Source organism: Pantoea hericii (assembly GCF_014155795.1).
GTDB classification, from domain to species: domain Bacteria; phylum Pseudomonadota; class Gammaproteobacteria; order Enterobacterales; family Enterobacteriaceae; genus Pantoea; species Pantoea eucalypti.
In genome coordinates, this window is sequence record NZ_SCKV01000001.1 from 626,576 (window position 1) to 684,246 (window position 57,671).

General features: G+C 56.1%; 50 protein-coding genes (2 of these 50 running past the window's edge). 15 read left to right on the forward strand and 35 right to left on the reverse strand.

From position 1 onward, the window contains the following. The 5 genes from H7K52_RS02865 to H7K52_RS02885 form a co-directional block, all read right to left on the reverse strand. On the reverse strand, positions 1-27 hold the 5' end (the start) of the coding sequence (locus H7K52_RS02865) for an ABC transporter permease (RefSeq protein ID WP_033761480.1). Its footprint begins 849 nt before the window's first position; the window shows 27 of its 876 coding nt (coding positions 1-27); the start codon lies at positions 25-27; its stop codon lies beyond the left edge, outside the window. Next, positions 27-1,049 (reverse strand): ABC transporter substrate-binding protein, encoded by a 1,023-nt coding sequence (locus tag H7K52_RS02870; protein WP_003848768.1) that lies wholly within the window; start codon positions 1,047-1,049, stop codon positions 27-29. The genes H7K52_RS02865 and H7K52_RS02870 overlap by 1 nt, the downstream gene beginning before the upstream one ends. Continuing rightward, on the reverse strand, positions 1,033-2,055 hold the full coding sequence (locus tag H7K52_RS02875; RefSeq protein ID WP_140033155.1) for a LacI family DNA-binding transcriptional regulator: 1,023 nt from the start codon (positions 2,053-2,055) through the stop codon (positions 1,033-1,035). The genes H7K52_RS02870 and H7K52_RS02875 overlap by 17 nt, the downstream gene beginning before the upstream one ends. Before the next feature lie 125 nt (positions 2,056-2,180). After that, positions 2,181-2,789, reverse strand: coding sequence for a DsrE family protein (locus H7K52_RS02880; protein ID WP_003848763.1), 609 nt, complete (start codon positions 2,787-2,789; stop codon positions 2,181-2,183). 30 nt (positions 2,790-2,819) lie between these two features. Continuing rightward, the gene (locus H7K52_RS02885) at positions 2,820-3,425 is read right to left on the reverse strand and encodes a DsrE family protein (protein ID WP_003848761.1); all 606 of its coding nucleotides are present in this window, start codon (positions 3,423-3,425) and stop codon (positions 2,820-2,822) included. 753 nt (positions 3,426-4,178) lie between these two features. Here H7K52_RS02885 and bepA point away from each other — a divergent pair. Beyond that, positions 4,179-5,642 carry a beta-barrel assembly-enhancing protease gene (bepA, locus tag H7K52_RS02890; protein WP_182629661.1) on the forward strand — a complete coding sequence of 488 codons (1,464 nt, stop codon included), beginning with the start codon at positions 4,179-4,181 and terminating at the stop codon, positions 5,640-5,642. 50 nt (positions 5,643-5,692) lie between these two features. Continuing rightward, on the forward strand, positions 5,693-6,034 hold the full coding sequence (gene arsC, locus H7K52_RS02895) for an arsenate reductase (glutaredoxin) (protein ID WP_008926552.1): 342 nt from the start codon (positions 5,693-5,695) through the stop codon (positions 6,032-6,034). Here arsC and hda read toward each other — a convergent pair. The 3 genes from hda to upp form a co-directional block, all read right to left on the reverse strand. Continuing rightward, positions 6,031-6,738, reverse strand: a complete 708-nt coding sequence (hda, locus tag H7K52_RS02900) for a DnaA inactivator Hda (protein WP_033743385.1) — start codon at positions 6,736-6,738, stop codon at positions 6,031-6,033. The two genes, arsC and hda, sit on opposite strands and share 4 nt — an antisense overlap. 102 nt (positions 6,739-6,840) lie before the next feature. Beyond that, complete coding sequence (gene uraA, locus H7K52_RS02905) at positions 6,841-8,124, reverse strand: uracil permease (protein WP_078804659.1); 1,284 nt, start codon at positions 8,122-8,124, stop codon at positions 6,841-6,843. A 137-nt stretch (positions 8,125-8,261) separates the two neighbouring features. Then, positions 8,262-8,888 carry a uracil phosphoribosyltransferase gene (gene upp, locus H7K52_RS02910; protein WP_003848753.1) on the reverse strand — a complete coding sequence of 209 codons (627 nt, stop codon included), beginning with the start codon at positions 8,886-8,888 and terminating at the stop codon, positions 8,262-8,264. Positions 8,889-9,117: 229 nt separating this feature from the next. Between upp and purM the strand changes: the two genes are divergently transcribed. Together purM and purN are read left to right on the forward strand one after the other, a co-directional pair. Beyond that, positions 9,118-10,158 (forward strand): phosphoribosylformylglycinamidine cyclo-ligase, encoded by a 1,041-nt coding sequence (purM, locus tag H7K52_RS02915; RefSeq protein ID WP_003848745.1) that lies wholly within the window; start codon positions 9,118-9,120, stop codon positions 10,156-10,158. Then, the gene (gene purN / locus H7K52_RS02920) at positions 10,155-10,793 is read left to right on the forward strand and encodes a phosphoribosylglycinamide formyltransferase (protein ID WP_039659553.1); all 639 of its coding nucleotides are present in this window, start codon (positions 10,155-10,157) and stop codon (positions 10,791-10,793) included. Before purM ends, purN begins: the two co-directional genes overlap by 4 nt. 280 nt (positions 10,794-11,073) lie before the next feature. Here purN and pstB read toward each other — a convergent pair whose 3' ends face one another. The 3 genes from pstB to H7K52_RS02935 are packed head-to-tail and all read right to left on the reverse strand — an operon-like array spanning position 11,074 to position 15,578. After that, the gene (pstB, locus tag H7K52_RS02925) at positions 11,074-11,841 is read right to left on the reverse strand and encodes a phosphate ABC transporter ATP-binding protein PstB (RefSeq protein WP_003848740.1); all 768 of its coding nucleotides are present in this window, start codon (positions 11,839-11,841) and stop codon (positions 11,074-11,076) included. A gap of 12 nt (positions 11,842-11,853) precedes the next feature. Beyond that, a complete protein-coding gene (pstA, locus tag H7K52_RS02930) occupies positions 11,854-13,488 on the reverse strand; it encodes a phosphate ABC transporter permease PstA (protein ID WP_003848739.1) in 1,635 nt (544 codons plus the stop codon). Next, a complete protein-coding gene (locus tag H7K52_RS02935; protein WP_182629662.1) occupies positions 13,485-15,578 on the reverse strand; it encodes an ABC transporter permease subunit in 2,094 nt (697 codons plus the stop codon). The genes pstA and H7K52_RS02935 overlap by 4 nt, the downstream gene beginning before the upstream one ends. Positions 15,579-15,728: 150 nt before the next feature. Here H7K52_RS02935 and ppk1 point away from each other — a divergent pair, with 150 nt between their 5' ends. The 5 genes from ppk1 to mgtE all read left to right on the forward strand — a co-directional run bounded on the left by ppk1 (position 15,729) and on the right by mgtE (position 21,830). Then, positions 15,729-17,789, forward strand: a complete 2,061-nt coding sequence (gene ppk1 / locus H7K52_RS02940) for a polyphosphate kinase 1 (RefSeq protein ID WP_003848735.1) — start codon at positions 15,729-15,731, stop codon at positions 17,787-17,789. A 5-nt stretch (positions 17,790-17,794) separates the two neighbouring features. Next, positions 17,795-19,321, forward strand: a complete 1,527-nt coding sequence (gene ppx, locus H7K52_RS02945) for an exopolyphosphatase (protein WP_003848733.1) — start codon at positions 17,795-17,797, stop codon at positions 19,319-19,321. Positions 19,322-19,362: 41 nt separating this feature from the next. Beyond that, a complete protein-coding gene (tehB, locus tag H7K52_RS02950; RefSeq protein ID WP_182629663.1) occupies positions 19,363-19,977 on the forward strand; it encodes a tellurite resistance methyltransferase TehB in 615 nt (204 codons plus the stop codon). Positions 19,978-20,079: 102 nt separating this feature from the next. Then, a complete protein-coding gene (locus H7K52_RS02955; RefSeq protein ID WP_003848728.1) occupies positions 20,080-20,265 on the forward strand; it encodes a YfgG family protein in 186 nt (61 codons plus the stop codon). 131 nt (positions 20,266-20,396) lie between these two features. Beyond that, positions 20,397-21,830: a magnesium transporter gene (mgtE, locus tag H7K52_RS02960; RefSeq protein ID WP_003848726.1), complete on the forward strand. Its 1,434-nt coding sequence runs from the start codon at positions 20,397-20,399 to the stop codon at positions 21,828-21,830. Here mgtE and H7K52_RS02965 read toward each other — a convergent pair whose 3' ends face one another. Further along, complete coding sequence (locus H7K52_RS02965) at positions 21,831-22,328, reverse strand: helix-turn-helix transcriptional regulator (RefSeq protein WP_110411147.1); 498 nt, start codon at positions 22,326-22,328, stop codon at positions 21,831-21,833. It lies immediately after the preceding gene. 20 nt (positions 22,329-22,348) lie between these two features. Next, a complete protein-coding gene (locus H7K52_RS02970) occupies positions 22,349-22,594 on the reverse strand; it encodes a hypothetical protein (protein ID WP_003848722.1) in 246 nt (81 codons plus the stop codon). Positions 22,595-22,788: 194 nt separating this feature from the next. Between H7K52_RS02970 and H7K52_RS02975 the strand changes: the two genes are divergently transcribed. Continuing rightward, positions 22,789-22,968 carry a hypothetical protein gene (locus H7K52_RS02975; protein WP_003848720.1) on the forward strand — a complete coding sequence of 60 codons (180 nt, stop codon included), beginning with the start codon at positions 22,789-22,791 and terminating at the stop codon, positions 22,966-22,968. Between the two features lie 30 nt (positions 22,969-22,998). Here H7K52_RS02975 and H7K52_RS02980 read toward each other — a convergent pair whose 3' ends face one another. From H7K52_RS02980 to guaB, 3 genes are all read right to left on the reverse strand, one after another. Continuing rightward, positions 22,999-23,772, reverse strand: coding sequence for a DUF3750 domain-containing protein (locus H7K52_RS02980; RefSeq protein ID WP_039659545.1), 774 nt, complete (start codon positions 23,770-23,772; stop codon positions 22,999-23,001). A 302-nt stretch (positions 23,773-24,074) separates the two neighbouring features. Continuing rightward, the gene (gene guaA / locus H7K52_RS02985) at positions 24,075-25,655 is read right to left on the reverse strand and encodes a glutamine-hydrolyzing GMP synthase (protein WP_140915650.1); all 1,581 of its coding nucleotides are present in this window, start codon (positions 25,653-25,655) and stop codon (positions 24,075-24,077) included. 68 nt (positions 25,656-25,723) lie between these two features. Beyond that, a complete protein-coding gene (gene guaB / locus H7K52_RS02990; RefSeq protein WP_003848714.1) occupies positions 25,724-27,190 on the reverse strand; it encodes an IMP dehydrogenase in 1,467 nt (488 codons plus the stop codon). A 168-nt stretch (positions 27,191-27,358) separates the two neighbouring features. Between guaB and xseA the strand changes: the two genes are divergently transcribed. The 3 genes from xseA to H7K52_RS03005 all read left to right on the forward strand — a co-directional run bounded on the left by xseA (position 27,359) and on the right by H7K52_RS03005 (position 30,192). After that, positions 27,359-28,732 carry an exodeoxyribonuclease VII large subunit gene (gene xseA, locus H7K52_RS02995; protein WP_182629704.1) on the forward strand — a complete coding sequence of 458 codons (1,374 nt, stop codon included), beginning with the start codon at positions 27,359-27,361 and terminating at the stop codon, positions 28,730-28,732. Between the two features lie 117 nt (positions 28,733-28,849). After that, entirely contained in the window at positions 28,850-29,863 is a 1,014-nt protein-coding gene (locus H7K52_RS03000; RefSeq protein ID WP_179895054.1) for a M4 family metallopeptidase, read from the forward strand. Continuing rightward, positions 29,860-30,192: a protealysin inhibitor emfourin gene (locus H7K52_RS03005; protein WP_182629664.1), complete on the forward strand. Its 333-nt coding sequence runs from the start codon at positions 29,860-29,862 to the stop codon at positions 30,190-30,192. The genes H7K52_RS03000 and H7K52_RS03005 overlap by 4 nt, the downstream gene beginning before the upstream one ends. 40 nt (positions 30,193-30,232) lie before the next feature. Here the strand turns inward: H7K52_RS03005 and H7K52_RS03010 are convergent, their stop codons facing one another. The 13 genes from H7K52_RS03010 to H7K52_RS03070 all read right to left on the reverse strand — a co-directional run bounded on the left by H7K52_RS03010 (position 30,233) and on the right by H7K52_RS03070 (position 50,352). Further along, the gene (locus H7K52_RS03010; RefSeq protein WP_182629665.1) at positions 30,233-32,674 is read right to left on the reverse strand and encodes a glucose/quinate/shikimate family membrane-bound PQQ-dependent dehydrogenase; all 2,442 of its coding nucleotides are present in this window, start codon (positions 32,672-32,674) and stop codon (positions 30,233-30,235) included. 310 nt (positions 32,675-32,984) lie between these two features. Next, positions 32,985-33,206, reverse strand: coding sequence for a zinc ribbon domain-containing protein (locus H7K52_RS03015; RefSeq protein WP_039659539.1), 222 nt, complete (start codon positions 33,204-33,206; stop codon positions 32,985-32,987). 61 nt (positions 33,207-33,267) lie between these two features. Further along, positions 33,268-34,758 carry a ribosome biogenesis GTPase Der gene (gene der, locus H7K52_RS03020; RefSeq protein ID WP_008926703.1) on the reverse strand — a complete coding sequence of 497 codons (1,491 nt, stop codon included), beginning with the start codon at positions 34,756-34,758 and terminating at the stop codon, positions 33,268-33,270. 174 nt (positions 34,759-34,932) lie between these two features. After that, a complete protein-coding gene (gene bamB, locus H7K52_RS03025) occupies positions 34,933-36,114 on the reverse strand; it encodes an outer membrane protein assembly factor BamB (protein ID WP_182629666.1) in 1,182 nt (393 codons plus the stop codon). A gap of 19 nt (positions 36,115-36,133) precedes the next feature. After that, positions 36,134-36,751, reverse strand: coding sequence for a YfgM family protein (locus tag H7K52_RS03030; protein ID WP_008926704.1), 618 nt, complete (start codon positions 36,749-36,751; stop codon positions 36,134-36,136). Between the two features lie 39 nt (positions 36,752-36,790). Beyond that, positions 36,791-38,065: a histidine--tRNA ligase gene (gene hisS, locus H7K52_RS03035; RefSeq protein WP_003848694.1), complete on the reverse strand. Its 1,275-nt coding sequence runs from the start codon at positions 38,063-38,065 to the stop codon at positions 36,791-36,793. Positions 38,066-38,170: 105 nt separating this feature from the next. Continuing rightward, positions 38,171-39,292 carry a flavodoxin-dependent (E)-4-hydroxy-3-methylbut-2-enyl-diphosphate synthase gene (gene ispG / locus H7K52_RS03040; protein ID WP_003848692.1) on the reverse strand — a complete coding sequence of 374 codons (1,122 nt, stop codon included), beginning with the start codon at positions 39,290-39,292 and terminating at the stop codon, positions 38,171-38,173. Positions 39,293-39,329: 37 nt separating this feature from the next. Continuing rightward, the gene (gene rodZ, locus H7K52_RS03045) at positions 39,330-40,349 is read right to left on the reverse strand and encodes a cytoskeleton protein RodZ (RefSeq protein ID WP_003848690.1); all 1,020 of its coding nucleotides are present in this window, start codon (positions 40,347-40,349) and stop codon (positions 39,330-39,332) included. Then, the gene (gene pilW / locus H7K52_RS03050; RefSeq protein WP_182629667.1) at positions 40,339-41,073 is read right to left on the reverse strand and encodes a type IV pilus biogenesis/stability protein PilW; all 735 of its coding nucleotides are present in this window, start codon (positions 41,071-41,073) and stop codon (positions 40,339-40,341) included. The genes rodZ and pilW overlap by 11 nt, the downstream gene beginning before the upstream one ends. A gap of 80 nt (positions 41,074-41,153) precedes the next feature. Next, positions 41,154-42,323, reverse strand: coding sequence for a dual-specificity RNA methyltransferase RlmN (gene rlmN / locus H7K52_RS03055; RefSeq protein WP_003848686.1), 1,170 nt, complete (start codon positions 42,321-42,323; stop codon positions 41,154-41,156). Positions 42,324-42,509: 186 nt separating this feature from the next. Continuing rightward, entirely contained in the window at positions 42,510-42,941 is a 432-nt protein-coding gene (gene ndk, locus H7K52_RS03060; protein ID WP_003848684.1) for a nucleoside-diphosphate kinase, read from the reverse strand. Positions 42,942-43,116: 175 nt separating this feature from the next. Next, positions 43,117-45,453: a peptidoglycan glycosyltransferase PbpC gene (gene pbpC / locus H7K52_RS03065; protein ID WP_182629668.1), complete on the reverse strand. Its 2,337-nt coding sequence runs from the start codon at positions 45,451-45,453 to the stop codon at positions 43,117-43,119. A gap of 3 nt (positions 45,454-45,456) precedes the next feature. After that, positions 45,457-50,352, reverse strand: coding sequence for an alpha-2-macroglobulin family protein (locus tag H7K52_RS03070; protein ID WP_182629669.1), 4,896 nt, complete (start codon positions 50,350-50,352; stop codon positions 45,457-45,459). Between the two features lie 146 nt (positions 50,353-50,498). Here H7K52_RS03070 and sseA point away from each other — a divergent pair, with 146 nt between their 5' ends. Next, entirely contained in the window at positions 50,499-51,341 is an 843-nt protein-coding gene (gene sseA, locus H7K52_RS03075) for a 3-mercaptopyruvate sulfurtransferase (RefSeq protein ID WP_003848671.1), read from the forward strand. A 41-nt stretch (positions 51,342-51,382) separates the two neighbouring features. On the opposite strand, the gene sseB is transcribed toward sseA, so the two are convergent. The 5 genes from sseB to trmJ form a co-directional block, all read right to left on the reverse strand. After that, on the reverse strand, positions 51,383-52,147 hold the full coding sequence (gene sseB / locus H7K52_RS03080) for an enhanced serine sensitivity protein SseB (RefSeq protein WP_140033141.1): 765 nt from the start codon (positions 52,145-52,147) through the stop codon (positions 51,383-51,385). 60 nt (positions 52,148-52,207) lie between these two features. Next, entirely contained in the window at positions 52,208-53,494 is a 1,287-nt protein-coding gene (gene pepB, locus H7K52_RS03085) for an aminopeptidase PepB (RefSeq protein WP_003848667.1), read from the reverse strand. Between the two features lie 161 nt (positions 53,495-53,655). Then, entirely contained in the window at positions 53,656-54,816 is a 1,161-nt protein-coding gene (locus tag H7K52_RS03090; RefSeq protein ID WP_140915732.1) for an IscS subfamily cysteine desulfurase, read from the reverse strand. Positions 54,817-54,904: 88 nt separating this feature from the next. Next, complete coding sequence (gene iscR / locus H7K52_RS03095) at positions 54,905-55,402, reverse strand: Fe-S cluster assembly transcriptional regulator IscR (protein WP_039659528.1); 498 nt, start codon at positions 55,400-55,402, stop codon at positions 54,905-54,907. 130 nt (positions 55,403-55,532) lie between these two features. Further along, positions 55,533-56,285 (reverse strand): tRNA (cytosine(32)/uridine(32)-2'-O)-methyltransferase TrmJ, encoded by a 753-nt coding sequence (trmJ, locus tag H7K52_RS03100; protein ID WP_003848663.1) that lies wholly within the window; start codon positions 56,283-56,285, stop codon positions 55,533-55,535. Between the two features lie 132 nt (positions 56,286-56,417). Between trmJ and suhB the strand changes: the two genes are divergently transcribed. Beyond that, positions 56,418-57,221, forward strand: a complete 804-nt coding sequence (suhB, locus tag H7K52_RS03105) for an inositol-1-monophosphatase (RefSeq protein WP_008926709.1) — start codon at positions 56,418-56,420, stop codon at positions 57,219-57,221. Positions 57,222-57,284: 63 nt separating this feature from the next. On the opposite strand, the gene H7K52_RS03110 is transcribed toward suhB, so the two are convergent. Continuing rightward, positions 57,285-57,671, reverse strand: partial view of a TIGR04086 family membrane protein gene (locus tag H7K52_RS03110; protein WP_008926710.1) — the final stretch only. Its footprint extends 627 nt past the window's final position; only the last 387 of its 1,014 coding nucleotides appear in the window; the start codon falls outside the window, past its right edge; the stop codon is at positions 57,285-57,287.

The window sequence follows — 57,671 nt, forward strand, 5'->3', positions numbered from 1 at the left end:
TAAGGAATTAATGTCTGAAAGTGACATCAGCGAATCTCACTCAGATAGCGTGCGGAGAAGCCCTTCTGTGCATCGGCCATCTGCTGATAATCGACCGTGTGGGCGCGCGCATAATCACTGTCAGGCAGAAAATATTTTTTCGCCTCAGGTGACATTGCGCCAGCCCGTACCGGACGCAGCCAGGCATTGGCCCAGATTGCCTGGCCCGCATCGGACAGCACGAAATCGATCACTTTCTTACCGTTGGCCGGATGCGGCGCGTTCTTCACGAGGCTGATAACGTACGGCACCGTCACCGTTCCCTCACTCGGGATCACAAACTCGACATTGGCGTGATCTTTGTAGCGGGCGCGATAGGCGTTGAAGTCATAGTCGATCAGAATCGGTATTTCGCCTGAAATCAGCCGCGCATAGGCGGTCTGCTTAGGCACAATGGGCTGGTTGCGCTGCAGCGCTTTGAACCAGTTGATGGCGGGAGTGAAGTCATGCAGGCTGCCGCCTTTGGCCTGATTCACCGCGACTGCGGCCACATAGCCTACAAAGGCACTGGCCGGATCAAGATAACCCACCATGCCTTTATATTCCGGCTTCAGAAGATCATCCCAGGATCGCGGCACCGGCGCGCCACCCAGCGCATCAACATTCACCATAAAGCCCATGGTACCGGAGTGCAGCGCTACCCATTTGCCCGCCGGATCTTTCATACCGGCCGGGATTTCATCCCAGTGAGCCGGCTTATACGCGCTGACCACATCAGCACTGACAGCCTGAATGCCGAAGCTGACGCCGTAATAGACCACGTCGGCAACCGGATTATTTTTCTCTGCCACCAGCTGCGCCAGCGCCTGACCCGAGTTTTTATTGTCCTGTGGCACATGAATCCCGGTCGCTTTTTCAATCGCCTGAAGCTGCGTGGCCCAGTCGGCCCACTCAGGCGGGCAGTTGTAGCAGATAGCATTTTCCGCCGCCTGGACCCATGAACTGGTCAGCGTGCAGCCGGCCAGCAGCGCCGCGCTGGCGATATATCTGAGATTAAACGTGAGTGACATGATGTTTCCCTGAAGAAGAGCCATGAAATGCCGGGGCGATACTCTCCCCGAGCCGTAAATGATGGGGCAGCAGGTGGGTTTCACTGCCCGGATTCAGAAGCAGATCAATGGCGAGCGTTCCCATCAGCGCAATCGGCTGAACCACGCTCGCCAGTGACGGTGAAAGCTGTTCGCCCAGCGCAATGCCGTCGAAACCGATCACTGACAATTGATGCGGCACGCTGACACCTGCACGTGCAGCTGCCCCCAGCAGGCTGATAGCCAGCAGATCGTTACTGCAAATCACCGCTGTCAGCGGCGAAGGTGCATTCATCAGCGGCAGCAGCGGCTTGAAATCGGAGTGGATATGGCTCGGCATCTCAACCATCGCCTGCGGTGTCAGACCGGCCTGCTGCATGGCCTGGCAGTAGCCGAGAAAGCGAAGACGCGCGCGATCGGATTGCTGCATTGGGCCTGCGGCCATCACGATGTGACGGTGGCCCAGAGAGATGAGATGGGTGGTCGCTTCGGCCATCGCTTTGCGGTTGTCGACGTGCAAAGCAGGCCATGCGTGCTGTTGCGGCACGCTGTGGGTCAGTACAAATGGCATCTTCGCTGCCGCCAGTGTGGGCAGCAGCGCACTGCGGTCGGCGTCTGCCACCGTCAGTACCAGACCGGCAACACGCTGGTGCAGCATATGTTCGACAATGGCTGCTTCCCGCTCAGCCTGATAATCACTGGTCGCCACCAGCAACGCATAGCCTGCCTGCTGCGCCTGCTGCTCCATCGCCTGCAATTGCATGGCAAAAACCGGATTGAGCAGAGAAGGCAGCAGTACACCGAGCGTGGTGGAGTGGCGGGTACGGAGCTGACGGGCAATGTGATTCGGCCGAAAACCTATCTGTTCTGAGGCGGCAAGCACCTTTTTCAGGGTACCCGGTTTAAGCAGATGAGGATCAGAGAAGGCGCGCGCAGCGGTTGCGCGGGAAACCCCTGCCAGTCTGGCTACGCTGATTAAATCGGTCATGTCTGCCTCGTTTATCGTCAATGAGATCGATCTCATTGCGGTCTAAACTAGTGGCGTTATATGACAGGCGTATCTCAGGAAGTTGACTGGCAGATGACAGCGGCAGTGACGCCGCTGCTGGAGAGTTAAAGCATCAGGAAGGCGTAACCGCTGTTTTCCAGGGTGGCAACGGTGGTGCCGCTGGAGATGGTATGAGTGACCATCGGGTCAATCCAGTTGCGATCAAGCTGATGAAACGCGACAGACTGATCACAGATAGTGACCTGAACGCCCGCTTTTTTCAGCTCGCTGATCAGCTTCAGGTTCGGGTTATCGACGCCATAAGCTTTGCTGAACTGATCATTATTCAGCGCTGATGACACTGCATCACCATTAATCGACACCACAAATTTCAGCTGGTCGAGTGGCACACCCGCCGCATAATAGAGGTTGGTGACGCGTGCTACGCGCTCCAGACCCAGATTCGGCTTACGAATATCGCCTTCATTCCGGTTAATCTGGAAAACAATTTTATTACTCAGGCCCGCTGTCGTGCCGGGTTTAAATGCGGGCGTATCCACATAATGTATTTTACCGTAGCCCTCGATTGCTGGCGTACTCCAGAAATCAGCAGGCTCAGATTTATTATCTGCCATTTTCCCGCTGACCTTATCGTATAATTCCGGCAACTGTAAAACATTGCCCCCAATAAATCCGGCAACGGCTGCCATCACCACTAAAGCTGCTGGACGCATTTACGTTTCTCCCAATTATTTAAATATGAATTACATTGCCAGCCACGCGTATCCCTGATTTTGCAGGGTTGATACGGTGGTTGGACTGGAAAGCGCATGTACCACGGATTTATCAATCCAGTTATTGGGATAGTGATGGAATGCCACGGACTGATCGCAGACCGAGACTTTCACTCCCGCCTGATTCAGCTCATTAATCAGCTTCAGGTTTGGATTTTCGATGCCATAAAATTGTTTGAAATGGGCATTGTCCAGCATGGCGGGCGTCGCATCCCCGGTGACCGACACCACAAACTTCAGTTGGTCAGCCGGAATACCCGAGGCGATATAGAGATTGACCACCCTGGCTACGCGTTCCAGCCCCAGATTGGGTGCGGTCATCGCCCCGTCACTTCGGGTAATCTGGAAAACAATTTTGTTACTCAGGCCCGGCACCGGTTTAAACGCGGCGTCAGGCTCGTAATGAATTTTTCCGTAACCTTCAATCGCCGGCGTGCTCCAGAATCCGGGTGCTTCCTGTGGCTCGGTTGCAAAATGGCGTGTCACTTTGTCGTAAATATCGCCACTCTGTGTGACAGCCGCGCCAACGACGCCGCCAATAATGGCGATTAACGCGTATGAAACAACTGAACGCATAACCCTTCTCTCCGGCATATTATGTCTGGCAGATTCACAATTGAATCAGGTCGGCTATCTATACCACAGCGCAGGTGTAATTCTTGCCTCTGTAAATTCAGGTCAACGCAGCGCTGATAACTATTGGAATTATTCACAGCCGGAATTAATCGAAAAGTTTCATGATGAGAAATAAAAAGTCTTATCTGGAGTGGACCTGACTATTTCTCCATTTTCCTTTTCGATGCTATTCATTATATAAAAATAACAACCAGGCTAATCTGGAACACGTGGAATAAGGCGGGAGAGACGATTTGATTTATCAATGGTTGAAAGGCATTTAGCGGCGCAGAGTGCGTTATTTTTTCAGAGTAGACCTGGAAAAACACATGCCATGTTCAATTTTTTTGAGTGAATTTACATAACTTTATAAAAATAAGCTTACTGGCTTAGGTTGTCTGGCAGCAGATTCTGCTCCGATTTAACGAAGCGCAATGTAAATAAACAACAACGCTATAATATAACCGCTGACGACCCCGGCAATACCCCGCCAGTTTTTTTTCGTTTAACTGCCGTTTAAACTGTCATGATGTTCAATTTTTTTCTTCATAATCGGCGATCTTGCTCAAATCAGGCGGGCGATTTGCCAGAAAACAACATTTCTTTCTTTTGAGGCCCTGGTTAAGATAGTCACGAACCGTCGTTATCTGCGAAAAACGGAACATTCCCGCTGCGCACCTGTCCATTCTCAGGGCCTCTCTACAGGATTCAGGCATGTTGAACTCGTTAAAGAAAACGCTGATCGCCGCGCTCCTTCCGACGCTCATTTTCTCCACTCTGACACCCGCTAACGCCGATGTCAGTGACTCACTTCCCGATATTGGTACTACGGCGGGTTCGACGCTATCAATTAATCAGGAATTGCAGATGGGCGACTTCTATGTGCGCCAGCTGCGCGCCAGTGCGCCGCTAATCAACGATCCGCTGCTCAATCAGTACATTAATCAGCTGGGGCAACGACTCGTTTCTCACGCCGACTCGGTGAAAACGCCGTTCCACTTCTTTCTGATTCAGAACGATGAACTTAACGCCTTTGCCTTTTTCGGTGGCAACGTGGTGCTGCACTCAGCGCTGTTCCGCTTTACCGACAATGAAAGCCAGCTGGCATCGGTAATGGCACATGAAATCTCGCACGTCACCCAGCGCCATCTGGCGCGTGCCATGGAAGATCAGAAGCGCAACGCGCCACTGACCTGGGTCGGTGCGCTTGGCTCTATTCTGCTGGCGATGGCCAGTCCGCAGGCGGGCATGGCCGCGCTGACGGGTACTCTGGCGGGAACGCAGCAGGGAATTATCAGCTTTACGCAGGGCAATGAGCAGGAAGCAGACCGCATCGGGATTCAGGTGCTGCAGCGCGCTGGCTTCGATCCCCAGGCAATGCCGAACTTTCTGCAAAAACTGGCCGATCAGAGCCGCTTCTCTTCGAAGCCACCTGAAATTCTGCTGACGCATCCCCTGCCCGACAGTCGTCTGGCGGATGCCCGCAACCGTGCTAATCAGATGCGGCCGGTGGTGGTGCAATCCACGGAAGATTTCTATATGGCAAAAGTACGGTCGCTGGGCATCTACTCCACCGGACGCAATCAGCTTACTGACGAACTGCTGAGTCAGTATGCCAGCGGCAATTCCCGTGAGCAGATGGCGTCACAATATGGCAAAGCCATACAGTTTTTGCAGGCGAAAAGTTACGCCGATGCGAAACGGATTATCACCCCGCTGCTGGCGAAGCAGCCCAATAATGTCTGGTTCCTGGATATCATGTCGGACATTGATATCGGGCTGAATCAGCCACAACAGGCCATCGCCCTGCTCACCGCCGCAACCGGTGCCAAAAACAGTCCGGTGGTGCAGCTCAATCTGGCCAATGCCTACGTTGAAGCGAAACAGTATGCCAATGCCAGCCGTATTCTGAACCGCTACACCTGGGCCAATAAAGATGATCCCAACGGCTGGGATCTACTGGCGCAGGCCTCGGCGCAGCAGGGACTGAATGATGAAGAGTTATCGGCGCGGGCAGAGAGTCTGGCCCTGAATGGCCAGCTTGATCAGGCGATCACCACCCTGAGCAGTGCCAGCGCACAGGTGCCGCTCGGCAGCCTGAAACAGGCGCGTTACGATGCCCGTATCGATCAGCTGCGCCAGTTACAACAGCGCTTTAAGCAGTATCAGAAAGGCTAAGCACTCACACCGCCAGCACGTCGCGAACAGAGAAGAAAGGAGAGTCAGAGATGGTGACGATTTATCACAACCCGCGCTGCAGCAAGAGCCGCGAGACACTGGCGCTGCTGACTGCCCGCGGAATTGAGCCGGATGTGGTGCTCTATCTGCAGACGCCGCCCGACCGCGAGACGCTGCAAATCCTGTTACAGAAACTGGGTATGCAGAGCGCACGCGAGTTAATGCGAACTAAAGAGGCGATCTACAGCGAGCTGGCGCTTGACGACAAAGGTGAAAGTGCGCTGCTGGATGCGCTGGTAGAGAATCCGGTGCTGATTGAAAGGCCGATAGTGATCAATGGCGATAAGGCGCGGATTGGCCGCCCGCCAGATGCGGTGCTCGACATTCTTTAAAGGCCGAGCGTCTCTTTAACAAAGGGAATGGTGAGTTTGCGCTGGGCGCTGATCGAGGCGCGATCAAGACGATCCAGCGTATCAAACAGCGTGCGCATTTCACGATCGAGTCGCTTCAGCAGGAAGCGACCCACATCTTCAGGCAGCTCAAATCCGCGTAACCCGGCACGCAACTGCAACGCCTGTAATTTATCTTCATCAGAAAGCGGCTGCAGGCGATAGATTTGCCCCCAGTCAAGGCGCGAGGCGAGATCGGGCAGCTGAAGATTAAGCTGGCGTGGCGGACGATCGCCGGTGATAAACAGACGCGTGTTACCGGTTTCCAGAATGCGGTTATAGAGATCGAAGATCGCCATTTCCCATTCCGGCTCGCCTGCAATGCACTCGATGTTATCGATACAGACCAGTGACAGCTGCTCCATCCCTTCCAGAACGTCCGGAACAAACCAGGTGCGTTTATCCAGCGGAACATAGCCCACGGCTTCACTGCGCGCGGACATTTCGGCACACGCGGCATGCAGCAAATGGCTCCGCCCACCGCCTTCGCGTGACCAGAAGTAGAGATAGCTGCCATGTTGTTGGTTGAGCGCGCCTTTCAGGGCGGCAATCAGCGACGGGTTTTCCCCCGGCCAGAAGCTGGAGAAGGTTTCATCGTCAGGTAAATAGAGTGGCAATGACAATTGTGCCGGCGTGTTCAGAAGCACCTCAGCAAGAGAACAAGCAAAAAATCGGGGGAAGTCTAACACAGTTTTCAGAAAGAGATGAATGGGGCGTCCCTGCCCCGGATCCTGTCAGGCTCGCGGCGATCACTGCTCGCGCGGTTCTTCAGCCTCCAGCACCACTTCTTCAGGTCTGAGCAGCGAGATAACCCGGAAGATCAATGCCAGTCCGACACCGACGATCGTCGCCAGCGCCATGCCTTTCAGCTCCGCTGCGCCGATATGCACTTTCGCCCCGCTGACCCCGATGATCAGGATCACCGAGGTGAGGATCAGATTCTGCGCTTTGTTGTAATCGACTTTGGATTCGATCAACACCCGGATACCGGAGGCGCCAATGACCCCATACAGCAGCAGCGACACACCGCCCATAACCGGAACCGGGATCGCCTGGATCACCGCCGCCAGTTTGCCAACGCAGGAGAGCAGAATCGCCAGAATCGCCGCGCCGCCAATCACCCACGTGCTGTAGACGCGGGTAATCGCCATCACACCGATGTTTTCACCGTAGGTGGTGTTGGGTGTGGAACCAAAGAAGCCGGAGATGACGGTCGATAAACCGTTGGCGAACATCGAACGATGCAGGCCGGGGTCGCGAATCAGATCTTTCTTCACGATATTGGCGGTGACTACCAGATGACCGATATGCTCGGCAATGACCACCAGCGCCGCAGGCAGAATCGTCAGCATCGCCACCCACTCAAAGCGCGGCGTATAAAAGGTCGGCAGTGCAAACCAGGGCGCTTTGACCACGCCGCTCCAGTCCACGATGCCCATAAACGCGGAAAGCAGATAACCCGCCACGACCCCGACCAGAATTGGGATGATAGCCAGGAAGCCACGGAACAGCACCGAACCGAATACGGTTACCGCCAGCGTGACCAGCGAGATCAGCACAGTTTTACTGTCGGGCGCACTGCCTTCAGCTGGCAGCAGGCCCGCCATATTCGCGGCCACACCCGCCAGCTCCAGACCGATGACAGCGACAATTGCACCCATCGCCGCCGGAGGGAACATCACATCGAGCCAGCCGGTTCCGGCGCGTTTGACAATCAGCGCCACGATGCAAAACAGCACGCCGCAGAGAATAAACCCGCCCAGTGCGACCTCATAACCCAGCGGCAGCAATAGCAGTACCGGCGAGATAAAAGCAAAGCTCGAACCCAGATAGGCGGGAATTTTGCCTTTACAGATAAAGAGATAAATCAGTGTGCCGACCCCGTTAAACAACAGCACTGTCGCCGGGTTGATGTGAAACAGAATGGGTACCAGTACCGTGGCACCAAACATGGCAAACAGGTGTTGCAGGCTGAGTGGAATGGTTTGCAGTAACGGCGGTCGTTCACTGACGCCAATGGCGCGACGAGTCATCATTTATCCCCTTATTTTTTCCCCGACGATTCGGGCCTCAGGCACAGCAGCAGGCACGCCGGTGCGCCTTGCGGCAGGCCGAATCCGTGGGGTGTTTTTTGCCAAAAAAAAGCCGACTCTCTGGTCGGCTGTGCGTTTTATTTGGTTCCGAAAATTTTGTCCCCGGCATCGCCGAGCCCGGGAATGATGTAACCCTTTTCATTCAGTCCCTGGTCCACTGACGCGGTGTAAAGCTCGACGTCAGGATGCGCTTTCTCCAGTGCGGCAATCCCTTCTGGTGCGGCAACCAGAACCAGCACTTTGATGCTGGTGCAGCCCGCTTTCTTCAGCAGATCGACGGTGGCGATCATGGAACCGCCAGTCGCCAGCATCGGGTCAACCACCAGCGCCAGGCGCTCTTCAATGTTAGAGACCAGCTTCTGGAAGTAGGGAACCGGCTCCAGGGTTTCTTCATCACGGTAAACACCCACCACGCTGATACGGGCGCTGGGAACGTGCTCCAGCACCCCTTCCATCATGCCCAGGCCGGCACGCAGAATCGGGACCACCGTGATTTTTTTGCCTTTGATCTGGTCGATCTCTACCGGGCCATTCCAGCCCTCAATGGTGACGCGCTCTGTTTCCAGATCGGCGGTCGCTTCGTAGGTCAGCAGGCTGCCCACTTCAGAGGCCAGCTCGCGAAAACGCTTTGTGCTGATATCATGCTCACGCATCAGGCCCAGTTTATGTTTGACCAGCGGGTGTCTGACTTCCACGATCTTCATTGGTGTTCTCCCGGAATGAGTTGAGCTAAAAAAAAATCGCGGGATTATACCGCCTTTTGCGCCCTGCGCCACCTGCTCTTGCGCAAAGCCGCGGCTTTTACCGGAACAAATAGAGGATTAATGAAAATCGCCCGATGCGCAATCCCGGACTCGCAAACGTTTGCCTGCACTGATAGAATTGCCGCGCTTTATTTTAACCACCAACCGCAATTCGCGTGGGGACCTCGCAGTGACCGACAAAACCTCTCTCAGTTACAAAGACGCCGGTGTTGATATTGATGCTGGTAACGCTCTGGTTGACCGTATTAAAGGCGTAGTGAAAAAGACGCGTCGCCCGGAAGTGATGGGTGGACTGGGCGGTTTTGGTGCGCTTTGCGCGCTGCCGCAAAAATACCGTGAACCGGTGCTGGTCTCCGGCACCGATGGCGTCGGCACCAAGCTGCGCCTGGCGATGGATCTCAAACGCCACGATGCCATTGGTGTTGACCTGGTCGCGATGTGCGTTAACGACCTGGTGGTACAGGGCGCTGAGCCGCTCTTCTTCCTCGACTACTACGCCACCGGCAAACTGGATGTGGAAACCGCCTCTGCGGTGATCACCGGCATCGCCGAAGGGTGTCTGCAGTCAGGTTGTGCGCTGGTAGGCGGTGAAACTGCTGAGATGCCAGGCATGTATCACGGCGAAGATTACGACGTGGCGGGTTTTTGTGTCGGCGTGGTGGAAAAGTCAGAAATCATTGATGGCAGCAAGGTGCAGGATGGTGACGTACTGATCGCCCTCGGATCAAGCGGCCCGCACTCCAATGGCTATTCGCTGGTGCGCAAAATTCTGGAAGTCAGCAACACGGATCCACTGGCTGAACAGCTGGAAGGCAAACCGCTGGCTGATCATCTGCTGGAACCGACCCGCATCTACGTGAAAAATATCCTGAGCCTGATTGAGCAGGTCGATGTACACGCTATTGCGCACCTGACCGGCGGCGGCTTCTGGGAGAATATTCCGCGCGTACTGCCTGACAATACTCAGGCCGTGATCGACGAGAAGAGCTGGGAATGGCCGGCGGTATTCAGCTGGTTACAGCAGGCGGGCAACGTCAGCCGTTTCGAGATGTACCGCACCTTTAACTGCGGCGTCGGCATGATCATTGCCCTGAGCCCGGCAGAGGCGGACAAGGCGATTGCGCTGATGCAGGCCGCAGGCGAGAAAGCCTGGAAGCTCGGCGTGATTAAAGCGTCGGATGCTGAAGAGCGTGTGGTTATTAACGGATGAAAAAGCTGGTTGTACTGATTTCCGGCAACGGAAGTAACCTTCAGTCCATCCTTGACGCCTGTGAAAGCGGGCAGATTCACGGCAGCGTCGCTGCCGTGTTCAGCAACCGTGCCGCCGCTTATGGCCTGACGCGGGCGCAGGAGGCGGGCATTCCCGCCCATGCGCTTGCCGCCAGTGACTTCGCTGACCGCGAAGCCTTTGATCGTCAGCTCATCACTGAAATCGACGCATACCGTCCAGACCTGATTGTGCTGGCCGGTTATATGCGCATTCTCAGCAGCGCTTTTGTGGCGCATTTTCATAATCGCCTGCTGAATATCCACCCTTCTCTGCTGCCGAAATATCCGGGTCTGCATACGCATCGTCAGGCGCTGGAAAATGGCGACAGCGAACATGGCACTTCCGTGCATTTCGTGACGGACGAACTGGATGGCGGACCGGTGATCCTGCAGGCCAAAGTGCCGGTCTTTCCTGGCGACAGTGAAGCGGAGATTACGGAGCGGGTGCAGCACCAGGAACACGCTATCTATCCGCTGGTGATCAGCTGGTTTGTTGAGGGTCGGCTGGAAATGCGAGACGGCAAAGCCTGGCTGGATGGCGAACCGCTGCCGCCGCAGGGCTATGCTAACGACTGATGCATGGGAAGCCAGGGCTTCTTATGAAGTACTGGCAGAGTAAAGGTTCAGGGAGCCTATGCCCTCGGTAAAGACGCAAAAAATGCTATCCATGGCAGCTCAGCGCGGACGATTACGCACCTCATCCCTGAGGTGCGCCCGTTGCCAGACCAACGCTTTGCGTTGTTCAAAAACGCCCCCGGCGTTTTTGTCCCTGGTCAGCGATGCTTTACTACAGGCATAAGCTCCCATCGCTTTGAATTCAGGAGTTGTCAGTCAGAATACCCATTTTTCCTCTCCCTCAGCCGTAGCGCCCCGTAATATAATCTTCAGTCCGTCGCTGTTTCGGGGCGGTGAAAATCCGGTCGGTCTCATCAAACTCCACTAACGCGCCCTGATGCATAAACGCAGTGTAATCTGACACGCGCGACGCCTGCTGCATGTTGTGCGTCACCAGCACCAGCGTGAAATGCTGCTTCAGTGTGGTCATCAACTCTTCAATCACCAGCGTGGAGATCGGATCCAGCGCGGAGGTCGGCTCATCCAGCAGCAGCACTTCCGGCTCAATCGCAATGGCACGGGCAATCACCAGCCGCTGCTGCTGTCCGGTCGAAAGCGTCAGCGCATTCTGTGACAGCTGATCTTTCACCTCACTCCACAGCGCCGCCGCGCGCAGTGCCCGTTCACAGGCTTCGTTCAATACCCGCCGATCGCGCACACCCTGTAAACGCAGCCCATAGACCACATTCTCATAGATCGACTTTGGAAAAGGATTGGGCCGCTGAAACACCATACCGACCCGACGGCGCAGCGCGGAGAGATCCTGTCCGGGTTGCAGGATCGGCAGTGAATCCAGCAGCACGTCGCCCTCTACCCGGCAGTGATCAATCACGTCGTTCATACGATTAAAGCAGCGCAGCAGCGTCGACTTGCCACAGCCTGAGGGGCCAATCAGCGCAGTAATCCTGTTTTTCGGCACCTGCAGAGAAATATCCTGCAGCGCCTGGCGCTCGCCATACCACAGCGACAGATGGTTAACGGTCAGCGCGATATCCGTGTCGGACGTCATAGTCATAGCCTGTTATTGAGTCATAAGACGATAGCGTTCACGCAGACGGTGGCGCAGGCCCATCGCCAGCAGATTAAGCGACAGAATAATCAGCACCAGCAATAGCGCGGTGGCAAACACCAGCGGCCGGTCAGCTTCAATATTCGGACTCTGAAACGCCAGATCGTAAATCTGGAAGCCCAGATGCATAAACTTGCGATCCAGATGCAGATAAGGAAACACTGCGTCGACCGGCAGTTCCGGTACCATTTTTACTACCCCCACCAGCATCAGCGGTGCGGTTTCACCAGCAGCACGCGCTACCGCCAGAATCAGGCCGGTCAACATGGCCGGCACTGCCATCGGTAACACCACGTTCCACAGCGTTTCCGCCTGGGTCGCGCCCAGCGCCAGCGAACCCTGACGCAGGCTGTTGGGAATACGGGATAAGCCTTCTTCCGTCGCCACAATCACCACCGGCAGCGTCAGCAAGGCGAGCGTCAGTGAGGCCCACAGCAAACCCGGCGTGCCAAAAGTGGGATTCGGCAGCGCGCTGGCGAAGAAGAGCTGGTCAAGGGTGCCGCCCACCAGCCAGACAAAAAAGCCCAGACCAAATACGCCATAAACGATTGAAGGGACGCCCGCCAGATTGACCACTGCGATACGCACCAGCCTGGTCAGCGCATTGCGTCCGGCATATTCGTGCAGCCAGATGGCGGCAATGACGCCCAGCGGCATCACCACCACCGACATCAGCAGCACCATCAGCACGGTGCCAAATATCGCCGGAAACGCCCCGGATTCACTTTCACCCTCGGCGGGTGTGTCACTGACGAAACGCCACAGCTGATGCAAAAAATGTCCGGTTTTGCCGGTCAGCGTCATCGCATTAGGCTTCCAGCTGTCAACGATTTCGGTCAGCGGGATCGCATGTTCGGTGCCCTGCACATCCCGCAGAACTAACACATCGCGCTGACTCTGCAGTTGCAGAGAAGCCAGTGTCTCACTCAGTTGATTGAAGCGGCGCTGTAAGGCAGCCTGATTGGCCTGATATTCCGATTCGGCCTGCAGATCAAAGTGGCCGGCAGCACGGTTTGTGGCCGCCTGCTCATCAAGCTCCTCACGCTGGCTGTTGATGCGCGCCATCCCGACCCGGCGAATCTGGTTAGCCTGCCTCACCAGCATCTGCACCTGTCCGAGCCGCTGATTCAGCAGCGCATCGGGATCCTGCGCAGTTAACTCTTCATTATCTTCACGCAGGCCAACAAACCAGCCATAAGCCTGGCCGTGACTGCGGCGTTGCAGCACCATGATATCTGCTGGCTGGCTGACCTTCGCTGCCGTGCGACTGTAGACGACCCGGAAATCGGGTGCGTCCCAGTCACGGTTACCGGTTTTGATCAGATAGCGATTCACCTGACCGCCGCTGTTACCCTGCTCATCGGCCGGGGCCGGAAAACGTCGCTGATGTTCCAGCGTTTCGCCCAGCAGACGTGTTTCACCGCCCTCAGGCTGACTGAACGTATAAAGGTCAACGCGCTGCGGCCAGAAAGCGCGAACGCCCTGCCACGCCAGTAGGCCAATCAGCAGCGTAAAAGCCAGCAGGCAGACGGCGACGGCACCGGCGGTTAACCAGCGCCAGCGGTCATTCTGTCGCATCGCTTTCATGCCTGCTCCTCGTGCTGGCTGTAGCGCTGACGCAGTCGCTGACGGATCAGCTCGGCAACCGTGTTAATCACCAGCGTAAACAGCAACAGCATCAGTGCGCTGAGAAACAGCACGCGATAGTGGGCACTGCCCGCTGCTGCTTCCGGCATCTCAATGGCGATATTGGCAGAGAGCGCGCGCAACCCGCTGAACAGGCCACCTTCACTTTGCGGCGTATTGCCGGTCGCCATCAGCAAAATCATGGTTTCTCCTACGGCGCGTCCCAGACCGATCATCAGGGCGGCGAAAATACCGGCAGAGGCTCCCGGCAGCACGACGCGGGTCAGTGTCTGCCAGGGCGTCGCCCCCAGTGCCAGCGAGCCCTGCCCCAGTGCAGCAGGCACGCTAAACAGCGCATCTTCTGAGAGGGTGAAAATCAGCGGCACCAGCGCGAAGCCCATCGCCAGCGCAGCCACCAGCAGATTGCGCTGCTCGTAATGCGGGAGCCAGTCACCGGCATCCGGTATAAAGAGTGTGGGCAGCCACAGCGTCAGCAGCGTGACCAGCAGCAACAGCGGCAGCAGAACCATGACCTCACGTCCCGGCTGACGCCAGCGTGGTGGTAAACGCGCGCTGAATACGCCGCACAGCAGCAGCGCGCCTGCCAGCGTTAGCGGCAGCAGCAGCACACCCACCAGCGCCTGACCGATATGCGGCGCGAGCCAAATCCCGGCAATCAGCCCCACCACCACGCTCGGCAGCGCACCCATCATCTCAATGGCCGGTTTAACCCAGCGCCGCAGGCCTGGCGCCATAAACCATGCGGTGTACATCGCCGCCGCCAGCGCCAGCGGTGTCGCAAACAGCAGTGCTAAACTGGCCGCTTTCAGCGTTCCCGAGACCATCGGCATCAGGCTGAATTTGGCCTGATAGTTATCACCGGCCGCAGTCGATTGCCAGACCCAGTCGGGCCCAGGGTAGTTTTCATACCAGATCTTTTGCCAGAAATTGCGCCAGGTGACGTCCGGCCACGGATTATCAAGCCGCAGTGTCTGCCAGCTGCCCGGCCGCTCAATCAGCAGGCTGTCGCCGTGGGGAGAGAACTGCGCCTGCACAATGCCCGGCGCCAGCTGACGCTGCAGTATCGGGCCATCCTGCTTACTGGCGAACAGCCGAAGCATCCCCTGCTTACTGAGGGTCGCAAACACGCGACGTTGAGATTCCGTCACCAGAATCGTCTCACCGTCGCTGTTGCTGTCGGCAAAGGTCCGGATTTGCTGAAGCCGTGGCCCCTGATCGCTGGCAATCGCAAACCACTGGGTGACGCCGCGGTTATCCTGGATCAGCAGGCTTTTCCCTCCCACCAGCAGATGCAAACTTTGCGGAGGCTGCGGCAGCATGTGGGTTTCGCGCAACAGAGCCCGATCATCATCAAGTTGCCAGACCCGCAGCAGATTGCCTTCAGTGGTGTAGAGCAGATCGCCGGATGGCGAGAGTGCCAGCAGATCCAGCTGACGTTGCGGAAGCGGGATAATGGATGCCTGACGATCGGTGCCCAGCGTCAGCACCCGGAGTCCGGCCTCGGTGAGAGCAGCAATGCGCCACTGGCCCGCATGACGCGTCGCCAGCGCCATCTTCGTCACCGCGCCATCAGGCAGATGGAACGGTTTGTCACCCAGTGGAAAACGCCATTGCTGGTCGGCTGTCGGCTGCATCAGCGTTAGCGCGCCCTGCATATTCAGCAACAGTGTTTGCCCGTCGGCACTCTGCACAGCGTCATCGGGAGCGGGAGTCAGGGTCAGCGCCGGTTCTGCAGGCTGTCCATCCAGCGGAATAAAACGGGCCGCACCGCGTGCACTGATTCGCCAGCCGACACTGCCCTGATTGCCTATGGCTAAAGCGGGCGCACGATCCCAGAGCTGCTGGCTGGCCGCAATTTGCAGGCCCGGCGCATTAAATAGCGGTAATACCACGCCAATCAACCAGCAGAATAGCAGCAGCATCAGCAATAGGATCGCTACGCCACAGCAGGTGACCAGTCGCCGCGTCAGACGGTCAACGGCACGACGCTTACGATCGCTGAATTGGACAGGAATGTGGTTTGCGCTCATGCGGTTCCGGTGGCAGCCTGAAATAAGCCGCTATGTTGCCCGTAGCCGATTGATAAGACAACTCCTGGCGTTGGACAACGCTGCCATACTCTCGCCATAATGTTGGTGGATACTGGATCTTCAGTCCTGCAACCGCTAAATGGAGTGAGAATGGGTCAGGTAAAGCTTTATATTGAAAAAGAATTAAGCTGGTTATCCTTTAATGAACGGGTTTTGCAGGAAGCCGCAGACAAAAGCAATCCACTGATTGAGCGGATGCGCTTTCTGGGCATCTACTCCAATAATCTCGACGAATTCTATAAAGTGCGTTTCGCCGACCTCAAACGCCGCATTCTGATTGGTGAAGAGCAGGGTTCCGCCAGTACGCCACGCCATCTGTTTAAGAAAATTCAGCAACGGGTGATGAAGTCCGATCAGGAGTTTGATGCGCTCTATAACGATCTGCTGCTGGAGATGGCACGTAATCAGATCTTCCTGATCAACGAACGTCAGCTCTCATCCAATCAGCAGGCCTGGCTGCGCCACTACTTCAAACATGAACTGCGTCAGCACATCTCGCCGATCCTGATCACCCACGAAACCGACCTGACGGAATTCCTCAAAGACGACTACACCTATCTGGCAGTAGAGATTATCCGTGGTGACCATATTCAGTATGCACTGCTGGAAATTCCGTCTGACAAAGTGCCGCGTTTCATTAATTTACCGGCAGAGCCACCGCGTCGCCGTAAACCGATGATCCTGCTGGATAACATTTTGCGTTACTGCCTGGATGATATTTTCAAAGGCTTCTACGACTACGACGCGCTCAACGCCTATTCAATGAAAATGACGCGTGACGCCGAGTACGACCTGGTTACGGAGATGGAGTCGAGCCTGCTGGAGCTGATGTCCTCCAGCCTGAAGCAGCGACTGACGGCGGAGCCGGTACGTTTTGTCTACCAGCGCGATATGCCCGACACCATGGTGTCGCTGCTGTGCCATAAGCTTTCCATCTCTAACCTGGATTCCATTTTGCCGGGCGGCCGCTACCACAACTTCAAAGACTTTATCGGCTTCCCGAACGTCGGCAAAAACAACCTGGTTAACCGCCCGCTGCCGCAGATTCGCCACATCGGCTTTGATGGCTTCCGCAACGGCTTTGATGCGATTCGTAATCGCGACGTGCTGCTCTACTATCCATACCATACCTTTGAGCATGTGCTGGAGCTGCTGCGTCAGGCATCGTTTGACCCCAGCGTGCTGGCAATCAAAATCAATATCTACCGCGTCGCCAAACACTCCCGCATTATGGATGCGATGATCCATGCCGCCTATAACGGTAAAAAAGTCACGGTGGTGGTGGAACTGCAGGCGCGCTTTGATGAAGAAGCTAACATTTACTGGGCGAAACGCCTGACTGAAGCGGGTGTGCACGTCATTTTCTCCGCACCAGGCCTGAAGATTCACGCCAAGCTGTTCCTGATTTCACGCCGCGAAGGCGAAGAGATTGTGCGCTACGCGCATATCGGTACCGGCAACTTTAATGAGAAAACCGCGCGACTCTATACCGATTACTCATTGCTGACCGCGGATGCGCGCATCACCAATGAAGTGCGTCGGGTGTTCAACTTTATTGAGAATCCCTATCGGCCTGTGACGTTCGATCACCTGATGGTGTCGCCACAAAACTCGCGCCGGATGCTGTATGAACTGATCGACACCGAAATTGCAAATGCTCAGCAAAATAAGCCCTGCGGCATTACTCTGAAAATAAACAATCTGGTGGACAAAGGTCTGGTTGATCGGCTTTATACAGCCTCGAGCGTAGGGGTAAAGGTCAATCTTCTGGTGCGCGGAATGTGCTCATTAATTCCTGACTTGCCTGGGATCAGTGAAAATATTCGTGTCATCAGTATTGTTGATCGTTATCTGGAACATGATCGCGTCTATATTTTTGAAAATGGCGGCGATAAAAAGGTGTTCCTCTCCTCCGCTGACTGGATGACGCGTAACATCGATTACCGCATTGAAGTGGCTGTGGCGATCCTCGATCCCCACATCCGGCAGCGTATACTCGACATTATTGCTATTCAGTTGAGTGATACGGTGAAAGCCCGCATCGTCGATAAAGAGTTGAGTAACCATTACGTCCAGCGCGGCAATCGTCGTAAAGTGCGCTCGCAGCTGGCCATCTATGATTACATCAAGAAACTGGAACAACCTGAATAAATCCTATGCCAATTTCTCATAAAAGTACGCCAAAACCCCAGGAGTTTGCGGCGATTGACCTGGGCTCGAACAGTTTCCATATGGTAATTGCGCGGGTTGTCGATGGTGCGATGCAGGTACTGGGCCGCCTTAAACAGCGCGTCCATCTGGCGGACGGGCTGGATGCTCAACACAACCTCAGCGAAGAGGCGATGGAGCGGGGCTTAGCCTGCCTGGCCCTGTTTGCCGAACGCCTCCAGGGATTCAGTCCCAGCAACGTGACGATTGTCGGCACCCATACGCTGCGCGAGGCGATCAACGCCGAAACCTTCCTGCAGCGTGCTGCCGAGGTGATCCCCTATCCAATCGAGGTGATTTCAGGCCATGAAGAAGCGCGTCTGATCTTTATGGGTGTGGAGCACACACAGCCGGAAAAAGGCCGCAAGCTGGTGATCGATATCGGCGGTGGCTCCACTGAGCTGGTGATTGGTGAGGATTTCGAACCTCAGCTGGTTGAGAGCCGGCGCATGGGTTGCGTCAGTTTCGCCCAGCTCTATTTCCCGAAAGGGGAAATCAGCCGTGAAAACTTCCGTCGTGCCCGCTTAGCGGCTGCACAAAAGCTGGAAACGCTGGCGTGGCAATATCGTCTGCATGGCTGGCAATATGCGCTGGGCGCATCCGGTACCATCAAAGCTGCCTGCGAAGTGCTGCAGGCGATGGATGAAAAAGAGAAGCTGATTACGCCTGAGCGTCTCGAAAAGCTCTATGACGAAGTGATGAAACATAAATCCTTCTCTGCACTGAGCCTGCCGGGCCTTTCAGAAGAGCGCAAAGGTGTGTTTGTCCCCGGACTGGCGATTCTCTGTGGCGTCTTCGATGCGCTGGCGATTCGCGAGCTGCGCCTCTCCGACGGTGCGCTGCGTGAAGGTGTGCTCTATGAGATGGAGGGCCGTTTCCGCCATCAGGATATTCGCAGCCGCACAGCACAAAGTCTGGCTAACCATTACGCCATCGACAGCGATCAGGCTCGACGTGTGCTGGAGACGACCGAGCAGCTTTATCTGCAATGGCGCGATCAGAACCCAAAGCTGGCGAATCCGCAACTGGCTGCACTGCTAAAATGGGCGGCGATGCTGCACGAAGTGGGCCTGACTATCAATCACAGCGGCCTGCAACGTCATTCAGCCTATATTCTGCAAAACACCAACCTGCCGGGGTTCAATCAGGATCAGCAGATGCTACTGGCGGCACTGGTCAGATTCCATCGTAAAGCAGTGAAGCTTGATGAGTTACCACGCGTAACGCTGTTCAAGAAAAAGCAGTTTGTGCCGCTGATTTTTCTGCTGCGCCTGGGCACCCTGCTGAATAATCAGCGCCAGGCCACCACGCGTCCGGATGCGTTAACCCTGAAATGCGATGATGGCCACTGGACGCTGATTTTCCCGGCGGGCTACTTTGCGCAGAACAATCTGGTTCAGCTCGATCTTGAACGCGAGCAGGCTTACTGGAACGACGTCACCGGATGGAAGCTGATCCTCGAAGAAGATATCTGACAACCCGGGCGCACCGCGCCCGTTTAACTGAATTGATGACTATGACACAACCAACCGCACCGCTTTCAGGCGAAAACTATTTTGCCGACACCTATGGTTTAACGCCGCCCCACTCCGAAGTGGTTGCGGCTCTGCCCCAGCTTAACGTCGGCAAGGCGCTTGATCTTGGCTGTGGCGTGGGACGCAATACGCTGTTTCTGAATCAGCACGGTTTTGACGTCACGGCATGGGATCATAATCCGCAGAGCCTGGCGCGCCTGCAGGAGATTATTGCGCAGGAAAACCTTCAGGGTATACACACTGAGCAGCGCGATCTGAACAACACACGCTTCAATGGCGGCTTCAACTTTGTGCTGTCGACCGTGGTAATGATGTTTTTGCAGCCGCAGACCATTCCGCAGCTGATTGCCGACATGCAGGCCTGCACGGTCAGGGATGGTTTCAACCTGATTGTGGCGGCGATGAACACGGACGATATGCCCTGCCCGGCAGATTTCTCTTTTGCGTTTAAATCGGGTGAGCTCAGCCACTATTATCGCAACTGGCACATCGTGAAGTACAACGAGCATCCCGGTCAGCTGCATCGTAAAGATGAAAACGGCAACCGCATCACCTGCCGCTTTGCAACGTTACTGGCGCAAAAAGCGAGTTATTGATCTTTATCTGCTGTTTTTTTCAACAGCGATTGATTTCATCTGGCGACTGTGACTAAATATTGCAGTCGCCCTCTGATGGGCTCATTACAGGAACCACCCCGCGTGAACAGCGCTATTTCTCCCCGAAGACGTCAAAAAACCGGCACCATGACCCGCATTGTGCTGCTGATCAGTTTTATCATTCTCTTTAGTCGCCTGATTTTTATCCTGCCTGCTGCCTTCGAGCATCATCAGCAACAGAAAGCTATTCCTGAGCCTGTCACCGTCACATCAAATGATACGCGCTAGCGAATAGTGATATTTCGCCTGAATTGCACTGAAACCTGAACCGAATCCAGATAACTGGACTCTTTTTTGCATCCCTTTTTCAGGCGAAACGCTACACTTCGTGCTGGTGCTTACAGACTAAGGGATCCAATGTGTCTGCCTCTCAATCTCAACGTTTAAGTGAAATACGTCATCGCATTCTGACGCTGCTGCTCAATGAGCACGATCTGGTTGATTCCCTGCTGGAGAAATCCGGCGATCTCAACCCTGAACAGCAACGTGAAAATGCGGCCCAGCGTGATGCGCTGGAACAGGATATTCAGCAGCTTCATGCCGCTGACCTCGCCGACATTCTTGAAGCCCTGCCCGAAGAGGAACGTCAGGCGCTTTGGCGGCTGGTGCCGAATGAGCGGCGTGGTCACGTGCTGGTTGAAGCCTCAGAAACGGTCTGGGCCAGCCTCACCGAAGAGATGAGCGACCGTGATATCCTGCGCGCTATCCAGCCGCTGGACATCGACGATCAGGTCTGGCTGGCACAATATCTGCCGCGTGACCTGACCGGGCGCCTGCTGGCGACCGTGGAGCCAGCCCTGCGCGCCCGCATGCTCGATATGGTGCAGCTCGACCGCGACCGCGTAGGCCGGGTGATGGATTTTAATATCCTGACGGTGCGCGACGATGTCACGCTGGCAACAGTGCAGCGTTTTCTGCGCAAGCGTAAAAGCATGCCAGGCGGTACCGATAAACTCTTTATTACTAACAAAGACAATCAGCTGCTGGGCGAACTGCTGCTGACGGATATCCTGCTTAACAAACCTAAAACTCTGGTCAGCGACGTTATGAACGCGCGCCCGACCACCTTCCAGCTCAACGACAAGGCCGAAGATGCGGCCAGCGCCTTTGAGCGTTATAACCTGATTTCTGCTGCCGTCACCGACGCCAGGGGCAAACTGATTGGCCGTGTGACCATCGAAGACATTGTCGACCTGGTGAATGCCGAAAACGAAAGTAACATTCGTAAAATGGGCGGCATCAGTCAGGAAGAGGATGTGTTTGCCCCGGTGCGTAAATCAGTACGCAAACGCTGGGCCTGGCTGGCCATTAATCTCTGTACCGCCTTTGTTGCTTCGCGGGTTATCGGGCTGTTTGAAGGGACGATTTCGCAAATCGTGGCGCTTGCCACCCTGATGCCAATTGTTGCGGGTATTGGCGGCAACACCGGTAACCAGACCATCACCATGATTGTGCGGGCACTGGCCTTACATCAGGTTGAACCGGGTAACTTCTCGTTTCTGATTGTCCGTGAACTGGGCGTAGCGCTGATCAACGGCCTGTTCTGGGGCGGCATTATGGGCGGCATTACCTGGCTGATGTATGACAATATGGCGCTGGGTGGCGTCATGATGCTGGCCATGGCGCTGAACCTGCTATTGGCCGCGCTGATGGGTGTACTGGTTCCGCTGGTGATGACCAAAATGAAGCGCGATCCGGCCGTAGGCTCCAGCGTATTGATCACTGCTCTGACCGATACCGGCGGCTTCTTTATCTTCCTGGGACTGGCGACGATCTTCCTGCTGCCCCACTGATCAGGCGTGCAGGCCGTAACGTTGCAGCGACCCGTTGAGATTGCGCTGGCGCGTCACCTGTGCCAGCTCACGGGTCGCCGCAGGCAACGTGTAATTGCCGCGCTGGCTCAGCCACTCCAGCACGTCCGCTAAGTGCCAGATGGCGGTTTTACCGTCGTGCACCGGCAGTGGAAACGGCGGGCGGTGGCTGAGCATTAACTTACGCATATTCTGACGCGTCATGCCGATGATCTCGGCCACATCCGTCAATCCCACAAAATCAGGTGCCGCTTCTACCAGCGTGGCACCCGGTATAGCACGCAGCACATCCTCTTCTGCCTGTCTCAATACCTCCGTGGCAGAGTCAGACTCCCGGGTAAACTCCAGTGCAATGCGCCCTGGCATACCCAGACCAATCAGTGCATCATCACAGCCTGATACTGCCAGTGTTTCCAGCAACTCATCCACCGGCGCATGCCCTTCCGGCAGGCTAAACCGCAGTGTAAAACAATATTCCATATGCCTCTCCTTGTGCTGCTTCAGGACTTCAGATAGTGACAATTATCTACCACGCGCCGCAGCGCCTGGGCATGCTGATGTGCATTTTTCGGTGTGCTCCAGATGCAGGTCAGACAAAACTCCCCACATCGGCACATCAACAGATTTTTCGGGCAGTACATTTTGCCCCAGGCGTGATGACCTCCCGTCACGACCAGCCAGCCATGGGTTTCTGCGTAACGTAACGCCGTTTCAATCTCTTTACTGGGATGCCGCTTCCTTGCCATGTGTGTCCCTATCCTGACGCCGAATGATTGAGTTGTCAACTGACAACCAGGTAAATATTTCTTAATGCGCCTCAGCATGCGCAGACTTTTTCTGGCAGTAAAACGGTCAGGGTATAAACTGGAAAACGTCACGCAAAAAATAAACCGCGCCAGCGAGAATCCGGCCGGACTCATGTTCAACAACGGAGGCAGGAATGTTTAAAGCAGAGGATTTTGTTCAGTCGAAAACCGGCGGGCCTAAAATGCAGGTATTGCGCGTCGACGGCGACACCCTGTGGTGCGCGCGCGTTGATGATGCGGCAAAGAAAGAGATCGAAGTGAAGGCAGAGAGCGTCAATCTCTATCATGAAGAGGGTGACTTTGGCGTGTGCTGACGCAAAATGGCCCCTGACGGGGCCAGACTGTCAGGGTTTGTCCTGCTGAAGGTTGTCATTGCCCAGACCACCGATAAACGGCAACCGCAGCCGGAACGGCGTAAAATCGAGTCCCATATTAAGCCCCAGCAGGTTCACTTCAAGTCCCTCTTCCGCGCCCAGCGTCACGCCCGCCACGCCCAGAATCGACACCTGCAAACCGCGCCCGGATGGCGGCAGCCCGATGGGATGCCACAGTGACCGGTAATCTTTGCCCAGCGCATTGGCGGGCAGATCCAGTTTTAAAGCCGGCACTTCACGGCCGATATGCGCCAGGAAGGTATTGCTGTTCGGTCCGGGCCAGGCACGATAAGTTGTCGGCCACGGATAGGATTTAATGGCGGCTTCAATCTGCGGAATCATCGCCTCGGCTTCCGGTCCGCGATGCTCCACCAGCAGCCGGGGTTTTGCGCCATACCAGTAACCATCCGGCAGGTTGGTGTTGCGCCGGATTTTGTCGCCGCTGCCCCAGCTAATCACTTCGTAGCGGGTGAAACGCGTTTCACCTGCGCGCTTAAAGATGATCCAGGGATGCACCGCCACCCGCCCTTTCCAGCCATAGGTCGGCGCCGCATAGACCTGCACGATAGCCAGGTTATATAACGCGCGCGGATCGGGCGCGATTCCGGCCGAATCCCGCCGGGCAGTGGCCCAGCCACCGGGCTGTGCGGTTTCGCCGTGACGCGTCGCCTGCGCAATGCTGGCCCCCAGCGACAGCAGCAGTACGGCAATAAAAAACAGGCTGAACACTTTCAGTGAGAGCATGACAACATTCCTGATGACGGAAGAATCACGAAACGCCTGAGTGGCAGGCGGTTACAGTAAGTGGCGGCTTTGGGATACGGATTATCGAAGCGGCGAATAAAAGCAGGACACAAAGGAAGTTAAGTGCAGGCTTCTACTGCAGGGAGAATAGCGCAATTTCCGGTAAAGTGAACAGAAAACCGCCAGTGATGGGGATAGATGTGCTGAAAGGTTAAAATGGCCCGTCTAAGTGGAGTTCAGGCAATAAAAAGCCCGCTGGAAGCGGGCTTTTTTGCATCAGCGCTTAATCGGCATGGGCCGGTTTATTCCCACTCAATCGTCGCCGGTGGCTTGCCGCTGATGTCGTACACCACGCGGGAGATGCCGTCGACTTCATTGATGATGCGGTTTGAGACGCGTCCCAGGAAATCATACGGCAGGTGCGCCCAGTGTGCGGTCATAAAGTCGATGGTTTCCACCGCACGCAGCGAGACAACCCAGTCATATTTACGGCCATCGCCCATCACGCCGACCGAGCGAACCGGCAGGAAGACAGTGAACGCCTGGCTGACTTTGTTGTAGAGATCCGCTTTATGCAGCTCTTCGATGAAGATGGCATCGGCACGGCGCAGCAGGTCGCAATACTCTTTCTTCACTTCGCCCAGCACACGCACGCCCAGACCCGGACCCGGGAATGGATGGCGATACAGCATGTCGTACGGCAGGCCCAGCTCGAGACCAATCTTGCGCACTTCGTCTTTGAACAGCTCTTTCAGCGGCTCAACCAGGCCCATCTTCATCTCTTTCGGCAGTCCACCCACGTTGTGGTGTGACTTGATGACGTGCGCTTTACCGGTAGCTGACGCCGCCGACTCAATCACGTCCGGATAGATGGTGCCCTGTGCCAGCCACTTCACATCCTGCAGCTTCAGCGCTTCTTCGTCGAACACTTCCACAAAGACGCGACCAATGGTCTTACGCTTGGCTTCTGGCTCATCAATACCCGCCAGCGCATCCAGGAAGCGCATCTCAGCCGGCACATGGATGATGTTCAGACCGAAGTGGTCGCCAAACATATCCATTACCTGTTGTGCTTCGTTCAGACGCAGCAGGCCGTTATCCACGAACACACAGGTCAGACGGTCGCCGATGGCACGATGCAGCAGCATTGCCGTCACAGAGGAGTCCACTCCGCCTGACAGACCAAGGATGACCTTGTCGTTGCCAACCTGCTCACGCAGGCGTTCAACGGCATCTTCAATGATTTTGGCCGGTGTCCACAGTGCTTCACATTCACAGATGTCGATGATGAAGCGCTCAAGCATCCGCAGACCCTGACGGGTATGAGTCACTTCCGGGTGGAACTGCACGCCATAGAAACGCTTTTCTTCGTTGGCCATAATGGCAAATGGACAGGTTTCTGTGCTGGCAACAGTCACGAAGTCAGCCGGAATCGCTGTAACTTTGTCGCCGTGGCTCATCCAGACATCCAGCAGCGGTTTACCGGCGGCGCTGATAGCATCTTCGATATCGCGAACCAGCGCGCTTGGCGTGGTGACTTCGACCTGCGCATAACCAAACTCACGCTCGTTTGAGCCAGCCACGGTGCCGCCCAGCTGCATCGCCATGGTCTGCATACCGTAGCAGACGCCCAGCACCGGCACGCCAGCGTTGAAGACATAGTCAGGTGCTCGCGGGCTGTTCAGTTCGGTGGTGCTTTCCGGGCCACCGGAAAGGATGATGCCGCTTGGGTTGAACTGGCGAATCTGCTCTTCGGTGACGTCCCATGCCCAGAGTTCACAGTAAACGCCGAGTTCGCGCACGCGACGTGCAACCAGCTGAGTATATTGTGAGCCGAAATCGAGAATCAGAATGCGATGCTTATGGATATTTTCCGTCGTCATTGAGGGGTTTCCAGAACGGTGACTTGATCAATAAAAGCGCCCGGCTTGAGCCGGGCGGGAAATCGGGATTATGAACCCATGCGGTAATTCGGTGACTCTTTGGTTATGGTCACATCATGCACGTGGCTCTCATTGATGCCTGCGCCGCTGATGCGGACAAATTCCGCTTTGGTGCGCAGGTCGTCAATGGTCGGGCAACCGGTCAGGCCCATGCACGAGCGCAATCCACCCATCTGCTGATGCACGATCTCTTTCAGACGGCCTTTATAGGCCACGCGACCTTCGATACCTTCCGGCACCAGCTTGTCAGCGGCGTTATCAGTCTGGAAGTAACGGTCAGACGAGCCTTTGGACATCGCGCCCAGTGAACCCATACCGCGATAGGATTTGAATGAACGGCCCTGATAGAGTTCGATCTCGCCCGGCGACTCTTCGGTCCCCGCCAGCATTGAACCGACCATCACACAGGACGCACCCGCCGCGATTGCTTTAGCGATATCACCGGAGAAACGGATACCACCGTCAGCAATCACCGGAATACCGGTGCCTTCCAGCGCAGTAACCGCGTCAGAAACAGCAGTGATCTGTGGAACGCCCACGCCGGTTACGATACGGGTAGTACAGATTGAGCCCGGGCCGATACCGACTTTAACGGCGCTGACGCCTGCCGCGACCAGCGCCAGAGCGCCTGCGCCTGTTGCCACGTTACCGCCGACGATTTCCAGATCCGGGTATTTAGCGCGGGTTTCACGGATGCGTGACAGCACACCTTCAGAGTGGCCGTGTGAAGAGTCAATCAGCAGCACGTCAACGCCTGCTGCGACCAGCGCATCAATACGCTCTTCGTTACCGGCACCCGCGCCCACCGCTGCACCGACACGCAGTCGACCCTGCGCATCTTTACAGGCGTTAGGTTTACGTTCGGCTTTCTGAAAGTCTTTAACGGTGATCATGCCCAGCAGATGGAAGCTGTCATCCACGACCAGCGCTTTCTCAACGCGCTTTTCGTGCATCTTGTGCAGGACCACATCACGCGCTTCACCCTCTTTCACCGTCACCAGACGCTCTTTCGGGGTCATGACCGCAGAGACCGGCTGAGAGAGGTCGGTTACAAAGCGCACATCACGACCGGTGATGATACCCACCAGTTCGTTGTCGCGGTTAACTACCGGGTAGCCTGCAAAGCCGTTGCGCTCGGTCAGCACTTTCACATCAGCCAGAGGCGTGGTTGGCAGCACGGTCTGTGGTTCAGTGACCACGCCGCTTTCATGTTTCTTCACCTTGCGCACTTCGTCCGCCTGGCGTTCAATCGACATATTTTTATGGATGAAGCCAAGGCCGCCTTCCTGTGCCAGCGCAATCGCCAGACCCGATTCGGTCACGGTGTCCATGGCAGCGGAGAGCATAGGAATGTTTAAACGGATATTTTTGGTCAGCTGAGTGCTGAGATCGGCCGTATTAGGCAGGACGGTGGAGTGTGCAGGGACGAGCAGAACGTCGTCAAAAGTGAGTGCTTCTTTAGCGATTCTTAACATGGCAATACTCCACCTCGGGTGATTGAGAATAGATAAAATATTGCCGCGGCATTATACAGGCCGTAATCGATTGCCTCCAGCATTATTTAAGAAAAACTCTTGATCCGCGCAGGCAGCAATGTAGTATCGATGAATTAACCTGCTGATTTGGAATTTGATCTTCGTCACATGTCGCTGCCACCCATCGCCAATATTTTTACCGTCAGCCGTCTCAATACGACAGTGCGTCAACTGCTGGAGAAAGAGATGGGTCTGGTCTGGATCAGCGCCGAGATCTCCAACTTCACGCAACCGGCATCCGGTCACTGGTACTTCACGCTGAAAGATGATGGCGCTCAGGTTCGCTGTGCCATGTTCCGTAACAGCAATCGTCGCGTCACCTTCCGTCCGCAGCACGGTCAGCAGGTACTGGTGCGTGCCAACATCACGCTCTATGAGCCCCGCGGTGACTATCAGCTGATTGCCGAGAGTATGCATCCGGCGGGTGAAGGCTTGTTGCAGCAGCAGTTTGAACTGCTGAAAGCAAAACTGGCGACCGAAGGATTGTTCGATCCGCAGCATAAGCAACCACTGCCGGAACCGGCACGCCAGGTCGGGGTTATCACCTCTTCCACCGGTGCGGCACTGCACGATGTGTTACGTGTGCTGCATCGCCGTGATCCTTCGCTGCCCGTGGTGATCTACCCCACCGTAGTTCAGGGTGTTGATGCGCCCGCGGCGATTGTCCGTGCAATTGAAATCGCCAACCTGCGCAATGAGTGCGACGTGTTAATCGTCGGACGCGGCGGCGGTTCACTGGAAGATCTGTGGAGTTTTAATGACGAACGCGTAGCACGCGCCATTTTTGCCAGCCGCATTCCTGTCGTCAGCGCGGTCGGTCACGAAACCGATGTCACCATTGCTGACTTTGTTGCCGATTTACGCGCGCCCACCCCTTCCGCCGCCGCTGAAATTGTCAGCCGTAACCAGCTGGAGCTGCTGCGCCAGTTGCAATCTCAGCAACAGCGGCTGGAGATGGCGATGGATTATTACCTGGCTCGCCAGCAGCGGCTTTATACCCGCCTTGAGCATCGTCTGCAGCAGCAGCACCCGCAGTTGCGTCTGGCTCGTCAGCAGACCGCCCTGTTCCGCCTGCAACAGCGTCTGGGTGAAGCGATGGAAACCCGTCTGCGTCACGCAACACGTCAGCAGGATCGCCTGTCCCAGCGACTCAATGCTCAACAGCCGCAGCAGCGCCTGTTCGAGGCGCAAAAGCAGCTGCAAAGCTGGCACTATCGCCTGCAGCAGAGCATGACCAGCCAGCTGAACAGCAACAAACAGGACTTTGGTCAGTTGGTGGCGCAGCTGGAAAGCGTCAGCCCGCTGGCGACGCTGGCGCGTGGTTTTAGCGTGACCACTGACAACACCGGACAGGTGGTGAAGAAAACCGCACAGCTCCAGAGCGGCGATCTGCTGCGCACCCGCCTTGATGATGGCTGGGTTGAAAGCCAGGTGACACAGCTGTTGCCTGAAAAAAAGCGTCGCCGCAAAACCGCTTCCTGACGCCAACTATGCCCGTTAGCTCACATTTTTCCACTTAACTATGGCCTTAATTACCAGGTCTATCCAGCCTGACGGGTCTATACTTTTTGGCACATCCCTGATGCCAAGGAGTTTCAGATGCCTTATTGCGTTATCCCTCCCTATATCCTTCGCAAGATCATCGCACACGGTTCCGGCCACCAGCAGGAGCAGGCGCGTCGCACCCTGACGCACGTTCAACATCTCATGGCGGAACACTGGCAAAAGCCGACCGGCGTTAAAACGGCGGCGGGCGGTCATGTGGATCGTGAAATTTATGATGCCCAGAGCCAGGAAACCCTGCCGGGCAAGCTGATTCGTCAGGAGGGCCAGCCCGGTAATGATGATGTCGCGGCTGAAGAAGCCTGGGACTACCTTGGGGTGACCTATGACTTCTTCTGGCAGGCTTATCAGCGTAACTCGCTGGATAATCAGGGGCTGAAACTGCTGGGTACCGTGCACTATGGTGAAAAATACCAGAACGCTTTCTGGAACGGTCAGCAGATGGTATTTGGTGATGGTGACGGTGAAATTTTTAATCGCTTCACCATTGCGATTGACGTTGTGGCGCATGAACTGGCGCATGGCGTCACAGAAAATGAAGCCGGGTTAATCTACTTTGAGCAGGCTGGCGCGCTGAATGAGTCGCTGTCGGATGTCTTTGGCTCGCTGGTGAAACAGTTCAGTAAAAAACAGCGCGCCGATGAGGCGGACTGGCTTATCGGTGAAGGCCTGCTGGCGAAAGGCATCAACGGACGTGGTCTGCGATCGATGTCTGAACCTGGCACCGCCTACGATGACCCGATGCTGGGCAAAGATCCGCAACCGGCACACATGGATCACTACGTGAAAACCCGTGAAGATAATGGCGGCGTTCATATCAACTCCGGCATTCCTAACCGGGCCTTTTATCTGGCGGCCAAAGCGCTGGGTGGTTATGCCTGGGAACAGGCGGGATATGCCTGGTACGACACGGTGTGTGACGACGAACTGCCACAGGATGCGGATTTTAAAACCTTTGCCCGCTTCACCGTACAGCATGGTAAAAAACGGTTCAACGAGTCGGTCAGCAGTGCTATTGAACAGGCGTGGAAGGAGGTTGGCGTGCTATGAGTGATCTGCCCGAACTCACCGATGATGCCACCATCATCGTCGCTCGTGAAGGCGGCATGGCCTTTATTCCCGGGCTTCGCGCCGAACGTCGCTTTATGCTGGGCGAGTTGCCGGCGCCAGAAAAACAGCGCGTCTGCCATGCGCTGGAGCAGGCAATGCCGCTGGGCGAACCCGAGGATAAAGCCGCGCAGGTGGGCAGTGGCGATCAGCGTTATTTCCGTATCCAGATTCAATATGCCACCCGCCGCGAGGTGGGCACCATTGTGCTCCTGATTCCGGAACAGGTCGCGCCGCCCGAGTTGCAGGCGCTGTGGCGCGACGGCAAATAAAAAAAGGGCCGACAATGTCGGCCCTTTTACTTATACGTTGTTACTTGCTGTCTGGCAGCGCGTAAGCAATCACGTAGTCACCGCGGTCTGGTGACTGACGTGCGCCACCTGCCGAGATCAGGATGTACTGCTTACCATCCTTCGGTGAGACGTAACTCATCGGGCCGCCCTGACTGCCCACCGGCAGACGTGCTTTCCACACCTCTTTACCGGTTGAAGAGTCAAAGGCGCGCAGGTAGTAATCCTGTGTACCGGCGATGAAGACCAGGCCACCCTGGGTTGCCAGCGTACCGCCCAGCGTTGGCATACCAATTGGCATCTTCATGCGCATCTTGATGCCGAACGGACCAGTATCCTGCACAGTACCCACTGGCACCTGCCAGACGATTTTCTGCGTTTTCATATCAATCGCCGACAGCGTACCAAATGGCGGTTTCTGACATGGGATACCCAACGGTGACATAAAGCGATTTTTATTCACAGCGTATGGTGTGCCTTTCAGCGGAACGGCACCCATACCGGTGTTGATCGCTTCGCCGCCATTGCTGCCGCGCGCAATATTGCTGGTATCAGCCGGGATCATCTGCACCCACAGACCCAGACGCATATCATTGACGAACAACAGGTGGTTGTTCGGATCGGTCGACATGCTGCCCCAGTTCATACCGCCCAGCGAACCCGGGAAGCTCAGAGACTTATCGGTGTCCGGCACGGTGAACAGGCCATCATAGCGCATCGATTTAAAGCCAATACGGCAGGCCAGCTGATCAAACGGCGTCGCCCCCCACATGTCAGACTCTTTCAGCGTCTGGTTGCCAATCTGCGGCATACCGGTCGAGTGAGGCTGCGTTTTGGTGTACTGCTCGTTCGGGATATGACCCTGTGGCATCGGCAGTTCTTCGACTTTGGTCAGCGGCTTGCCGGTCATACGGTCAAGCACGAAGATCATGCCAGTTTTGCCGCCAATCACGACCGCTGGCGTGGTGCTGCCATCTTTTTGCGGGAAGTCGATCAGGCTTGGCTGCATCGGCAGGTCAAAGTCCCACAGATCGTTATGTACGGTCTGATAGACCCACTTCTCTTTACCGGTGGTGGCATCCAGCGCCAGCACCGATGCGCCATATTTGTGATCCAGCGCGGTACGGTTCGCACCCCAGAGGTCAACTGACGAACTCCCCATTGGGATGAACACGGTGTTCATTGCCGGGTCATATGACATCGGCGCCCATGAGTTTGGCGTACTGCGGGTATAATCTTTGCCCGGCATCAGTATCGCATTCGGGTCAACATTGCCCGGGTCAAACGCCCAGCGCATTTTGCCAGTAATCACGTCAAAACCACGTAACACACCACCAGGCATATCGGTCTGTACGTTATCTGCGACACGGCCACCCACCACAACCGTGGTACCGGCCAGCGTTGGCGCGGAGGTCAGCTGATATTGTGGGTCCGGTGCCTGACCCAGGCCCGCTTTAAGATCTACGATGCCGTGATTACCAAAATCTTCACAGAACTCACCGTTGTCGGCGTTGATCGCAATCAGTCGTGCATCGATGGTATTCATCAGAATACGACGCTGACAGCTGTCACCGGCTGGCAGGACAGCGGCCGGAACAGGTGATGATCCCGGTTTATCAGGCTGTTGCAGCGGTTTGGTTGCATCAAAGTAAGCCAGACCACGGCAGCGCGGCCAGACTTCAGCCTGGGCGTTGATTTCACGTTTCCAGATCTGCTTACCCGTGTTGGCTTCAACGGCGATAACGTTGTTATGCGGCGTACAGAGATAAAGGGTATTGCCAATCTGTAATGGCGTCTGCTGATCTTCTGCGCCGTTACCGGTCGGGCTGACTGGGGTATCACCCGTGCGGAAGGTCCACGCGACCTGCAGATCTTTCACGTTGTCGCGGGTGATTTGATCGAGTGCCACAAAGCGGCTGCCCTGAGGCGTGTTGCCGTAGTTATCCCAGTCTTTCTGTTGTTTCGCTTTGTCTACCGGGATCAACGGTAACTCTTCGCCCGTAGCCGCAACGGTAGGATGAGGCTGGAACATCTGCACCAGTGTTGCCACCATGCCTGCCGCCAGCACTGCCGCGAACGCGTAAGAAGGTTTCGCCAGTGAGTGCTTACCTTCGTGCTTACGCAGTGAAGGCCAGATCAGGAAAGCCAGCAGCGTCAGTCCGGCTGGAACCATCAGACGCGAGACCAGTGGCCAGAAATCCAGACCTGCGTCAAACAGCGACCAGATCAGGGTGCCAGCAAAGACCAGCAGGAACAGAACCACTGCCGAAGATTTGCGACGGAAGAACTGGATTGCGGAGAGGACAGTAACAATACCCGCAATTAAAAAGTACCAACTGCCGCCCAGGGCAACCAGTTTACCGCCGCCAATTGCAAAAAACAGACCGGTGGCAAGCAGCACCAGTCCGAGCAGCATGGATGCGATTCCCAGCCCCTTTCCGGCGCGGGAGGATGTTTCAGCCATAACACTTACTCTCCTGAATAAACAGAGCGCCCGGACAGAGGCCATCCGGACTCCGGCGCGTTAACAGGTGCGCGTGGAGCATCGCTCGGTTTCAAATCGAATATAAACAGACCCGCGTCCGTGAGAATCTGTGGGCCGGAAGAGCACTGAAGTGGCTGACCCCTCCCACGACGCGGCAGGATTGTACCACCTGGTACGTTACAGAGTGAACATATCTAACCGGTTTGTTACGGCGCAATAGCATTTTTGCTACAAATAGCCGGGCGTCGCGGTGGATTCTCAGACAGATTACGCGTAGCTGAAAGCGGCGTTAGTGACCTGGCGGCTGGAACAGTACGCGCTTGCGGGAGATCAGACCATGTCCATTGCGGCAAAAGTAGTCCACTGCACCGCAGGCTTTGAGTACGTCAAGCGGCTGGTGACACTCAGGGCAACAGGGTTTCGCGGGATAATGTGCACCACAGGCACTGCAGATAATTTCACCGTTGCTGAGCGACAGCGGTTGCTGACATTTTTCACACATCACCATCATTTTCTTCTCCCTGCCTGATGAGTTCAGAGCAAAAAAAGAGGGCCAGATGGCCCTCATTTTGTTAACGCTTATTCTTTTTCATATGCGCCATCAGACGCTTGCGTTTACGCTGCTGCGTTGGCGTCAGCAGGTTACGTTTGCCTTCATAAGGGTTATCACCCTCTTTGAACTGAATACGAATTGGCGTTCCCATCACGTTCAGTGATTTACGGAAGTAGTTCATCAGATAGCGTTTGTAAGAATCGGGCAGATCCTTCACCTGATTACCGTGGATCACTACGATAGGCGGGTTATAACCACCGGCATGCGCGTATTTCAGCTTAACGCGGCGACCGCGTACCAGCGGCGGCTGGTGATCGTCTGCAGCCATGTTCATGATGCGCGTCAGCAGCGAGGTATTTACGCGTCGGGTCGAGCAGTCATAAGCTTCTGTGATCGACTCGAACAGATTACCCACGCCGCTGCCGTGCAGCGCAGAGATAAAGTGGATACGGGCGAAATCGATAAAGCCCAGACGGAAGTCCAGCGTCTCTTTCACTTCATCACGTACTTCCTGCGACAGGCCATCCCATTTGTTGACCACAATCACCAGCGAGCGACCACTGTTGAGAATGAAGCCAAGCAGTGAGAGATCCTGATCGGAAATGCCGGCATGCGCATCAATCACAAGCATCACCACGTTGGCATCTTCAATCGCCTGCAGCGTCTTGATCACCGAGAATTTCTCTACAGTGTCAGAGATTTTGGCACGCTTACGGACACCGGCGGTGTCGATCAGAACGTATTCACGTCCATCGCGCTCCATCGGAATGTAGATGCTGTCGCGGGTGGTGCCCGGCATATCGTAGACCACCACGCGGTCTTCACCGAGAATGCGGTTGGTAAGCGTTGACTTACCTACGTTTGGACGACCAACGATAGCCAGTTTGATCGGCAGGCCCGTCGGGTCGAAGTTTTCTTCTTCCTCTGCGGCTTCCTGCTCAGCAATCTCGTCAGCTTCTAACGCAGCCCAGTAAGCCTGGTTCTCTTCTTCTTCAGTGAGCTCGACCGCCTCAACTTTTTCCATCCACGGCAGCAGCGCCTCTTCAATCAGGCTGCTCACACCACGACCATGCGACGCCGCAATGGCGTGGATTTCGCCCAGGCCCAGTGAATAGAAGTCGACAATCGCCTGATCCGGATCCATCCCGTCAGTTTTATTTGCCACCAGGAAGGTCGCTTTCTGACGGGAACGGAGATGCTTCGCAATTTGCTGATCGGCGGCCATCATGCCCGCACGCGCATCCACCATAAACAGCACAACATCGGCTTCTTCGATCGCCAGCAGTGACTGTTCAGCCATCCGCGTTTCAACACCCTCTTCGGTGCCGTCGATACCACCGGTATCAATAACAATAAATTCGCGCCCTTCCACTTCGGCGCGACCATATTTGCGATCGCGAGTCAGTCCAGGAAAATCCGCTACCAGCGCATCACGTGTGCGTGTTAAACGGTTGAATAGCGTAGATTTTCCCACATTGGGACGCCCAACCAGCGCGACCACAGGTACCATAACAAAATGCCTCAATAAAAAATTAATCGCCCGAATGGCGAGATTATAACGGCTCTGGCCGTTAAGTTCAGGCTTAAGGCGCAAAGAATACCATGCCTGACTAAAAACGAAACGGCCCCTGATTAAATCAGGAGCCGTCGGAACGGAGGATTTCACCTGCCAGACGTTTACCCGTTAACGGGTAATCGCATAAAGCTCACCGTCTTTGGACTGGATCAGCAGCTTGTCGCTGGCAACTACCGGCTCGGTCTGGAAGCCTGAGCTATCCAGTTCCTGCTGCGCGACAAAACGTCCATCTGTGGTGTTCAGCCAGTGCAGATAACCTTCGCTGTCACCGACTATCAGATAACCGTTGTAGAGCACCGGTGAAGTCAGGTTGCGATGCAGCAGATCGCTTTGACGCCAGATGGCAACACCGCCGTCAGTGTTAAGAGCGATCACACGATCGTCCTGATCGACCAGATAGATACGGCCGGCGTCAACAATCAGATCTTTCACACCGCCGATTTCGCGTTTCCACAAAATCTGACCTGAACGCAGATCCAGCGCCGACAGATTGCCATTGTAGGCCAGTGCATAAACGACGCCGTTAACGATAACCGGTGTGGTATCGACGTCATTAAGACGGTCAATCTCCGTGGCACCGCTGACCTGAGAAATACGCTGCTGCCAGATCAGCTGTCCCTGGTTCATTGCCACGGCACTGACACGGCCGTTGTCGCCACCGACAATTGCGCCGCCAAAGGCCACAGCCGGCGCAGATTCACCGCGCAGAGACAGCGCTGGCATATCCAGGTTGACGCTCCACTTCACCACACCGCTGCTCTGATCCAGTCCCTGCAACATGCCGTTGCTGGTATGAATCAGCACCAGGCCATCGCTGACCACCGGACGTGACAGCGCTTCACCGGCGACTTTCGTCTGCCAGGCCACGCTACCATCGCTGCTGTTCAGGGCAAAAACCTGGCCGCGTTCGCTGCCAACATAAATGCGGTCGCCATCGGCCGTCAGGCCACCTGATAGCAGGGCTGAAATATTTTTCGAGAAGAAGCCGGTTTTCTCAGAGAGATCGACTTTCCACTTTTCTTTACCGTCTGCGGCATCCAGTGCTTTGACGATACCAAAGCGGTCGGCAGCGTAAACCGTATTATCCTGCCAGGCAGGATGCAGATTTGAGTAGAAATCACCCACACCGTCACCAACCGAGGTGCTCCACACTTTCTGTGGCGTGAACTGATTTTCGACCTTCGGCAACGGGGCCATTTTTACTACATCTTCTTCGCCGCTAAACAGCGAACAACCGCTGAGCAAAGTGACTGAAATCAGTCCCGGCAGCAGGTATTTACGTAATTCCATGCGCTCTCTCTTGACTGGCTTAGCTTAAGTTATTCATCTTCATCTGCATCATTTGCTTCAATGCCGGAGAGGCGTCAGATTCAACCCCTTTACTCCATGCATCGCGCGCGCCCTGCTTGTCGCCTTTGGTCAGCAGCGCTTCGCCGCGAATATCGGCCACAATGGCTGTCCAGCCATCACCCTTCACACCGTCAAGGGTTTTAAGCGCCGCATCCGCTTGATTCTGTTGCAGTTGAATGCGTGCCAGGCGCAGGTTAATCACTGCCTGCAGATTGGCATCTTTGGTATCTTTCAGGCCGTTTTGCAGCAGTGATGCCGCTTTATCAAGCTGACCGGCGTCAACGTACTGCTTCGCCAGATCCATCGCGGCCAGAGCACCGTAAGTGTTGCTGTTTTCACTGGCAAAACGGTTTACCGCTTCCAGCGTTTCCGGCTTGCCTGCCTGCATGGCGCTGGTCAGCTGCTGATACTGTGCGGATACCGATTTCGCCGTATCATCCTGATGACTGCTCCAGTAACGCCAGCCACCCAGCGCAGCAATGCCGATCACTACGCCAATGGCTAACGCTTTGCCATTATTGGCAAAAAAGTTGCGCAGCGCGTCGGTCTGCTCGTTTTCATTGCTATACACTTCCACGCAATCCTTCTCCTTTCTATGGTTGGTGCTGTGTCACGCTTACTGTAGCAGCGTACGCAATACAGCAGCAGCCTCTGCCTGATCCAGCGTTTGCTGCTCGCCACGGCGCAGATCTTTAATCACGACCTGACCGGCTTTAACTTCATCCTCGCCTAACACCAGGGCAACGCGCGCGCCCCACTTGTCAGCACGGGCAAATTGCTTCTTGAAGTTGCCGCCGCCAAAGTTGGTCATCAGCCTCAGTTCAGGCGCTTCATCACGCAATTTCTCAGCCAGCTGCATCGCAGCAGACTGCACGCCCTGACCTGAAGCGATAACATAGACATCCACATTGCTCGTCGGTTCAAATTCAGGATTAACTGCCTGAACCAGCAATACCAGACGCTCCATACCCATAGCAAAGCCAACGGCAGGTGTCGCGCGGCCACCGAGCTGCTCAACCAGGCCATCATAGCGACCGCCGCCGCATACCGTGCCCTGTGAACCCAGGCTATCCGTCACCCACTCAATCACGGTGCGGTTGTAGTAATCCAGACCGCGCACCAGACGCTGATTGACGGTGTAGCTGATTCCGGCATCATCCAGTAAGGCACACAGACCGCTGAAATGTTCACGTGATTCATCATCCAGATAGTCGCCAAGCTGTGGCGCATCATTCAGCAGTTGCTGAACGTCGGGATTTTTACTGTCAAGAACACGCATCGGATTGCTGTACATGCGGCGTTTGCAATCCTCGTCCAGCACCTCTTTGTGCTGTTCCAGGAAGGCGACCAGCGCATCACGGTAGTGAGCACGCGCTTCCAGCGAACCGATAGAGTTAAGTTCAAGGCGAACGTGCTCAGAGATACCCAGGGCTTTCCACCAGCGTGCATTCAGCATGATCAGTTCAGCATCGATGTCTGGTCCCTGCAGACCAAAAACTTCCACGCCAATCTGATAGAACTGACGATAGCGGCCTTTCTGTGGACGCTCATAGCGGAACATGGGACCCATGTACCACAGACGCTGTTCCTGGTTGTAGAGTAAACCGTGTTCGATACCGGCTCGCACACAGCCTGCTGTGCCTTCCGGGCGCAGCGTCAGGCTTTCGCCGTTGCGATCGTCAAAGGTATACATCTCTTTTTCAACCACGTCGGTGACTTCACCGATGGCGCGCTTAAACAGTGGGGTTTGCTCTACCAGCGGTAAGCGAATTTCGCTGTAACCGTAGCTCGCCAGCGTCTGCTTGAGAACGCCTTCAATCCGTTGCCAGAGGGCAGTATCCGCAGGCAGGTAGTCGTTCATCCCGCGAATCGCCTGAATATTCTTCGCCACGTTAGAATCTCTTAATGCAAAAAAACCTGTCCGGCATCATACCTTATGAGGATGAAACCGCACAGGTTCAGTCAAAAAAGTCACGCACGCAGACCGCGCGCGCCATTATTTTTCCAGATGCTGCACATCAATACGGCGGCTGGCATCCAGCATCGACGCTTTGGCGCGAATGCGCGCTTCCAGCTGATCGATCATGTCATTGTTGTCGAGACGATCGCGCTGACGCACGCCATCTTCGTAGAAACCACTCTTCTTACTGCCGCCGGTCACGCCCAGCGTAGAGAGGGTCGCTTCACCCGGTCCGTTGACGACACAGCCGATAATGGAGACATCCATCGGGGTGATCAGATCTTCCAGACGCTGCTCCAGCGCGTTGACCGTGCCGATAACGTCAAACTCCTGACGTGAACAGGTTGGACAGGCGATGAAGTTGATCCCGCGAGAGCGAATGCGCAGTGACTTCAGGATATCGAAACCGACTTTGACTTCTTCAACCGGGTCCGCCGCCAGCGAGATACGCAGCGTATCGCCGATCCCTTCTGACAGTAACAGGCCAAGTCCAATCGCAGATTTTACTGCGCCTGCGCGTGCGCCACCCGCTTCGGTGATGCCGAGATGCAGAGGCTGTTCGATCTGTTTCGCCAGCAGGCGATAAGATTCAACCGCGAGGAAGACGTCAGAGGCTTTTACGCTGACTTTGAATTGATCGAAGTTAAGACGGTCAAGATGATCAACATGACGCATGGCTGATTCCAGCAACGCCTGCGGCGTCGGCTCGCCATACTTTTCCTGCAGATCTTTTTCCAGTGAACCGGCGTTCACGCCAATTCGAATCGGAATATTGTTGTCGCGTGCGCAGTCAACCACCATACGGATGCGCTCATTGTTCCCGATATTACCGGGATTGATGCGCAGGCAGTCGACGCCATACTCGGCGACTTTCAGGGCGATGCGGTAGTCAAAATGAATATCTGCAACCAGCGGTACATTCACCTGCTGTTTGATCAGTCTGAATGCTTCTGCGGCATCCATGGTAGGCACCGAGATACGAACGATGTCGACACCGACTCGCTCAAGGGCTTTGATCTGATTTACCGTCGCTTCCACGTCAGTGGTGCGGGTGTTGGTCATCGACTGAACAGCGATTGGCGCGCCGTCACCGACCGGCACCTTGCCGACGTAAATGCGTTTGGATTTACGGCGGATAATGGGTGCTTCGTTATGCATATTTCTTCTCCACAATTGCCCGGTACGCGATACGCTGTTATTGCGCACCCAACGTCAGGCGAGCAACCTGGTTATTACGGATAAAACGACTTAAATCAACGGGCTGATTCTGATATTGCACCTGAACCGCACGAGGCGCGCCAATTTTCAGACGATACGGAGGCGTTCCTGCGAGGCTGAGTTTACCACCACTACGCTGAATGCCGCTGAACAGTTTTTTGCCGGTCGCGTCACTGACTTCCAGCCAGCAGTCGGCGTTGAAGTTCATGACCACCGCATTAGGGTCAGCTGCCGGCTCATTGACCGCAGCTGCACCGACGGGCATCGGAGGTGCCGCGCTGGTTGTCGGCGTCGTGGCTGCTGGTGCAGCCGCTGAGTTGTCCACTGGCGCCTGGCTCGGCGACACCACAGCATTGCTGGTGTTATCCGGCTGAGTGGTGGTCGCGCTATTGCTGGCGGTGGCGGCCGGAGCCGCACTCGCCGGCGCACTGGCTGCGCCGCTGTTACTGGTCGTGGTGGTGTTGCTCTCGTCAGTTGCGGCAGGTGCCGCGCTATCACCACTGCTTTCACCCAGCGGAATCGACTGACCATTATCACCGCTGCTACTGCTCTGGTCGGTCATCGGCACCAGATCGTCCTGAGACGCTTTATGGTTCTGCCACCACCAGGCGCCCGTCAGCCCCACGACCACAAACACCACCAGCCAGGTAAAAATCATTAACCAGCCGTCGCGTTTCTTGCGGCGTTTGCCCAGTGAAAAACTTTGCATCGGCTCAATCTTTGAAGACCGAATCGGTGTCTGCTTCGCCATCATCGGCAGCAGTTCCTCTTCAGGAATATGCACCAGACGCGCGTAAGAGCGAATGTAGCCGCGCAGGAACGTGGAAGCTAAATCAGCAGGTGATTTGTCCTCCTCAATGTCACGCACGGTAGAAAGTTTCAGGCACAGGCGTTCAGCGACGTTCTGCTGCGTCAGCCCCATCTGCTCACGGGCCAGACGCAGGCGTTCACCTGTTGATTGTAATGCAGAGTTTTCTTGAGTGGCTTCAGTATTCATTAGCTAAATAACGCTGGTACTGTATCGATTGCGGAAAACGTCGCGCTAACCGGTCGCCATAACGTGAAACGTCAGCGGCATTTCCCTGTAGCGCGGCGAAACGTAAGTGTAACGCCAGACTTCGTGCTGTTTCAGGCAGTTGTTGCTGGTAAACACTAAGCAAAACCTGGGCCTTCGACAGATGGTTATCTGCCAGCTGCTTTTCAGCTTCCGACAGCAGCGAGTCAGCTTTACGCCTGTCAGCATCAATGGCCTGACGTAACGCCCTGCGGGCAGCAGCAACATCGCCAGCCTGCAGATAACAAAAGCCTGCCAGTTCAAGCGCGTCATTGCGAGCATCAAACTGCTGTGCTGCGCTTGCCCGACTAAACTGTTGATGCGCTTCGTCATACTGCCTTAAAGCGCAGAGAAACGCACCGTAATTGTTAGCAACAAAACCATTATCCGGCGCCTGCTGCTGTGCCAGTATAAACCGTGCCTGCGCCGCTGTCTGATTACCCTGCTTCAGTGCCAGCCGTGCCAGCGCAAGCGAGACCCGGTAATCCTGTGGCGCAGCGGCCTGTGCCCGTAGAAAGTTTCGCTCAGCCGCAGCAGCGTCGCCACTGGCCAGATAGTGCATCCCTAACTGCAGACGCACCTCTTCTGCGCCAGGTTCACGCGGCTGACTGACACACCCGCTTACAACAAACAGCGCCAGCAACAATGCAGGTAATCCATTACGCATAATCGTTTCCCTCCGTTTGACGTTGACAGGCTGCAGCCTGCCACGGGTCATCACGTCAGGAAACGCGCGATTTCAACCTTCTAGAGAGGCTTCACAGATATGGCTTCACCCGCCATTTTGATGCGCATCGTCCGCTTGGTACGGTCAATGACTTCGCCGGCTAACTGACCGCAGGCGGCATCAATGTCGTCACCACGGGTTTTACGCACGATGGTGGTAAAACCATAGTCCATCAAAACTTTGGAGAAACGATCGATACGGCTGTTAGAGCTACGGCCATACGGCGCGCCCGGGAAGGGGTTCCACGGAATCAGGTTGATTTTACACGGTGTTTCTTTCAGCAATGCGGCAAGTTCATGCGCATCATCAGTGCTGTCATTGACGTGATCCAGCAGGACGTACTCAATGGTCACGCGTCCCTGGTTGGCGTTGGATTTCGCGATGTAACGCTTCACCGCGGCCAGGAAGGTTTCGATATTGTACTTTTTGTTGATCGGCACGATGTCATCACGCAGCTTGTCGTTTGCTGCATGCAGCGAGATCGCCAGCGCCACGTCGATCATATCACCCAGTTTATCCAGCGCAGGCACGACGCCTGACGTTGAGAGGGTTACGCGACGCTTCGACAGACCAAAACCGAAGTCATCCAGCATGATCTCCATCGCCGGAACCACGTTATTGAGGTTGAGCAGTGGCTCGCCCATGCCCATCATCACCACGTTGGTGATAGGACGCTGGCCGGTGATTTTGGCTGCGCCGACAATTTTCGCCGCACGCCACACCTGACCAATAATTTCTGACACCCGCAGGTTACGGTTAAAACCCTGCTGTGCGGTCGAACAGAATTTACACTCCAGCGCACACCCCACCTGTGAAGAGACACACAGCGTGGCGCGATCGCCTTCCGGGATATAGACCGTTTCCACCAGCTGGTCGCCCACGCGGATAGCCCATTTAATGGTGCCGTCGGTGGAGCGCATCTCTTCCGCCACTTCTGGCGCGCGGATTTCCGTCAGCTCCATCAGCCGGTTACGCAGCTTTTTGTTGATGTCGGTCATCTGCTCGAAGTCATCGCAGCAGTAGTGATAAATCCACTTCATGACCTGATCGGCGCGGAAAGGCTTCTCGCCCAGCGACAGGAAAAATTCCCGCATCTGCTGACGGTTGAGATCCAGCAGGTTTATTTTCTGGCTTTTGGGAGAAACGACAATGGGGGAAGCGGACGCGGACGTCTCAATCTGTTCGGACATAATATTCTCTGGCCTCGTTGTTACACGTTATGGCGCTGTTCAGGGATAGGTGAAAAAATTGCGCCTTCATTAAGCGATGTCAATGAAGGCGCAATATTGTACAACATCTGCGGCCTGATAACAGGCGGGAGTGACCTCCCCTACGCAGATTTTTGTAAAGCCGCTGTAACGTTTATCGCCGGGCGATTAACGGGTACGTGGGCAGATTTCGTTTTCGCCGAAGAAATAAGCGATTTCGCGGGCAGCGGATTCAGCAGAATCTGAACCGTGGGTCGCGTTTTCGGTGAAGCTGTCAGCGTAGTCAGCACGCAGTGTGCCAGCCAGTGCGTTTGCCGGGTTAGTTGCACCCATCAGGTCACGGTGACGCTGAACCGCATTTTCACCTTCCAGCACGGATACAACAACCGGGCCAGAGGTCATGAATTCAACCAGACCATCGAAGAATGGCTTGCCCTGGTGCTCAGCGTAAAAGCCTTCAGCCTGCTCTTTGCTCAGCTGCAGCATTTTTGCGCCAACGATTTTGAAGCCAGCGCTTTCAAAACGGTTATAGATAGCACCAATCACATTTTTAGCGACGGCGTTTGGCTTGATGATAGAAAAAGTACGTTCGATTGCCATGATGACCTCTGTCTTGACGTTCTGAAGAAACCGGTGGCGTCCGCCCCGGTTAAGAAACGGCGCCGATTATAGGGGCTGAGTGCGGCATTGCCTATCAGAGATCCCCAATTTGTTGAAAATTCTTGATCTGAGTCGAGGCAGGCGCGCCATAGTTATGATTTAGCGCAAAAAATCGTCAGCCCCGAGTGAAGGTGACCGAGACAAGTTGTCCCTCTTCATCCATTACCACCAGCTGATACTCGCCGGGATGATCAAGATGCAGCGACAGGCTGTTCGCCGCGTTTTGCGTCATCAATGGCTCACCATTCAGGAACCACCAGCGTTGCGTGCCCTGCCCTCCCTGCACCGCGACCGGGATCGTCAGCGTGCTATTACCCGGCAGCGGTTTAACGATTTGCCGCTCAACAACGCCGGTGACAATCAGTGGTGCGCTACTGCCCTGTTGTAATGGCGGACAATGGGTATCGACAGGCGGTAAGCGCTGCGCCCGCCGCTCCTGAGGCGGCAGCCAGGCCTCCAGCGGCAGCGGCCAGACCAGCCGTTCGTGGCGGGTAGCGCCGGGGCAATCTGCTGCGACGCGCAGTCCCTGCACATTTTGCCAGTAGCCGGCGCGTAATCCGCTGAGGCTCTCCTGACCGGGCGCCAGCAGTGTTGGCGGCAACGTATCAGAAGCGACCCAGCTTTGCCGACGCTGGCGGCAGTTTTCATCTCCGGCAGGCAACGGCTGACCACCAGGCCAGCAGATGGTCGCGACCGTTACCGAGGCCGGACGTGGGTCGACCGGCACGTCACGCCTGCCGAGACGGCTCATCAGCACGCTGTTAATCTGATTCATGACTGGCACGGCAGAGGCGAAACCAAACTGCCCGGCAACCGGAGTCGCATCCGGCCGCCCCACCCAGACGCCAATCAGATAACGGGGATTGATGCCCACCGACCAGGCGTCGCGATAGCCGTAACTGGTGCCGGTTTTCCAGGCCAGCGGCACCACATCAGGTACGCTGCCATTACCGGCCGGTTGCGCTTCACCCGCCAGGATGCGCCGGATGATCCACGCCGATGCGGGTGAAAGCAGCGGTCGCTGCTGCAAGGGTTGATCGGGCGTCCAGCGCAGTGCAGCGGCATTGCCGTGACGGGCAAAGGCGCTATAAGCCGCCACAATTTCATCCATACGGGCGCCGGTGCCGCCAAGAATCAACGAAAGATTGGGTTCCGCGCCTGGCGGGAAACGTAAATTCAGACCCACATTGCGCAGACGCGCCGCAACGTTTTTCGGTCCCAGCGCCTCCAGCACCTGTACAGCCGGCAGATTCAGGGAGCGTACCAGCGCATCGCTGGCGCTGACCGGCCCGTGAAAACCGGTGTCGAAATTGCCTGGCCGGTAATCACCAAAGCGACGCGGCACATCCTGCAGCAGCGATTCGGCATGAATCAGCCCCTCATCCAGCGCCATGCCGTAAACAAAGGGTTTTAACACCGAGCCAGGCGAACGCACGCTGGCGATCATGTCCACATGCCCGAACCGACTGTCATCGGTAAAGTCAGCCGAACCGACATAGCCCCGAACCGCCATGGTGGTGTGATCGACCACCAGCATCGCCAGTGAGGTACGCGGCGGAAGCTGGTTTTTAACGTTCAGCGCCAGGCTTTCCAGTTCGCGCTGCAGTGAAGGATCGAGCGTGGAGACAATCTTGTCGCTGGAACTGATCGACAGTAATCGCCGGGCCAGCAGCGGCGCCATCTGCGGCATCTGCCGTGGCGGCAGCCAGACCGGCTCCTGACGGATTTCCGCCACCTGCTCAGCGGACCAGATGCGGTATTCCGCCAGCCGATCCAGCACTTTATTGCGTGCCGCTTCTGCCCGCTCTGGCCAGCGATCGGGGCGAAGTCGGCTGGGTGCCTGCGGCAAAACCGCCAGCAGCGCTGCCTCGCCCGGTGTCAGCTGTGACGGGGATTTCCCCAGCCAGCTCCAGCTTGCCGCGCCCACCCCTTCCAGCGTGCCGCCAAAAGGCGCACGGTTAAGGTAGAGCGTCAGGATGTCACGTTTGGAAAGGTGCCATTCAAGCTGCAGCGCCCGCCACGCCTGGATTAGCTTGCCCCGCAGCGTACGGGGTTGCGGGTCGATAAGGCGTGCTACCTGCATGGTCAGCGTGCTGCCACCGGAAATAACGCTTTGATGGCGCAAATCCTGCCAGGCCGCACGCACCAGCGCCAGCGGATTGATGCCGGGGTGATACCAGAACCAGCGATCTTCGTAGGTGAGCAGCGCCTGCAGATAAGCCGGAGCGACCTCTTCTGGTGTGACGGGATAGCGCCAGATGCCCTTGCTGTCCGCAAAGCGCCACAGCGGCGTGCCGTCGCTGGCCACAATCACCCGCGCAGGCTGCACCTCTTTAAGCGGCAGCGGGAACAGCCGATCCAGTCCCCATGTCGCCAGCCATAACGCCAGAAAAAAAAACGGCAGCACGAGCCACCGCTTTTTAATGGCGCTGATGTTAATCACGCCCTGCATCACTTACTGGATATGCAGCTGCGGCGGTGTACTGCCGGTGGCGCGCCACTCCGGCACATACATCGACTCCACCTGCGGCGGTGGCATCAGATAGCGACCCGGCGTGACCGCCCGGGCCAGATAGACCAGCGTGGCGGGACGATAGGTATCCACCGCCAGGGCCGCGACGAATCGATCGTCTCGGAACTCGATGTGTTTGATATCAGCCTGCTGCATGTCACCCATGCTCTCCTTCAGCGCATCCGCACTGTCACCGAGGCTGGCGCTGCTATCCGCCAGATTCTGGTTTTCCAGCTCCAGACCGGCAGGCAGCAGATCCACCACCAGCGCATCGCTGATGCTGCGTTTCGAGGAGACCGTCAGACGAACCACCAGCAATTCACCGCTGCGCAGATTACTGAGATCGGCAGCTTTGCCATCCAGGGTGAAATATTCACGTTTTATCCCGAGCACATTACTCTCCGGCTGAGGCGCGGCCAGCGGATAACCGGTGACGTCCAGACGACCATACAGCGGCGCACTGCCCGGATTACTGATGGCTAGCCCCTGCAGCAGTTGCTCAGCGCCCAGCCCTTTATTCAGCGGTGCATCGCCCTGTAACGGAGCTGGGTTACCGGACAGCTGCGCCTGCCAGCTCCCGCCCTGCGCCTGCTGTAACGTATGCGCAGCCAGATAAAGTGCGTTATTTTCCTGGGTCGAGAACCAGCGTTTTCCCCTGACCTCTTTGGAGAGCGACAGCAGCAGACTATTCTGCAAATCAGGCTGCAGCTTATTCTCTGCTAACAGGGCAATCATCATCCCCTCATCGCGCACCGTGCTGCCATAGTCGCCGTACCACGCTTTGTCCGAGCGGGTCAGCGTGGCACCCTGCATGATCGCAAGCGATGCGCGCTGCCCGTCACCCATCAGCTTCAGCGCGACACCCAGCTGCATCAGCGCCAGGCCGGAGCGGGCTTTCTCACGCTTTTCATACAATGCACGCAGCGCACCCAGTGGCGCGCGCTGCTGACGCGCCAGCACCAATCCGGCGTAAGCCTGCACGCTGAACTGCAGCGCGGCGTTGTCGTCACTGCTGCCGCCGCTGATCTGCGCGGGATCCTGCAAGTAGCGCAGCAGCCGTGCGTTAGCGCGATCAACCACATTATCTGGCAGCGCATAGCCCGCCTCACTGGCGCGCAGCAGGAAGTCCGTTACATAAGGCGTCAGCCAGAACTCCTCTTCACTCTGTTTATCCCACAGCCCGAAACTGCCGTTAGCCCGCTGCATGCCCGCCAGACGAGCAATGCCGGTGTCGACGGCGGCCCGTCGCGCTTCATCGCTGCTGGTTTTAATGCCCATAGCAGTTAGCTCAGCATGGCTGGTGTAAAGCGAAGGCCAGAGCCCGCTGGTAGTCTGTTCCAGACAGCTGTAGGGATAGGCATAGAGCGCACTGATATAGCTGGCGATATTCAGCGGCGGACGATTGCTCAGCGTGAGTTGTCCACTCAGGGTCTGTGCATCCAGGCCGGTCAGCGCCGCTGCCGCGATCTGCCAGGGCTGATCGGGATTGATAACGGCATCAAAGTTCAGCGTCAGGGCAGGATAAGGCGGCCGGACGCCGATTTTCCACTGCTGTTTGCTGGCCTTAACCTGTTCACCCGGCAGGTTCAGACCGGAAATCTGTACGGCAATCTCGCCATCACCAAAGCCGGTTTTCGCCGTGACCGGAATCTGCAGTGTGGTACGAGCGCCTTTGGCCAGCGTCACGCTCTGGCTGGCCGCACCGGCCAGATCGACTAAGCCACTGCTGGCCACATCCACTTTCAGAGTTTGCGGCAGATCGGTCAGGTTCGTGAGATCGAGCGCCAGTGATGCCGAGTCGCCGCTGGCAAGGAAGCGCGGCGTGGCCAGTTCGCTGATCAGCGGCGCCGCAACCACCAGTTTGCGCTCTGCCGCGCCGAAGCTATCGTCGCTCCAGGCCTGGGTCATCAGCCGCAGTTCGCCGTTAAACGCCGGGATCGGTAGCGTAATCGTCCCGTTGCCCTCTTTATCCAGCGTTACCGCCTGCAACTGTTGCGCCACGATATTCACATGCGTTACCGGCTTTTTACCGCCGCGCGTCATCGATTCATCTTCACCATCACCACCAAAACGCAGCGCCGCCAGTCGGCCACCGCCTTCGATCAGCTGACCAAAGACATCGTACTGATCGACGTTGTAGCGTTTACGGCCAAAGAAAGCCTGCCACGGATCGGGCGTTTTAAAATCTGTGACGCTCAGCACGCCACTGTCCACGGCTGACAACAGTACATTCACTTTTTCAGGCAGCGGACCGCCGTCACGACCGGCGTGAACCCTGACCGTCAGGAGTTGCTCAGGACGAATTTTATCGGGTGCATCCAGCGTCAGGTTTAAGCGGCGCGCCTCTGTCGCCATCGGCAGGTGTAATAGCCCCACCGCGCGTTTTGGCGTTGCGCCACTGACCTTATCACCGTCACGCACCACGATAGCGCTGAAGTAGAGATCGTGACGCCGCCAGCTCTCAGCAACAGGGACATCCACTGTTGTGCCGCCCTCAGGTACAGTCAGCGGTTGCCACCAGAGCGTGCCGCTGCTCGACTCCACCATCAGGTAACCTTTACCGGCTGCCGGGGAGTCAACCTGCAGATGCACGGTGTCGCCCGGCTGGTAAGCCGCTTTGTCCAGCTTCAGTCTGACCTGATCCGGACGCAGTGCACCCGTGCCGTTGGTGTTGTCCTGCCAGTCATAACCGGCCTGGAACCGCACGCTGCTGACGATCTTCTCGCCCGCCTGCACTTCCAGCCGGTAGTGGCCCCACTCAACCGGGAAGCTGACTTTGGTGCTGCCGTCAGCCGGAACAGAGATAGCGCGTTCATCTTCCTGCAGGTCTTTGTCGCCATACTGCGACTGCCAGCCTTCGCTGTCCGAGAAGCTCCAGTAGTAGTCACGGCGCTCACGAATCAGGCGCACATCCAGCTTGTCTGCCGCCAGTTTCTTGCCCTGACTGTTGGCATAGACAATATCGAATTCGGCCAGGCTCTCTTCTGGCACGGTAGGCTCATCGTGATAGCTGTCACTGCGGTAGTCATAAACGGCCTTGTTACCGAACAGCGGCCGGATACCCGGCAGAGCTTCTGCAGGCCAGATGGCCTGGGTAGCGCGTCGGGTGACCGGACGGCCGCCGGTCTCCAGCAGGCTGGCCTGCAGGATCAGGTTGAGCGGAGAGTGCAGCTGATCCCACTGACTCTCTACCGAAAGCTGCGCTTTACCGCTGGCGTCGAGTTTGAGATCGACCTCATCCAGCGTGCGCTTTAGCCCCTCTTCGGTAATGTCACCAAACTGGTAGCCCGGCAGTGCAGCCACCGCTTCGCGTGCCGGTCGCAGATAGAGTTGTCCCTGTAACGTGTTACCCGCCGCCGGTGCGCCATAGAGGTAACGCCCCTCAATACCAAACTCAACGGGGGCATCAGCAGGCTGCGGCTGAGGGTCATTTTTCAGGGTTAACGCCATGCGCTCCGGCAGAAAATCCTCGACGTGGAACGTCCATTCACGCTTGAGGTTATCGCCGGTATTGATTCGCAGCATCCAGTTGCCGGTCATGGCAGATTCGGGCAGTGCCAGGCGCTGCTGGTAGAGGCCCGCCTCAGGCTGCCAGACAAAGGTTCGCATCACCTGGCCATCGGGCTGCACCAGTTCTGCTTTTATCGGCTGAACGGGCAACGGATGTCCGTCGGCATCACGCAGCAGCGCATTGACGATGACGATTTCGCCTGGGCGATAGATATCGCGCGGCCCAAAGACAAACAGCTGTTTGTCATAACCCTGCGGTCCGGCAACCGGAAACTCCGCGAGATCCAGCGCCGGACGCGACAGGTCAATCATTGAGGTCTGTTCACCCTGCACGGCCAGCAGGATCCTGCCTTTTTCATCCGCCCTGAGGCGCAGATGGCCGGTGTTGTCACTGGTGCCGCTTTGCAGCACCTGCCCTTTGGCATCCAGCAACCTGACGCTGACGCCGGAAAGTGGCTGGCCGTTTGCCAGGCTCTGGGCAAACAGTTCAAATTGAGTCGGGAAGCGATGCAGTGAGAGGCCAATGTCGCTCAGGGTGAAAAGTGTAGCGGGCTGGCTGTAGCGATACGTTCCGGCCTGCTTCATCACCGCCAGATAGACGCCCGGCTGCTGAAGCGCGGTAATGTCACTCATCGGCAACTGCAATTTTTCACGGGTGTTGCGCGCCGGATTAAGCTCGAAGCGACCGGAGTAGACCAGCTGGCTGCTTTTCAGCAGATCCTGTGACTGCCAGCTGGAGAGGTTATTGCCGTAATTCCACTGCGAGAGAAACTCTGCCAGGCCGGCATTCTTAATGCGGAAGAAATCGACATCGACCTGGTTCACATTCAGCGCCAGCACCGGCAGTCCCTGCGTGATACGCAGCGGCAGCAATGAACCGCGACTGGCAAACCCCACCATCGGCTGGATATCACTGGTGGCGATTTTCTGGCTGTAATCGGCGGCAAGCGTTTCACCGCTGGCCGCGCGCAATCCTGCATCCACCGTGACGGTGAAGTGACGTGAGGGTTCAGGATGACGGAAGCGCAACGTTTTGCGGTTAGCGGAAAGCTCCCAGCCGCCATCCACCCGGCCCTGTTTATCGTCAGTCAGCCTGACTTTTTGCGCGATATCCTGTTTATCATCCAGCGGCTGACTGAAGGTTAAGACCAGCGCAGCGGCACCGTCGATCTGCAGTTCTGAGAGATCGATAATGGTCAGCGGTTTGCTGACCTGAGCCGTTGAGGGTGCCTCTGCCGCCTGAAGAGGCAAAACAGGTAATAGAGTTGCTGACAGCAGCGAGCCACCGATCAGCATGCTGAGCAGCAGCCGGGTATTGCGTTTCTTCATGGTAGTTCCTTCACCGGGACGCAGGGAGTGTCGTTTGATTACGCCGCGCAATTTCATATCAATGCTCGCATTTAATCAACGCTTCTCTTGAGATGGTGCGCACATTCCCTGACACTGGTATGACAGATTGCTGAGATGAGGTTGTTATGACGACGCCACTGTTTGTGTCCGCCGACTGGTTACAAGAGCACTACAACGATGAACGCCTTCAGGTACTGGATGCACGTTTGTTGCCACCCGGAATGGAAGCGGTTCGCGATATCCAGGCTGAGTATCTGGCGGGTCATTTACCTGACGCCCCTTACTTTGATATTGAAGCCCTTTCCGATCACACCAGCCCTTATCCACATATGCTGCCGCGTGCCGAGACCTTTGCCGTCGCGATGCGCGAGCTGGGCATCAGCAGTGATAAACATCTGGTCGTTTATGACGAAGGCAATCTCTTTTCCGCACCCCGCGCCTGGTGGATGCTGAAGACCTTTGGTGTGGCTCAGGTGTCGATTCTGGCCGGGGGATTGCAGGGCTGGAAAGCGGCCGGTTTTGCGCTGGCAAGCGGCGAAGTGAATCTGCCGGAAGGTGAGTTTGAAGCCCACGCGGATGAAAGCCGGGTGAAACGCCTGACGGATGTGCTGCTGATCAGCCATGAAGGCGGCGCGCAGATTGTTGATGCCCGTGCTGCCAATCGTTTTAACGCTGAAGTGGACGAACCGCGTCCCGGCCTGCATCGCGGCCATATTCCCAACAGCCTGAACGTGCCGTGGAATATGCTGGTTGAGCAGGGAACACTCAAGCCGGAAGCGGAACTGCGCAGAATTTTTGCTGACGCAGGTGTCGATATTTCCCAGCCAGTGGTCGCCAGCTGCGGCTCAGGCGTAACGGCGGTGGTGTTGATTCTGGCGCTGACCGCGCTGGGCGCACGGGATGCCACGCTGTATGACGGATCCTGGGGCGAATGGGGCAGCCGGGACGACCTGCCTATTGCGAAATAAAAAACAAGCGGCTCATGAGCCGCCTGTTTGTATTGAGTGCGTCAGATAATCCGCTCACTGCCCTTGAAGTCACGCAGGAAACTGCCCCAGCGACGTTCATAGAAGGGTGTGATGTGCGCGGTAAAGAAGTGGCTGATGCCGCGATCGTTCGGCATCACTTCACAGATATCCACTGGCGCATCGTCTGGCAGCGTATCCGTTGCCACACTGCCCGCCGCCTGGATGATCGCTTCAATGTTGCTGTCCGCTTCAATGCCAATCAGTAAATTAGGTGCTTCGTCTGCCCGTTCACGAATACTGGCAATAAATGCCCGACGCACCTGCTTATGCTTCGTGAACAACTGAGTCAGCGAGTCGATCATCTGTGCAGGCGGTTCAGCCACCTCAGAGAGCAGCAGTGACTGCCCGCCTTCCAGCACAGTCTGCTGACTTAGCGCACTGCCCTCTTCCGCCAGCAGATGCGTGATCTCCGCTGCAGTGAACTCTTTGCCGGAAGGCAGTTTAGGATTGAGAAACAGCGTCTCGCCACGCGTCATCTCAAACAACGTCCGTACCGGCAGACGCAGCCATGACTGCTCACCGCTTACCGCTTCACTCATCGCCTCTTCTGACGTGAAAAAAGGAATAATGCTGCTGCCATCCTCTTTTTCCCAGTGCTGAAGATCAACGGGCGTGCTGGCATCAAACTGTTGCGTGGTACTTTCGCCCGGAACAAAGACGTCAGATTCCAGCAGCAACTGGAAAAACTCGGGCCGATGGGCAGGCTCAGTCGCCGCCAGCTTCAGCACCTCTTCAAGACGGTTCATAGTTTCCCTCTGAACGTTTCCCTCTGAACAGCGGCAGCATCAGCCACCGCTGAGATCGGCTTATTTCAGTAACAGATTGGCGAGGGTACGCACGCCCAGACCTGTTGCACCTGCCGCCCACTGATCAACGGCGCCTTTGCGATAGGTCGCAGAGCAGTCGATGTGCAGCCAGCCCTGCTGATAGTTGCTGACGAAGTGTGACAGGAACGCTGCCGCGCTGCTGGCACCGGCCGCATGAGACGGACTGGCGATGTTATTAAGATCGGCAAAGTTAGACGGCAGATGGCTGCGATGGAATTCGGCCAGCGGCAGACGCCAGAAAGGTTCGTTCTCACTCACTGCGCTGCCCATCAGCGACTGCGCCATCACCTCATCAAAGGTGAACAGCGCATGGTAATCGTTGCCCAGCGCCGTTTTAGCCGCGCCGGTCAGCGTTGCGGCGTCAATGATCATCGTCGGGTTCTGCTCGCTGGCGTCGATCAAACCGTCGGCCAGCACCAGGCGGCCTTCCGCGTCGGTGTTCATCACTTCCACCGATTTGCCGTTGCGATAGCGAATAATGTCGCCCAGCTTGAAGGCGTTGCTGCTGACCATATTATCGGCGCAGCAGAGGTAGAGTTTGACGCGCTTGTTAAGACCGCGAGAAATCGCCATCGCCAGCGCGCCAGTCACCGTCGCCGCGCCGCCCATGTCAGACTTCATCGAGTCCATAAAGCTGCTCTGCTTCAGGCTGTAGCCGCCGGTATCAAAGGTAATGCCTTTACCGACCAGGCAGGCGTAAACCGGCGCATTCTCGTCGCCGGTCGGGTTGTAGTCGAGCGCCAGATAGACCGGCGGACGATTTGAACCGCGTCCCACAGTATGCAGGCCCATATAACCCTGCACCCGCAGTTCATCGCCTTTGGTAATACGATAGCTGACGGCGTCACCGCCCACTTCACTGATCAGATCGACGGCATTGTGCGCCAGCTGCTCCGGCCCCAGATCTTCTGCGGGCAGGTTAATGACGTTGCGCACCCAGTCGATGATTTTCAGACGGCGATCAAACTCCGCCTGCTCATGTTCGCCCAGTTCAGGCCAGTCAACCTGACGCTGGCCTTTCGGGCCACGGAAGCCCTGCCAGAATGCCCAGCACTGCTCAAGGTGCCAGCCTTCGCCGGTCAGCGCCACATGGCGGATGCCCTGGCCATCGATTTTATGGGCCGCACGCTGAATGGTATTCAGCGCATCTGCGCCGGTCAGGTGCAGTGTCATGCCGCTGTCGTTGCTGCTGAGAATCGCTTTTTCGCCCCAGCGCGCATCGGCGGGCTGGCTGCTAAGCGTAATGTTCATCGGTTGTGTGGTCATCGAAAAGCTCCGTAATCGTTATCTGTTTCATCCAGCCTGATTGTTATAACGGCTTTAATAAGATGTTAAATGTAATTCACAGAGAGACCTGATAACAGATTCCGCCGGGCGTTGCCAGCGAAGTGCCCATATTGGCGCAGTTTCTGGACTATCGCCGGGTATCAGGATTTCATTAAGGCCCGCAGACGGGTCACTGACTTCTGCACCAGTGCAATGGCGTAGTCGATCTCTTCTTCCGTCGTGAAGCGTCCCAGCGAGAAGCGAAGCGAACTGTGCGCCAGTTCTTCACTCAGGCCCAGCGCGCGCAGGACATAGGAAGGCTCCAGGCTGGCGGAGGTACAGGCCGAACCGGAAGAGAGCGCCAGGTCTTTCAGCGCCATGATCAGTGATTCACCCTCAACATCAGCGAAACTGAGGTTAAGAATATTCGGTGCACTCTGCTGCAGATCGCCATTAAGGGTAACGTCCGGCAGTGCGCTGATGCCCTGCCACAGGCGATCGCGTAGCGCCTGAATCCGCGCCATTTCAGTTTCGCGCTCTTCGGCGGCAATACGATAGGCTTCACCCATGCCGACAATCTGATGCACCGGCAAGGTCCCGGAGCGCATTCCGCGTTCATGTCCGCCGCCGTGGATCTGCGCAGCGATCTGCACGCGCGGTTTACGCCGTACATAGAGCGCGCCGATGCCTTTCGGGCCATAAAGCTTGTGGGCAGAAAACGACATCAAATCGACCGGTAACAGGCTGAGATCGATGGGCAATTTGCCAACGCTCTGGGTGGCATCAACATGGAACAGAATCTCACGCTCACGGCAAATCTCACCAAAGGCGGCAATATCCTGAATCACCCCGGTTTCATTGTTTACATGCATCAGAGTGACCAGAATCGTGTCGTCGCGCAGCGCTGCACGTAACTGGCCAGGTGAGATAATGCCATTGGTTGCTGGCGTCAGATACGTGACATCAAAGCCTTCACGCTCCAGCTGCTGGCAGCTGTCGAGCACCGCTTTATGTTCGGTCTGGCTGGTGATGATATGTTTGCCGCGTGCCTGGTGGGCATGGGCAGCGCCTTTGATCGCGAGGTTATCGGATTCGGTGGCGCCAGAGGTAAAGACGATTTCGCGGGGATCGGCGTTGACCAGTTCGGCGATCTGATTACGGGCAACATCAACCGCTTCTTCAGACTGCCAGCCAAAACGGTGCGATCGCGAGGCCGGATTACCGAACGTGCCATCCAGCGTCAGAAACTGCATCATTTTGCTGGCTACACGCGGATCGGCCGGCGTGGTGGCGGCATAATCCAGGTAAATCGGTAATTTCATTGCGCTACAGCTCCGTATAAAAAATCATACGTCTTTATAGCAGATTCGGCCCTGACCGCGTTAGCAGTTAGGGCCGCAACAGCGGGGATCAGGAGGCGCGTTGGTTAACGTTAATTCCCTGAGAACGCGGGCTCTGGAAGCGACGATTATCAATTGCATTCTGACGATCGGCCACATCCAGAATCTCCTGATTATTCACCAGCTCAGCCAGCGTAATATTGTTCAGGAATTCACTGATGCGCACGCTCAGGTCGCGCCACAGCACGTGAGTCAGGCAGCGCTCACCACCCTGACAACCTTCTTTACCCTGGCATTTGGTCGCATCAACTGACTCATCCACGGCGGTAATCACTTCACCGACAGAGATGGTGCTGGATTCTTTACCCAACAGATAACCGCCACCCGGACCACGCACGCTCGAGACCAGACCATTTTTACGCAGTCGGGAGAATAACTGCTCCAGATAGGAGAGCGAGATGCCCTGACGCTCGGAAATATCCGCCAGCGGGACCGGACCTTCATGGGAGTGAAGGGCAACGTCCAGCATTGCAGTAACGGCATAACGTCCTTTGGATGTCAGTCTCATAGCGTGTGACCTCAATAGCGTCCGGTTATCGGAGGATTAGCAACAGATGCGCTGAAGTCTGCCATTCCCGAGTGATTTGGTCAACTATTTAACCTGGTAAATTAGTCAGGTATTTAACCTGGTAATTTACTCAACTATTATCTGCTTCTTTTTTCTCGTTTTTACGCTTTTCAAACGATGAAAGCATGCCACGCAGGATGTTGAGTTCATCACGTTCCGGGCGTGCGCGGGTGTATAAACGACGCAGTTTACTCATCACCTGACCCGGATTAGCTTCACGGATAAAACCGCTGTTCAGCATCATCTGCTCCATATGCTGATAGAAGCGTTCAAGGTCATCCACCAGCGGATAAGGGGATTCTTCATACTTCGGTGCCGGGCTGGCCTGCTCCTGCGACTGCAACCACGCCATGCGCACTTCATAGGCAATAATCTGCACCGCCATCGCCAGGTTCAGCGAACTGTACTCCGGGTTAGCCTGAATCGCGACGTGATAATGGCACTTCTGCAACTCTTCATTGGTCAGGCCAACACGTTCACGACCAAACACCAGTGCAACAGGTGCCTGCTGGCCCTCTTCCACGCTTTTCACGCCACATTCACGTGCATCCAGCATCGGCCAGGGCAGCGAGCGGGAACGGGCGCTGGTGCCAACGACCAGACTGCATCCGGCGATCGCCTCATCCAGCGAGTCGACGATTTTAGCCTCGCCGATAACGTCACTGGCACCGGCGGCCAGGGAGATAGCCTGTGAGTCAGGCTTGACCAGCGGATTAACCAGATAGAGGTTAGTTAAGCCCATGGTTTTCATGGCGCGCGCAACGGAGCCCATGTTACCGGTGTGAGACGTCTCAACCAGCACGATACGAATATTTTGCAACATGATTAGGGATACTCAGAAACGGGTCAGTAAAATCAGTAGGGCGAATATTAACATAAAGCAGGACATTTACCGAACACACTGCTATACTCCGCGCCGTTTTCCCCGTTCTTTAACATCCAGCGAGAGATACCGATGCATCCAATGCTCAACATTGCCGTGCGCGCAGCGCGCAAGGCCGGAAATTTAATTGCCAAATATTATGAAACCCCGGACGCCGTCGAAGCCAGCCAGAAAGGCAGCAACGACTTCGTAACGAATGTTGACCGCGAAGCAGAACGCCTGATTATCGAAATTATTCGTAAATCTTACCCGAAACACACCATCATCACTGAAGAAAGCGGTGAGCTGGCGGGCGAAGATCAGGATGTTCAATGGGTTATCGATCCGCTGGATGGCACCTCTAACTTCATCAAACGTTTACCTCACTTTGCTGTTTCGATCGCTGTGCGCATCAAAGGCCGCACTGAAGTCGCCGTTGTTTACGATCCTATGCGCAATGAACTGTTCACCTCTTCACGTGGTCAGGGCGCGCAGCTGAATGGCTACCGTCTGCGTGGCAGCACGGCACGCGATCTGGATGGCACCGTTCTGGCAACCGGCTTCCCGTTCAAAATGAAGCAGCACGCGCCTGCTTACATGAACATCATGACCAAACTCTTTACCCAGTGTGCTGATTTCCGTCGCACCGGTTCTGCTGCGCTGGATCTGGCTTATGTCGCTGCCGGTCGCGTCGATGGCTATTTTGAGATTGGCCTGAAGCCATGGGATTTTGCCGCGGGCGAACTGCTGGTGCGTGAAGCGGGCGGTCTGGTCACTGACTTCACCGGTAACCACGGCTATCTGCTGTCAGGTAACCTGGTCGCGGGTAACCCACGTGTCGTGAAATCGATGCTGTCGAATATGCGTGATGAGCTGAGCGAAGCGTTAAAACGCTAAGTTTCAGTACAGAAAAAGGCGGCTTCTCAGCCGCCTTTTTTGTTGCCTGTTATTCAGTGATGATTAACGACGTTCGTGTGCCAGCACCTGACGAGGCTGTGTACGACGACCGACCATACCCATCACACCGGCCAGTACGGCTTCGATAATCAGCAGAATCAGTGCATACCAGCTTGCTTTAGCGGTTGCAGCCGCGGCTTTCTCACCGGCTTCACGCGCTTTCTGTTCAGCCTGCTGTTTCAGTTCCTGGTATTTCTGAACGGCCTGCTGATAGTTCTGCTCAGTTTTAGCGACAATCTGATCCACTTCCTGATCGCTTTTACCGGTACGCGCTTTAATAATATTTTTCAGCGCATCACGGTCGGCTGCCTGCAGAGTATCTGAATGACGATCCATCACACCTTTTACCCAGTTAGTCAGATCAGTATCAGCTGTCTGCGGATGATTCGC

Bases quoted from the DNA above. Each gene is read 5' to 3' on its own strand.
- H7K52_RS02870 (WP_003848768.1), bottom strand. From the start codon at position 1,049: ATGTCACTCACGTTTAATCTCAGATATATCGCCAGCGCGGCGCTGCTG.
- H7K52_RS02875 (WP_140033155.1), bottom strand. From the start codon at position 2,055: ATGACCGATTTAATCAGCGTAGCCAGACTGGCAGGGGTTTCCCGCGCA.
- H7K52_RS02880 (WP_003848763.1), bottom strand. From the start codon at position 2,789: ATGCGTCCAGCAGCTTTAGTGGTGATGGCAGCCGTTGCCGGATTTATT.
- H7K52_RS02885 (WP_003848761.1), bottom strand. From the start codon at position 3,425: ATGCGTTCAGTTGTTTCATACGCGTTAATCGCCATTATTGGCGGCGTC.
- bepA (WP_182629661.1), top strand. From the start codon at position 4,179: ATGTTGAACTCGTTAAAGAAAACGCTGATCGCCGCGCTCCTTCCGACG.
- arsC (WP_008926552.1), top strand. From the start codon at position 5,693: ATGGTGACGATTTATCACAACCCGCGCTGCAGCAAGAGCCGCGAGACA.
- uraA (WP_078804659.1), bottom strand. From the start codon at position 8,124: ATGACTCGTCGCGCCATTGGCGTCAGTGAACGACCGCCGTTACTGCAA.
- upp (WP_003848753.1), bottom strand. From the start codon at position 8,888: ATGAAGATCGTGGAAGTCAGACACCCGCTGGTCAAACATAAACTGGGC.
- purN (WP_039659553.1), top strand. From the start codon at position 10,155: ATGAAAAAGCTGGTTGTACTGATTTCCGGCAACGGAAGTAACCTTCAG.
- pstB (WP_003848740.1), bottom strand. From the start codon at position 11,841: ATGACGTCCGACACGGATATCGCGCTGACCGTTAACCATCTGTCGCTG.
- pstA (WP_003848739.1), bottom strand. From the start codon at position 13,488: ATGAAAGCGATGCGACAGAATGACCGCTGGCGCTGGTTAACCGCCGGT.
- H7K52_RS02935 (WP_182629662.1), bottom strand. From the start codon at position 15,578: ATGAGCGCAAACCACATTCCTGTCCAATTCAGCGATCGTAAGCGTCGT.
- ppk1 (WP_003848735.1), top strand. From the start codon at position 15,729: ATGGGTCAGGTAAAGCTTTATATTGAAAAAGAATTAAGCTGGTTATCC.
- ppx (WP_003848733.1), top strand. From the start codon at position 17,795: ATGCCAATTTCTCATAAAAGTACGCCAAAACCCCAGGAGTTTGCGGCG.
- tehB (WP_182629663.1), top strand. From the start codon at position 19,363: ATGACACAACCAACCGCACCGCTTTCAGGCGAAAACTATTTTGCCGAC.
- H7K52_RS02965 (WP_110411147.1), bottom strand. From the start codon at position 22,328: ATGGAATATTGTTTTACACTGCGGTTTAGCCTGCCGGAAGGGCATGCG.
- H7K52_RS02970 (WP_003848722.1), bottom strand. From the start codon at position 22,594: ATGGCAAGGAAGCGGCATCCCAGTAAAGAGATTGAAACGGCGTTACGT.
- H7K52_RS02975 (WP_003848720.1), top strand. From the start codon at position 22,789: ATGTTTAAAGCAGAGGATTTTGTTCAGTCGAAAACCGGCGGGCCTAAA.
- H7K52_RS02980 (WP_039659545.1), bottom strand. From the start codon at position 23,772: ATGCTCTCACTGAAAGTGTTCAGCCTGTTTTTTATTGCCGTACTGCTG.
- guaA (WP_140915650.1), bottom strand. From the start codon at position 25,655: ATGACGACGGAAAATATCCATAAGCATCGCATTCTGATTCTCGATTTC.
- guaB (WP_003848714.1), bottom strand. From the start codon at position 27,190: ATGTTAAGAATCGCTAAAGAAGCACTCACTTTTGACGACGTTCTGCTC.
- xseA (WP_182629704.1), top strand. From the start codon at position 27,359: ATGTCGCTGCCACCCATCGCCAATATTTTTACCGTCAGCCGTCTCAAT.
- H7K52_RS03000 (WP_179895054.1), top strand. From the start codon at position 28,850: ATGCCTTATTGCGTTATCCCTCCCTATATCCTTCGCAAGATCATCGCA.
- H7K52_RS03005 (WP_182629664.1), top strand. From the start codon at position 29,860: ATGAGTGATCTGCCCGAACTCACCGATGATGCCACCATCATCGTCGCT.
- H7K52_RS03010 (WP_182629665.1), bottom strand. From the start codon at position 32,674: ATGGCTGAAACATCCTCCCGCGCCGGAAAGGGGCTGGGAATCGCATCC.
- H7K52_RS03015 (WP_039659539.1), bottom strand. From the start codon at position 33,206: ATGATGGTGATGTGTGAAAAATGTCAGCAACCGCTGTCGCTCAGCAAC.
- der (WP_008926703.1), bottom strand. From the start codon at position 34,758: ATGGTACCTGTGGTCGCGCTGGTTGGGCGTCCCAATGTGGGAAAATCT.
- bamB (WP_182629666.1), bottom strand. From the start codon at position 36,114: ATGGAATTACGTAAATACCTGCTGCCGGGACTGATTTCAGTCACTTTG.
- ispG (WP_003848692.1), bottom strand. From the start codon at position 39,292: ATGCATAACGAAGCACCCATTATCCGCCGTAAATCCAAACGCATTTAC.
- rodZ (WP_003848690.1), bottom strand. From the start codon at position 40,349: ATGAATACTGAAGCCACTCAAGAAAACTCTGCATTACAATCAACAGGT.
- pilW (WP_182629667.1), bottom strand. From the start codon at position 41,073: ATGCGTAATGGATTACCTGCATTGTTGCTGGCGCTGTTTGTTGTAAGC.
- rlmN (WP_003848686.1), bottom strand. From the start codon at position 42,323: ATGTCCGAACAGATTGAGACGTCCGCGTCCGCTTCCCCCATTGTCGTT.
- ndk (WP_003848684.1), bottom strand. From the start codon at position 42,941: ATGGCAATCGAACGTACTTTTTCTATCATCAAGCCAAACGCCGTCGCT.
- pbpC (WP_182629668.1), bottom strand. From the start codon at position 45,453: ATGCAGGGCGTGATTAACATCAGCGCCATTAAAAAGCGGTGGCTCGTG.
- H7K52_RS03070 (WP_182629669.1), bottom strand. From the start codon at position 50,352: ATGAAGAAACGCAATACCCGGCTGCTGCTCAGCATGCTGATCGGTGGC.
- sseA (WP_003848671.1), top strand. From the start codon at position 50,499: ATGACGACGCCACTGTTTGTGTCCGCCGACTGGTTACAAGAGCACTAC.
- sseB (WP_140033141.1), bottom strand. From the start codon at position 52,147: ATGAACCGTCTTGAAGAGGTGCTGAAGCTGGCGGCGACTGAGCCTGCC.
- pepB (WP_003848667.1), bottom strand. From the start codon at position 53,494: ATGACCACACAACCGATGAACATTACGCTTAGCAGCCAGCCCGCCGAT.
- H7K52_RS03090 (WP_140915732.1), bottom strand. From the start codon at position 54,816: ATGAAATTACCGATTTACCTGGATTATGCCGCCACCACGCCGGCCGAT.
- iscR (WP_039659528.1), bottom strand. From the start codon at position 55,402: ATGAGACTGACATCCAAAGGACGTTATGCCGTTACTGCAATGCTGGAC.
- trmJ (WP_003848663.1), bottom strand. From the start codon at position 56,285: ATGTTGCAAAATATTCGTATCGTGCTGGTTGAGACGTCTCACACCGGT.
- suhB (WP_008926709.1), top strand. From the start codon at position 56,418: ATGCATCCAATGCTCAACATTGCCGTGCGCGCAGCGCGCAAGGCCGGA.